Origin of the sequence: Clostridium tunisiense TJ (assembly GCF_000300195.1) — a bacterium.
Taxonomy (GTDB): Bacteria; Bacillota; Clostridia; order Clostridiales; family Clostridiaceae; genus Clostridium_J; species Clostridium_J tunisiense.
On sequence record NZ_AMQH01000015.1, the window covers coordinates 173,015 to 222,308 of the forward strand.

48 protein-coding genes and 1 pseudogene (1 of these 49 only partly in view) are annotated in these 49,294 nt (G+C 31.5%); 34 read left to right on the plus strand and 15 right to left on the minus strand.

What is annotated here, in order from left to right:
• Window positions 1–126 carry the 5' end (the start) of a DEAD/DEAH box helicase gene (locus C661_RS0116400; RefSeq protein WP_017416436.1) on the minus strand. Its footprint begins 984 nt before the window's first position, so the window shows 126 of its 1,110 coding nt (coding positions 1–126); its start codon is at window positions 124–126; its stop codon lies off the left edge, out of view.
• Window positions 127–586: 460 nt separating this feature from the next.
• Here C661_RS0116400 and C661_RS0116405 point away from each other — a divergent pair, with 460 nt between their 5' ends.
• From C661_RS0116405 to C661_RS0116460, 9 genes are all read left to right on the plus strand, one after another.
• The gene (locus C661_RS0116405; protein WP_017416437.1) at window positions 587–784 is read left to right on the plus strand and encodes a cold-shock protein; all 198 of its coding nucleotides are present in this window, start codon (window positions 587–589) and stop codon (window positions 782–784) included.
• A gap of 410 nt (window positions 785–1,194) precedes the next feature.
• The gene (locus tag C661_RS0116410; RefSeq protein WP_242826009.1) at window positions 1,195–2,043 is read left to right on the plus strand and encodes a GNAT family N-acetyltransferase; all 849 of its coding nucleotides are present in this window, start codon (window positions 1,195–1,197) and stop codon (window positions 2,041–2,043) included.
• Window positions 2,044–2,243: 200 nt separating this feature from the next.
• Window positions 2,244–2,894 carry a class I SAM-dependent methyltransferase gene (locus C661_RS0116415; RefSeq protein ID WP_017416439.1) on the plus strand — a complete coding sequence of 217 codons (651 nt, stop codon included), beginning with the start codon at window positions 2,244–2,246 and terminating at the stop codon, window positions 2,892–2,894.
• 318 nt (window positions 2,895–3,212) lie between these two features.
• The gene (locus C661_RS0116425) at window positions 3,213–3,830 is read left to right on the plus strand and encodes a DUF1062 domain-containing protein (RefSeq protein ID WP_017416441.1); all 618 of its coding nucleotides are present in this window, start codon (window positions 3,213–3,215) and stop codon (window positions 3,828–3,830) included.
• Window positions 3,831–4,040: 210 nt separating this feature from the next.
• Entirely contained in the window at window positions 4,041–4,334 is a 294-nt protein-coding gene (locus C661_RS0116430) for a CD3324 family protein (RefSeq protein ID WP_017416442.1), read from the plus strand.
• Between the two features lie 456 nt (window positions 4,335–4,790).
• A complete protein-coding gene (locus C661_RS0116435) occupies window positions 4,791–5,087 on the plus strand; it encodes a CD3324 family protein (protein WP_017416443.1) in 297 nt (98 codons plus the stop codon).
• A 488-nt stretch (window positions 5,088–5,575) separates the two neighbouring features.
• Window positions 5,576–7,180, plus strand: coding sequence for an ATP-binding cassette domain-containing protein (locus C661_RS0116445; protein WP_157785703.1), 1,605 nt, complete (start codon window positions 5,576–5,578; stop codon window positions 7,178–7,180).
• Window positions 7,181–7,410: 230 nt separating this feature from the next.
• Window positions 7,411–8,181, plus strand: coding sequence for a nucleotidyltransferase domain-containing protein (locus C661_RS24025; protein WP_017416445.1), 771 nt, complete (start codon window positions 7,411–7,413; stop codon window positions 8,179–8,181).
• 206 nt (window positions 8,182–8,387) lie between these two features.
• Window positions 8,388–9,011, plus strand: coding sequence for a GNAT family N-acetyltransferase (locus tag C661_RS0116460; RefSeq protein ID WP_041877606.1), 624 nt, complete (start codon window positions 8,388–8,390; stop codon window positions 9,009–9,011).
• Window positions 9,012–9,408: 397 nt separating this feature from the next.
• Here the strand turns inward: C661_RS0116460 and C661_RS0116465 are convergent, their stop codons facing one another.
• Window positions 9,409–9,648 (minus strand): hypothetical protein, encoded by a 240-nt coding sequence (locus tag C661_RS0116465; RefSeq protein WP_017416447.1) that lies wholly within the window; start codon window positions 9,646–9,648, stop codon window positions 9,409–9,411.
• Window positions 9,649–10,125: 477 nt separating this feature from the next.
• Here C661_RS0116465 and C661_RS24320 point away from each other — a divergent pair.
• From C661_RS24320 to C661_RS0116515, 10 genes and pseudogenes are all read left to right on the plus strand, one after another.
• Window positions 10,126–10,203: pseudogene (locus tag C661_RS24320) on the plus strand (hypothetical protein); the annotation flags it as partial.
• Window positions 10,204–10,254: 51 nt separating this feature from the next.
• The gene (locus tag C661_RS24325; protein WP_017416448.1) at window positions 10,255–10,422 is read left to right on the plus strand and encodes a recombinase zinc ribbon domain-containing protein; all 168 of its coding nucleotides are present in this window, start codon (window positions 10,255–10,257) and stop codon (window positions 10,420–10,422) included.
• Window positions 10,423–10,506: 84 nt separating this feature from the next.
• Window positions 10,507–10,863 (plus strand): SET domain-containing protein, encoded by a 357-nt coding sequence (locus tag C661_RS24330; protein ID WP_017416449.1) that lies wholly within the window; start codon window positions 10,507–10,509, stop codon window positions 10,861–10,863.
• Window positions 10,864–11,161: 298 nt separating this feature from the next.
• Window positions 11,162–12,136: a Kiwa anti-phage protein KwaB-like domain-containing protein gene (locus C661_RS0116485; RefSeq protein ID WP_017416451.1), complete on the plus strand. Its 975-nt coding sequence runs from the start codon at window positions 11,162–11,164 to the stop codon at window positions 12,134–12,136.
• A 37-nt stretch (window positions 12,137–12,173) separates the two neighbouring features.
• Window positions 12,174–12,875, plus strand: coding sequence for a KwaA family protein (locus C661_RS0116490; RefSeq protein ID WP_017416452.1), 702 nt, complete (start codon window positions 12,174–12,176; stop codon window positions 12,873–12,875).
• A gap of 43 nt (window positions 12,876–12,918) precedes the next feature.
• Window positions 12,919–13,146: an HTH-like domain-containing protein gene (locus C661_RS0116495; protein WP_017416453.1), complete on the plus strand. Its 228-nt coding sequence runs from the start codon at window positions 12,919–12,921 to the stop codon at window positions 13,144–13,146.
• 220 nt (window positions 13,147–13,366) lie between these two features.
• On the plus strand, window positions 13,367–14,326 hold the full coding sequence (locus C661_RS0116500) for a hypothetical protein (protein WP_017416454.1): 960 nt from the start codon (window positions 13,367–13,369) through the stop codon (window positions 14,324–14,326).
• Window positions 14,319–14,504, plus strand: coding sequence for a hypothetical protein (locus C661_RS22175; RefSeq protein WP_017416455.1), 186 nt, complete (start codon window positions 14,319–14,321; stop codon window positions 14,502–14,504). Before C661_RS0116500 ends, C661_RS22175 begins: the two co-directional genes overlap by 8 nt.
• Window positions 14,505–14,860: 356 nt before the next feature.
• Complete coding sequence (locus C661_RS0116510) at window positions 14,861–15,598, plus strand: hypothetical protein (protein WP_017416456.1); 738 nt, start codon at window positions 14,861–14,863, stop codon at window positions 15,596–15,598.
• A gap of 12 nt (window positions 15,599–15,610) precedes the next feature.
• Window positions 15,611–16,726, plus strand: a complete 1,116-nt coding sequence (locus C661_RS0116515) for a hypothetical protein (RefSeq protein WP_017416457.1) — start codon at window positions 15,611–15,613, stop codon at window positions 16,724–16,726.
• Between the two features lie 824 nt (window positions 16,727–17,550).
• On the opposite strand, the gene C661_RS0116520 is transcribed toward C661_RS0116515, so the two are convergent.
• The 7 genes from C661_RS0116520 to C661_RS0116550 all read right to left on the minus strand — a co-directional run bounded on the left by C661_RS0116520 (window position 17,551) and on the right by C661_RS0116550 (window position 24,370).
• Entirely contained in the window at window positions 17,551–18,597 is a 1,047-nt protein-coding gene (locus C661_RS0116520; RefSeq protein WP_017416458.1) for an ATP-grasp domain-containing protein, read from the minus strand.
• Window positions 18,569–19,651: a DegT/DnrJ/EryC1/StrS family aminotransferase gene (locus C661_RS0116525; RefSeq protein WP_242826010.1), complete on the minus strand. Its 1,083-nt coding sequence runs from the start codon at window positions 19,649–19,651 to the stop codon at window positions 18,569–18,571. Before C661_RS0116525 ends, C661_RS0116520 begins: the two co-directional genes overlap by 29 nt.
• Window positions 19,632–20,513, minus strand: coding sequence for a UDP-3-O-acyl-N-acetylglucosamine deacetylase (locus C661_RS0116530; protein WP_017416460.1), 882 nt, complete (start codon window positions 20,511–20,513; stop codon window positions 19,632–19,634). The genes C661_RS0116525 and C661_RS0116530 overlap by 20 nt, the downstream gene beginning before the upstream one ends.
• The gene (locus C661_RS0116535; RefSeq protein WP_017416461.1) at window positions 20,500–21,474 is read right to left on the minus strand and encodes a CgeB family protein; all 975 of its coding nucleotides are present in this window, start codon (window positions 21,472–21,474) and stop codon (window positions 20,500–20,502) included. Before C661_RS0116535 ends, C661_RS0116530 begins: the two co-directional genes overlap by 14 nt.
• A gap of 2 nt (window positions 21,475–21,476) precedes the next feature.
• Window positions 21,477–22,166: a WbqC family protein gene (locus C661_RS0116540; RefSeq protein WP_017416462.1), complete on the minus strand. Its 690-nt coding sequence runs from the start codon at window positions 22,164–22,166 to the stop codon at window positions 21,477–21,479.
• A gap of 212 nt (window positions 22,167–22,378) precedes the next feature.
• Window positions 22,379–23,365, minus strand: a complete 987-nt coding sequence (locus tag C661_RS0116545; protein ID WP_017416463.1) for a GNAT family N-acetyltransferase — start codon at window positions 23,363–23,365, stop codon at window positions 22,379–22,381.
• A gap of 42 nt (window positions 23,366–23,407) precedes the next feature.
• Complete coding sequence (locus C661_RS0116550; RefSeq protein ID WP_017416464.1) at window positions 23,408–24,370, minus strand: Gfo/Idh/MocA family protein; 963 nt, start codon at window positions 24,368–24,370, stop codon at window positions 23,408–23,410.
• Between the two features lie 288 nt (window positions 24,371–24,658).
• Between C661_RS0116550 and C661_RS0116555 the strand changes: the two genes are divergently transcribed.
• The 10 genes from C661_RS0116555 (at window position 24,659) to C661_RS0116605 (ending at window position 36,731) form a co-directional block, all read left to right on the plus strand.
• Entirely contained in the window at window positions 24,659–25,012 is a 354-nt protein-coding gene (locus C661_RS0116555) for a CGGC domain-containing protein (protein WP_017416465.1), read from the plus strand.
• Window positions 25,013–25,433: 421 nt separating this feature from the next.
• Window positions 25,434–25,844, plus strand: coding sequence for a peptide deformylase (locus C661_RS0116560; RefSeq protein ID WP_017416466.1), 411 nt, complete (start codon window positions 25,434–25,436; stop codon window positions 25,842–25,844).
• 122 nt (window positions 25,845–25,966) lie between these two features.
• Complete coding sequence (locus C661_RS0116565; protein WP_341349159.1) at window positions 25,967–26,275, plus strand: hypothetical protein; 309 nt, start codon at window positions 25,967–25,969, stop codon at window positions 26,273–26,275.
• 437 nt (window positions 26,276–26,712) lie between these two features.
• Window positions 26,713–27,990 (plus strand): tetratricopeptide repeat protein, encoded by a 1,278-nt coding sequence (locus C661_RS22875; RefSeq protein WP_017416468.1) that lies wholly within the window; start codon window positions 26,713–26,715, stop codon window positions 27,988–27,990.
• 205 nt (window positions 27,991–28,195) lie between these two features.
• Window positions 28,196–28,930, plus strand: a complete 735-nt coding sequence (locus C661_RS0116575; RefSeq protein ID WP_017416469.1) for an MBL fold metallo-hydrolase — start codon at window positions 28,196–28,198, stop codon at window positions 28,928–28,930.
• A 36-nt stretch (window positions 28,931–28,966) separates the two neighbouring features.
• Entirely contained in the window at window positions 28,967–29,470 is a 504-nt protein-coding gene (locus C661_RS0116580) for a kinase (protein ID WP_017416470.1), read from the plus strand.
• Between the two features lie 746 nt (window positions 29,471–30,216).
• Complete coding sequence (locus C661_RS0116590; RefSeq protein ID WP_017416472.1) at window positions 30,217–32,010, plus strand: ABC transporter ATP-binding protein; 1,794 nt, start codon at window positions 30,217–30,219, stop codon at window positions 32,008–32,010.
• On the plus strand, window positions 32,003–33,766 hold the full coding sequence (locus C661_RS0116595) for an ATP-binding cassette domain-containing protein (protein ID WP_157785705.1): 1,764 nt from the start codon (window positions 32,003–32,005) through the stop codon (window positions 33,764–33,766). Before C661_RS0116590 ends, C661_RS0116595 begins: the two co-directional genes overlap by 8 nt.
• Window positions 33,767–33,986: 220 nt before the next feature.
• Entirely contained in the window at window positions 33,987–34,559 is a 573-nt protein-coding gene (locus tag C661_RS0116600; protein ID WP_017416474.1) for a GNAT family N-acetyltransferase, read from the plus strand.
• Window positions 34,560–34,964: 405 nt separating this feature from the next.
• Window positions 34,965–36,731, plus strand: a complete 1,767-nt coding sequence (locus C661_RS0116605) for a M3 family oligoendopeptidase (protein WP_017416475.1) — start codon at window positions 34,965–34,967, stop codon at window positions 36,729–36,731.
• A 298-nt stretch (window positions 36,732–37,029) separates the two neighbouring features.
• Here the strand turns inward: C661_RS0116605 and C661_RS0116610 are convergent, their stop codons facing one another.
• Entirely contained in the window at window positions 37,030–37,689 is a 660-nt protein-coding gene (locus tag C661_RS0116610) for an elongation factor G-binding protein (RefSeq protein ID WP_017416476.1), read from the minus strand.
• Between the two features lie 1,163 nt (window positions 37,690–38,852).
• Here C661_RS0116610 and C661_RS0116615 point away from each other — a divergent pair.
• The 3 genes from C661_RS0116615 to C661_RS22880 all read left to right on the plus strand — a co-directional run bounded on the left by C661_RS0116615 (window position 38,853) and on the right by C661_RS22880 (window position 41,477).
• Complete coding sequence (locus tag C661_RS0116615; RefSeq protein ID WP_017416477.1) at window positions 38,853–39,149, plus strand: CD3324 family protein; 297 nt, start codon at window positions 38,853–38,855, stop codon at window positions 39,147–39,149.
• Between the two features lie 310 nt (window positions 39,150–39,459).
• The gene (locus C661_RS0116620; RefSeq protein ID WP_017416478.1) at window positions 39,460–40,557 is read left to right on the plus strand and encodes a YcxB family protein; all 1,098 of its coding nucleotides are present in this window, start codon (window positions 39,460–39,462) and stop codon (window positions 40,555–40,557) included.
• A gap of 77 nt (window positions 40,558–40,634) precedes the next feature.
• Window positions 40,635–41,477, plus strand: a complete 843-nt coding sequence (locus C661_RS22880) for a GNAT family N-acetyltransferase (protein WP_017416479.1) — start codon at window positions 40,635–40,637, stop codon at window positions 41,475–41,477.
• Between the two features lie 249 nt (window positions 41,478–41,726).
• On the opposite strand, the gene C661_RS0116630 is transcribed toward C661_RS22880, so the two are convergent.
• The 5 genes from C661_RS0116630 to C661_RS0116650 all read right to left on the minus strand — a co-directional run bounded on the left by C661_RS0116630 (window position 41,727) and on the right by C661_RS0116650 (window position 46,871).
• Complete coding sequence (locus C661_RS0116630; RefSeq protein WP_017416480.1) at window positions 41,727–43,751, minus strand: ABC transporter permease; 2,025 nt, start codon at window positions 43,749–43,751, stop codon at window positions 41,727–41,729.
• Window positions 43,741–44,508: an ABC transporter ATP-binding protein gene (locus tag C661_RS0116635; RefSeq protein WP_017416481.1), complete on the minus strand. Its 768-nt coding sequence runs from the start codon at window positions 44,506–44,508 to the stop codon at window positions 43,741–43,743. Before C661_RS0116635 ends, C661_RS0116630 begins: the two co-directional genes overlap by 11 nt.
• A gap of 63 nt (window positions 44,509–44,571) precedes the next feature.
• Window positions 44,572–44,988 (minus strand): hypothetical protein, encoded by a 417-nt coding sequence (locus C661_RS0116640; RefSeq protein WP_017416482.1) that lies wholly within the window; start codon window positions 44,986–44,988, stop codon window positions 44,572–44,574.
• 204 nt (window positions 44,989–45,192) lie between these two features.
• Complete coding sequence (locus C661_RS0116645; protein WP_017416483.1) at window positions 45,193–46,206, minus strand: sensor histidine kinase; 1,014 nt, start codon at window positions 46,204–46,206, stop codon at window positions 45,193–45,195.
• The gene (locus tag C661_RS0116650) at window positions 46,203–46,871 is read right to left on the minus strand and encodes a response regulator transcription factor (RefSeq protein WP_017416484.1); all 669 of its coding nucleotides are present in this window, start codon (window positions 46,869–46,871) and stop codon (window positions 46,203–46,205) included. The genes C661_RS0116645 and C661_RS0116650 overlap by 4 nt, the downstream gene beginning before the upstream one ends.
• A gap of 588 nt (window positions 46,872–47,459) precedes the next feature.
• Between C661_RS0116650 and C661_RS22885 the strand changes: the two genes are divergently transcribed.
• Window positions 47,460–48,095 (plus strand): TetR/AcrR family transcriptional regulator, encoded by a 636-nt coding sequence (locus C661_RS22885; RefSeq protein WP_017416485.1) that lies wholly within the window; start codon window positions 47,460–47,462, stop codon window positions 48,093–48,095.
• A gap of 4 nt (window positions 48,096–48,099) precedes the next feature.
• The gene (locus C661_RS0116660) at window positions 48,100–48,903 is read left to right on the plus strand and encodes an alpha/beta fold hydrolase (RefSeq protein ID WP_017416486.1); all 804 of its coding nucleotides are present in this window, start codon (window positions 48,100–48,102) and stop codon (window positions 48,901–48,903) included.
• Window positions 48,904–49,294 lie beyond the last annotated feature (391 nt).

The window sequence follows — 49,294 nt, forward strand, 5'->3', positions numbered from 1 at the left end:
TATAACATCATGTCCTGCTTTTATAAGACTAATGCTTTCAGCTTGAACTGGTGTTGGCTCGGTGATACCGTTATTTTTTAATATTTTTACTATATCTTCACTGATTCCTAATTGATTAAAATTCATTATTTTCTACCTCTCTTGCTATAGGGTTCTATTTTTAAATTGTTGCTCCCACTCAACGGAAGCTCAATTATAACCTTCTATTTGACATATCTTTTAATCATATACTATCCACTAGGATTATACAAACAATTTATATAAGGCATCTTAAAATAAATAACAAGCCAAAGCTGTGAAGGGTATTTTGAGTTAGATAAGGAAACTGTTAATGTAGTATAACTCAAAATAGAGGAGGGTACTAATTTATTTATTTTTTGAAAATGGTTAAATATACAAATAAAAAACTTGCTTTATCTAATATTCTATGTTAGTATTAACTTGTATTTAAATTTATAGTTAACAATTCAATAAAATATATTTCGGTTTAGTACTTTAAATGTATAATAGTATGATGATATGGAAATTTTATTAGTGAATTAGTTTAATGAGTTTAAAAATAATAAAATTTCGGAGGTACAGTGATATGACTGGTACAGTAAAATGGTTTAATTCAGAAAAAGGTTTTGGATTTATTACAGGAGAAGATGGAAATGATGTATTTGCACATTTTTCTCAAATAAAATCAGAAGGTTATAAGTCTCTTGAAGAAGGTCAAAAGGTTTCTTTTGATGTTGTTAAAGGACCAAAAGGACCTCAAGCTGAAAATATTACATCTATCTAATTTAACATAATTTAATTAGTGTATATTTCAACCCTCAAATAGTATTCTATTTGAGGGTTTTTTACGTGGATCAGGAGGAGAGAAATCTAACCTTAAGTATAGGGTGTAAAACTAGAAGATACATAATAAGAAGGGTTGCGTTATTACCTTGGGAGACCTCATGTATCTATTAGAACACAGGTAGGAAACTGGCTGAAGAAGTGCAACCTGAAAGTAGATAATATTAAAAGGTGAGTTACCTAAGTTGTATTGGGTGACTCACTTTTATTTATGAATTAAGTAAGAGGTTGTTCGAGGAATCGTATGGATGTTATTATTAAAGGGTAATAATAATGATTTTAGGTATCTGAAAATAATTATTACTTATTTTTGAAGATGCCTTAAGGGTGGTAGCAATGAAATATACTTATATGAAAGATTATAAAGATAATGATAAAATGCGTAAAAGTCTCAATGAATTAACTGAAAAGACTTTTGGCTTTAATTTTGAACAGTGGTATTCTAATGGTTTTTGGGGAGAAAAATATATTCCACATTCTTTGGTGGATAATGGTAAGGTTATAGCAAATGTGTCTGCTAGTGTAATGAGTTTTGAATTAGATGGTATAAAGAAAAATTATATTCAAATTGGTACAGTTATGACAGATAAAGATTATCGAGGTCAGGGGCTCAGTGGTTACCTTATGCAAAAGGTAATTCAGGAGTATAAAGAAAACTCAGATGGAATATATTTATTTGGAAATCATAGCGTCATAAATTTTTATCCTAAGTTTGGCTTTATAAAAAGTAAAGAATATCAGTATAGCAAAGATATTTATTCAATAAATAATATAAAGAAGATACAGCAGATGAATATGAATAATCGAGATAAATGGGAAGCTTTTTTCAAGGCTGTAAACAATAGTATAAGTAATGATAGGTTCACCATGAAGAACTCAGGCTTAATTGCATTTTGGACAAGATGGAGTAATTCCGTTTATTACCTTCCTGAAGAGAATGCATATATTTTAGCAGAAGTTGAGGGAGAAGATCTTTTTATTAAACAAATAATAGCAAGTCATAAAGTTGACCTTGAATTAGTAATTAGTTCTTTTGGTAGTGATATAAAAAGGGTTACTCTTGGATTTACGCCTTATAATGCAGCTGGGTATAACATAAGTGAATATTACAAAGAGGATTGCACACTATTTATTCTAGGAAAAGATTTAGAAATCATAGAAAATAGAAAACTAATATTTCCAGCTTTATCACATGCATAAGCTATATTACAAATTAACCTTATTTGTAGCTTCCCTTAATTTATATGGGGTTAAATGTATAGAACAAGGAAATATTTAAGGAACCCTTAATGAGTTTGTAATATAGTAATAAAAGAATAAAATTAATGGTGTACAAGGTTTTGCAAATGAATTTAAAAGTATGCTTATAATATAAATCATAGTAGTTGGGGGATGAGAAAATGGCAATAGAGCAAATGAGCGACTTTTTTACTGCTCGTGTTGAGGGTTATGATGATCATATGATTAAAACCGTGGAAGGATGCAAAGAAGGATATATAAAAATGGCAGAACTTTTGCCAAAAGAGGTAAATGAATTACTGGATTTAGGTTGCGGCACTGGGCTAGAGCTGGATGAGATATTCAAGATTAAACCTTTAATTAATGTAACTGGGATAGATTTGACCCAAGCAATGCTGGATAAACTAAAACAAAAACATCCGAATAAAAATTTAAAACTAATTAATGAAAGCTATTTTGATTATGATTTTGGTATTTCAAAATATGATGTAGCAGTATCCTTTCAAACCTTACACCATTTTTCACAGGAAGATAAGCTAAAATTATATATAAAGGTTTTTAATGCATTAAAAACTAATGGAGAGTACATTGAGTGTGATTATATGGTAGAAAGTCAGGAAGAAGAAGATTTTTATTACAGTGAAAATAAACGAATACGAGAAGAACAAAATATACCTGAGGGTGAATTTTACCATTATGATACCCCATGTACAATTGATAATCAAATAAAACTTCTAACCAAAGCTGGCTTTAAAGTTGTAAAAATGAACTGGAGGATGGAAAATACCACAATAATTGTTGCTAAAAAGTAATTATATATGTGAAGAATTGAATGGAGCTGTGGCCTCATACTTATTTATGAAATAAGTATGAGGTTTTGTACTTTATATAGAGATGATAAAATATATTTAGGAAAAGGAATGGAGGAATTTTATATGATGGTAGATATCTTTAGTGCATAGCAAAGGCTATTGCATTATTAAATAATGAACAAGGAATTTGTAGGGTAACTTTGGAAGCAGATTTGGGTTGCCTTATATAGATGGCACCTTTGAAGCTTTCAAGATATTGTTAATAATGAAGTGAAATAGCCTTTGCTAATCCTAAAAAGTAATATTAGGAGGCGCAAAATGAGCTGTTTAAAAAAACATCAATGGGAATTAGTTCCTGAAAATTTACCGGTTGTAAAAAGGAACTGTCCTAAGTGTAATGAAAAAACAAATTATATAAGTAGTGAAAAATTTAGAGTAAATGCAAATAAAAACAACCTTGATATTTGGTTGATTTACAACTGCGAGCAATGCAAATCAACCTGGAATATGACCATATATGAAAGAATAAAACCCCATAGTATTAACAAGCATGAATACGAAAAATTTCTTTCGAATGATAGGGAATTAGCAAGAGAATATGCCTTTAATTTAGGTGTATATAGTAAAAATAAAGCTGAAGTGATTTTAGATAATATAAACTACAAACTAATTCAAAGAGAATCAGAGGCATGTTATATAAAGGAAAATGAGCTGGTTATTGAAGTTACTTGCAGGTATCCAATAGAAGTGAGGGTAGATAAGCTTTTAAGTGATGCACTTGGAGTTTCAAGAAGCAAAATAAAAAATATGCATAAAGAAGGAATAATATTTATTAATGATGATAAAAACACATTAAATATGAAAGTTAGGCATGGTATGGAGATACATTTCTTAAAGGGTGTAGACAATATAGAAGTTTTAGAGGCCATAATATAGGCTTTTATATGCTAATTGCAAACAGTTATTGAAATTATGTGGAAAACTTGATAAAATTTGTATAGTGGTATTTGAGAAAGGGGCAATGCTTTATGACAATGGATTTTTGTTATGCATAGCAGGGGCTATTGCATAAGTATAAATAAATAAGAAGTACAAAAATAGCCTTTGCTAATCCTAAAGCAAAATTATATTTAGGAGGAGCATAAAATGAGCTATGCAAATGCTAGGGATATTTTCCCTGATGAGATATTAGAAATACTTCAAAACTACGTGGATGGTGAATTCATTTATATACCTAAGAAAGATGAAAATAAAATGGCATGGGGTGAACTTACTAAAAGCAAAGAAGAGTTGCTAAGTAGAAACACTGAAATATATAAAGATTATTTAGAAGGAATGTGCACACAAACTCTTTCTGAGAAGTATTACTTATCACGAAAAACTATACAGAGGATTATTTTAGAAAAGAGAAAATGCCATAACATAGAATGTGCTACCTAGGTCGTTTAGGTGGCACATTTTCACATTAGCATAAGATTAATAATAAGGATAATAAATAGAGGATTTTACTTGTTTATGTATAATACCTTGATAAATGGGAGGTGGAAAAAATGAATAACCTTAAATTTTATTACCAAAGCTCTAAGCAAAGACTATCTTAATGTTAAGTCTACAACTTTGTTTAGAGATAAAATTATAAAGTAGATAAAAGGGCTTAACATATGGAGGTCTTTGCAGCTAATTCATAAAAATAAAATGAATTAAGGTATCCGAAAACAAATAATAAGTCAAAGGTGTGAAGTATATTTTGCGTTCACAAGCAAGCTTGTGCAGACAAGAAAACAGGTTCTGCGGATAGCAGAGCTATCTAAAGGTTCTGTTGACGCAGTATAACACAAAATAGACGAGGATACTGACTTATTTATTTTTTGAGGATACCTAGGGAGAGCAGTTGTGATGAAATATGTTAGAGCAGAAAATATTTTACCAGAGTCAGTAATAGAAATTATTCAAAATTATATAGATGGTGAATATTTGTATATACCTAGAAAAAAAGGTAATGAGAAATCTTGGGGAGAAAAAAGTGGAACAAAAAATTCCTTAAAAGCTAGAAATGAAGAAGTGTTTGAGAGTTATAAACAGGGATATAGTGTTAAGGAGTTATGTAAAAAGTATTATCTTTCTGAGAGTAGTATAAGAAGAATAATCAGAAGTGGAGAAATAACTTCTAAAGAAAAGCAGCAGAACTTGTAGTCTGCTGTTTTATATTGCCTAGGAAATGAATTTTTAGTGGTGAAATAATACTTTAGAAGCTTTGAACTAGGTGGCAAATCATATATAGAAAAACAAGACATACTGTGTAGGTAGCATGCAGGGGTTACACAACGATTTGAAGTCATATGTAGAAAAAAGAGTAGACTCAGCTTCTCAAAAAGAAGTTAAAAATTCATACATTTCTTCTATCTCTATATTAATGGAAACCATTATAGTTTAATAATTAGGTAATGAATAACTTTATTTGGTAGGGATGTTTTGGAAGTAGATTTAAACTGTCACATTATAATTTAATATTCAAACTCTGTATAGAACCATTTGTGAACATGAATATTCAATGAAATCATGTTATAATTTTCAGGTAAAAGTAGTTATTAGTGGAAACAACTGGGGTAAGTATTCATGGGGAGATAAGCAAAAATAAGACACCTGTTGCAGTAAAGTTTTTACATAAAGGGGGAACAGACATGAGAAAGTATTTAAAGAAGATAAGAAAAGAACTGGGGATTTTTATATTTTTGACATTTCTAAGTTATTTATTTTATTCATTAATTCCATATTACACAAAAATTTTATTTGAAGGAGAATACAAAAAAGCAATAATTGGGTATACAGTGTGCCTCAGTGCCTTTGTTATACTAGCTTATTTTTGTAATATAACTCAAACTAAGTACAAGTTAAAGTTTGATAAGGTGCTGAAGGAGGATTACTTCAATAAAGTCATAAGCTTAAACTATGAAGACTTTTCAAAGAAGAAAGTGGGAGAATATATATCCTTTCAAGCCAATGACATCACAGAAATAGGCAATGATTATTTAGCACCTTTAATGGCAATTGTTACTCAAACCATAAGGGTAGTTACATATTTTGTTATTATAACCTTATCATTAGATCTTAAAGTAGGGTTACTGCTAATTGGGGTGTCATTTCTTGGGGTATTGTTTCCAAAATCCTTAGGAGCAGAAACTGCTAAAAGACGAAACAACTATTTGGATTACCAAAAGAAATATTATTCAAAGATTGAAGAAGTATTCAATGGCTTTAAGGTTATTAATTTTAGAACTAGAAATAACATTAGAGAAGATCATAATGAAAATTTAAAAAGAGTTTTAGAGGAAAGGTACAAATATGGAAAAGCCAATGGGTTAATGTGGGTTTTAAATGGTTTGGGCTCTGAAAGTTTAAATTATATTACCTTTCTATACTTAGGATATTTAACCTTTAAAGGTAATATCTCTGCTGGTTTTGCTATAGCTACTTTTCAATATGCTCAAAGCTTGATGGAACCAGTACATGAAATACTTTATTGTATGAACATGACTAATTCTTCAAAGGAGCTAGTTAATTCCTTTTTAACCTTTGTTGAAGGTGATAAGGAGGAAGAGAAGAAGACTCCTATAAATTCCTTTAAAGAAATCACAATTAATAATTTAAGCAAAAGCTATGAGAACTTTAGATTGCAAAGCATAAATTTAAATCTAGAACAAAACAAAAAGTATGCACTAATTGGGTTAAATGGTTCAGGGAAGAGCACCTTGTTTAATATTCTATCAGCATATATTAAAGATTACTCTGGTGAATTTAAAGTTGATGGCAAAGCCATAAAGGAAATTGAAACAAGCTATTTAATTGGAACTATGAATCAGGAAGAATATATATTTTCTCAAAGCTTTCATGACAATACTACTGTTTTTAATAGTTATGAAAATGTAGATAGTAATCCTTTCATTAGTGATGCTGAAAAGTTAAAAGAAAGTAATAATTGCAGGGTTTTAAGCGGAGGGGAAAAGAAGTTAATAGCCTTATCAAGACTAATTAACAAAAATACCCCAATAATCTTATTAGATGAGCCTTTCTCAGCTGTTGATGAAAGCAAAAAGGAAGATCTACTCAATAAAATTTTATCCCTAGACAAAACTGTTGTTATGATAACCCATGACATAGGCGAAAATCTAAAGAGCTTTGATGAAATTTTATTTATGGAAGGTGGAAAGCTAATTTACACATTGCCTTATGAGGAGTTAAAGGATAAAAAAGAATTCAAGGTGCTACAAAATGCAGTAAATATATAAATTTGGAATAATATGGGGTATAATTAATTAGGCATATGAAAATAAATAACAAGTGAAAGATATGAAGGGTATTTTCAGTTCACAAGCAAGCTTGTGCGGCAAGGGATCAGGGGCTATTTATAGTTGGACTATTAATAGGTTCTGTTGATGTAATATAACATAAAATGAACCAGGATACTGACTTATTTATTTTTTAAAGATGTATTAAATAGAGTTTTGGGGGTAAGGGTATGATTAATAGTGAAATCATAATTAAAAGACTTAAAGAAGAATTAGAACCTCTACAATATGTTCACGCCATGTGGCTTGAGGGGGCAGATGCTATTGGACAAGCAGATGAGTATTCTGATATAGATATTTACATTGATATTGAAGATGAACATGAACAGGAGGCAATTCATAAGGTTGAAAAAATACTTTCAACAATTTCTGAAATAGATTATAAGTATGTAATGAATCATGGTCATCCTAAACTTCGTCAGAGGATTTACCACTTAAAGGGCAGCAGTGAATATCTTATGATTGATTTCTGTTGGCAGCTACATAGCAGGGATAAAGAGGAGTATGTATATATAAAAGGTAACACAATTGAAGCAGCTAAAGTGATTTTCGATAAATCGGATGTTATTAGGTATAAAGATTATAATGAAGAGGACTATAGACGGTTGAATGTAGAGGACCTGGAGGAATGCAAGTACCGCTATAGCCAGCATTGCAGAGTTGAAAAATATATTCATCGAGGGATGTATCTTGAAGCTTACGCTTACTACAATAAATATGTATTAGAGCCATTAATCCATGTGCTGCGAATGATATACACACCTGCTCATGCACATTACTATCTAATTCATATTTCTCAGCATCTTCCTAAGAGTGAAGTGGAAAAACTCCAATTCTTTGCACAAGTATCATCACTTAAAGATATTGAGGATAAAATTCCCCAAGCTAAAATTTGGTTTTTAGAATTAGTGGGAAGATTAAAATATTTAGGAATGGAATAAGAGAATTTTACAGAGAATATGCCAGGATATATAATGAGCTACCTAAGTTTTTTAGGTGGCTCATTTTTATTTATAAATTAAGTATTAGGTTGTTCTAGTAAAAAATTCCATGCTATGATATTTATGAAGCTTGAGTTAGTGCTTAGTGAATAGATTATAGAATCTACCTGGTGGAATAGTTTTTATTGAAAGGAATGATAAGTGTAATGTCTAAAAGTACAACTACACATTTAAATAACCAAGACTCACAAAATGTTTTTATAATAGAATGTAAAGATGTAGTATTAAGGGAATTTCAAATAGAGGATTTTCATGCAATATATAATATTACTTTACAGCCTGAAATCATTGAATTCTTGCCAGATTGGATATGGCCAAAGGAAGGCATAAGAAATTGGGTAAGTGAGTATGTAATTAAAGAAAACCAAAGATGTTTTGAAGTATTTCCTAATTTACCAAATTCCAATGAATATATTCTTCGATTAGGAATAGTATTAAAGGAAACAAATGAGTTTATTGGCTGGATAACTTCTGGGCTAAAAGAGGAACTACCTCCGCCAAATAGAGAAATAGGATATGCAATATCCAAAGATTACACAGGCAATGGATATGCCACTCAAGCAGCGAAAGGGCTAATAAAATATTTATTTGAAAACACAAATATTGATGTGTTAAATGCTACAGCATTAACTTATAATACACCTTCAAACAAGGTATTAGAGAAAAGTGGGTTTAACTTGTTGGGAACCACAAAGATTGAGGGACACGATTATTACTATTACAAACTTTGTAAAGATCAGTGGAAATTCTTAAAATCCACTACAATTTAACAGCTTGAAATTTAATTAATCATTAGTAACAATGAATGTAATAATTTATATAAGATAAAAAGATGTCTAGTTGGACAAATAATATAGTACAAAAGTGGCTAGTAAAAGTTATTAAGGTTTACTAGCTATATTTATGTAAAAATATAATAGAAGTTTAAAATTAAGAATATATTACTTGCATTTTTTATGGAGGACGGCTAAGTTTTTACTTGTGATATGGGGAACCGTATCATAAATAACAGAGGTTTTTACTAAAATTGGAATACTTACTTTATAGGATGAGTGAATACTTATAAAGGTTGTAGGAGGTACTAGATAAAAGGAACTGACTTAGTAAAACAGTTCCCTTTTCTTATTTAAACAAAATGGTGAATGCAGGATTAACTATCTACCTACTCTATTCTTTACAAGTGGCACATTTCTCTTCATCTGGATTAGTTCTGTTAAGAGCCTGGGTGGATGTTCCAACACCGCTTCCACAACTCTTTCTTATATCCTCTAATGATGCTCTTAAATCAAATACCATTTCTGTTAGTTGGGCTATTTGATTATCTTTCTCTGAGTTAGATTTGATAAAGTGCTCCTTATCTGACCTTAAGGTTTTATTAATTGATGTGAAAATACTTTTGTCATCCATATACTTCTCTCCTTACAGTAATTTATGATTTTAATATCTCCTTTTTTATGGTATATATTCGTTATCTTATTTTTAATAATGCATGTTACAAATAAGTTGATGAAGTGATAGCTACTTACTAATAACAAGTGAAATGACTAGTAGCAAATAAACAGGTGCTATATCATACAGCTCAAAATAAACTAATGTCAAATTCAATTCTTTAGTTTTACTATGCTGTAAGCATTAAATGAATGCGAGAATTTCAAATTTAGGTTACAGTATGGATACTTAAAAGTAACTCTGTAATTAATATATATATTCAGAGCTATATAAGGGATTAGGGGGTGTAAATTAAATTGAATGAGCTTATATTAGTTGGTTGTTTGGATAAGCTGGGGAATATAAAAGAAGAAGGACTAAACTAACTATTAATGAAGGTGAAGGAGAAATAGTTAGATTAAAGATATTCTAACTAATCCAATATATATAGGTAAGATTAGATATAATGTAAGACAAAACTGGTCTGAAAAGAGAAGAAAAAATATTAATGCTAATCTCATTATAACTGATGGAGTACATGATGGTATTATTGAGGAAAAGTTATGGGACAAGGTTCGAGCTATTATGGAAAACAAGAAGGGAAAACCATCGAGAGTGCATGATGGAGAATTTCCTCTAACAGGAATACTAAGATGTCCTAAGTGTGGAGACGGTATGGTAATATCGAGGACTAATAATAAACTAGTAGATGGAGCTAAGAAAAGTATAGCTTATTATGCATGTGGTAATTGAAAAAACAAAGGCACTGCAGTATGCAATAGTAACTCTATACGAGTAGATAAAGCTAATGAGTATGTATTCAATAAGCTTTCCAAATTGCTTACTAATGAAAGTATAGTTAAAAATATTGTTAGCAATGTAAATAAGGAAAGAAGAAGAAAGGTTAATCCTACTAAGAACAAGCTAGGAAGAATTGATAGAGAGTTAGAAAAGCTAGATAAGAAAAGAGGAAAGTTGTTTGAAGCATATGAAGATGAAATAATAACTAAGGAAGAATTCCAACTAAGAAAGGAAGAGTTAACAGAAAGAGTAAAGAAACTAGAGGAAGAAAAGGCACCTTTACTAGTTACACTATCAGATGATGTTAGTGAGGAGCTACCTTATGAATTTATTAAGAATATACTCCAAAATTTCAGCAAGGCATTGATGGAAAGTTCAACTAGAGAACAATAAAAGAAGCTATTGAATATGATTATCTCAGAGATAACTATCAATGAGCTAAGAGAAGTTGGATCAATTAAAATTAATATAAATGATAACTTATCTAAAGATGAAAGAAGGAATATCTAGAAAAGGTACTCCTTCTTCTTTTATGTTAAGAAATGTTGATATTCATATTCTAAATCTAAATATAGCAATTTAAAGAAACATTTCTAATTTTCAGATGTTATGAGTATACCTATGGATATATAATACAAGTTATGTATTAATATGGTATAATATAAACTAACATGGGAATTAGGAGGTAATTATGGAAGAATTATTTATAAAGTTAAAAAACATCATAAATAACCAACAACAGAACTGTGATTATGTAGGTGTTATTTTATATTTGCTTACATCAGAGGAAGAACCATTTAGGGCATATAGATTGAACTTAGAAAGTCATGATAGATTTTTAGAAATATTAGGAGAGAATATAAACAAAATTTTGGATGAGCCTACTTTTTATCATTATCCTGATTGTACTAGACCAGACTTTTCAGAAGAAATGGTATATCTTCAAACTGATGAAATACCAATGTATGTACAATTAAGAAGTAATTTGATTAATGATATAAATATTGGTGTTTTGACGAGAAATAACTTAGATAATATAGTAAGAAAAAGTAAGGGATACGTTGTTAGATTTATATATGAGGAATCAGGGACTAGTAAATCTATTTTTGGATATTTTAGAATGACACAGGCGGCATTTTTACAGGGAGAAAAATTATTATTCTGCTTCGATAAAGAAAGTGAAGAATTATTATCAGAGGTGAATGGAGTACAACTAAAATTCGATGACAAATTAGTATCTATTAATATAGATGATACAATGTTTATACTCAATGGATATTCTTTTGAGATGCTTCTAAAATATGATACTCATATTAATAGGGCATCTACTATAGCACTAGATAGTATAGGAAACAAAGGTATAATCGAAAATTTTGATGTTCTAAGAGAATACTGTAATAATAGTAAACCAATGAAGAATAAATTATACAAGATACAATGTCAAGGAACCACAGAAAGTATAGGAATAGATGAGTTTATTCGAGTAAAGGAATGTTGTGGAGAACAACTAGTTATTGATATAGATGAAAACAATTGTACCATTAGTGTATGTGAAGACAATGTTAAGAAATCAGTAGATCACATACTAAGGGTATTTAATGATGAGAGTGCAGAAACAATTGTAACTGGAACAAAAATATTTGCAGATAAGAAGATTCCTATGTAATTGTATCTAAGCTCTATTTATAAGGAGTGATGTGTTTGTGGAAAATATACAAGAGACAATAGATAGAGCACTTCAATTCATGTTTAGATTTTTATTGTTCTTAAGTTCATATATCCCTTTATTTATTATTATATTCTTAAAAAATGTAAGTGACTTTTGGATATCGATAGTAATAATTGGACTACTAATATTTTTACCCTTATTAGTAATTAGAAAGTATATATCAAACCCTCTAAAGCACGACGCAAATAATCTCATTATAATAAGAAATTTAAATAAGAAGGATAGTGAAATTTTAAATTACATCTCAGCATATATAATACCTCTTATAGCTTTCAATTCAGATGTAATAACTAAGGATGGAATAAGTTTACCCAATTTGTTAGGAGTATTAGTACTTTTTGCAGTAATCTGCAACCTGTACATGAGAGCTGAAATGTATTATGTAAATCCAATTTTAAACATATTCTATGATATCTACTCTGCAACAACAGATAAAGGGGAAAATAGTATAGTATTTATTGATAAAGGTACTAGTGTTCCACTAGGTAAAAGCATAATGACGAGGAGAATATCCCCAGGTGCTTATTTAATAACTCAAAATAGAAAGAATAAGATTTCTTATTTTAAAATAGTAGTATTCTTTGCAGTACTATTAGTTTTGTTTTACTTATGGAACTGTAAGTTTCAACAAAATATTAAGGGAATTATTCAAGCTATATTAACCAAGCTTAAATAAGATTGGTTTGATATAAGAGTGTAAATGTGTAAGGAGTATAATTATGACAGAACTAGAGTTAGCTAATGAGTTAAAAACTATGTATGAAGCAGGTATAAAAAGAAAAGAACAAACAACTATGATTCACTTATTTGGTATAAAGTATGCAGAAGTAATAAGGATGAATGGGTATATACCAAAGGATATTTTGAAGTACGCTGAGATGCCAGAATCTTATCAAGTTGAAATTAATAAAGGAATTAAGCTAGCTAGATACGTAAAAATAAAGTAATTGATTTTAAATTATAATTTAACTTAGCAGTTATGTGGAATAATTTAAATAAACACTTAATAAAAGAAGAGGGACTACCTATATGGGATATTCCTTCTTCTTTTATATTAAGGTATATACTTATATAAATAGTATTTAATTGAATTTTCATTTAAAAAACAAAGATAAATTTGTTATAATAATTTCATATATTACCAATTCAAAGGGGTATTTAAAATAAATGGAGAATAAAATAATTAAATTAACTGATAGAAATCAGAAAATAAGTTTTTTAAGTGAAGATGATATCAAAGTTATAAAGGGTATATTTGCGAGACCAATTGCAGATGCGATACAAGAGATAAAAAATAAAAATAAAGAGGTTGAACCTGTATTAAGAGCAGTTATACCAGAAGCATTTATAGAAGCTATAAAAAATGGTGAGTTAAAGTTGATGGAAAGTAAAAAAGGAGAGATACTACCTAGTATTGTAGATAGTAAGAATAAGGTTGTTAAACAAGTTAGACTAGAAGAGGTAAAAGAACAATTGGATGATAAAAAAAAGTTAGATAAATTAGGGGAATATGCATTGGAGCAAAAACTAGATGCAATCAAAGAGCAGTTGGAATGCATAATTTGCATTGTTGAAGATGTTGAAAAAGGACAAAGAAATGATAGATATGGGAAAATTGATGGAGCTATTAAAAATATAAACCAATCTTTTTTAGAAGGTAACATAGAGAGAAGGGATAGACTTCAGGATATGGCACAAAATAATTTAAATGAAGCAATAGAAGCAATAAATAAAGAAGTTAATGATAGCTTATCATTTTTTAAAGGGTGGGAAGAACGAAGTTTCATTGAAAGAAATATAGGTAGTTTTAAATACTCTACATGGAACATTAATAGGAAATTCAACAAGCTCTGTGAAGACTACTTATATATTAGTAAAGCGAAGAATTCATTAATGGAGTTAAAGTTAAATCAAGGTATGGAAAAATATAAAGTAGATTTAATGATAGAGGATCTTAATGAAGTAGATATTAAACTTAAAGGGGCTAAAGTATCAAATTGGCTTCCACCAAGAAGTGATAATAATGAGTGGAAACATAGATTATTATGTGAACCTAAATATAAAAATGAATTAATAATAGAATATAATACAGCAGATGTATTAATGGAGGAAAGTTATAATGGATAATAAATGCAAGAAAAAAGGGTGTACAAATGAAACGCTAAATGAAAGAAAGTATTGTAATTATCATCAATCGAAGAAGGAGGATAGAAAAAGAGCAATAGTTAATGGTGTTTTAACAATAGGAGGGGTTATGCTTACTGCAGTTTTGAAGAAAAATTCTGGAGGTTCAGGTAAGAGTTAAAATAAGGTTTATTATAAATGACAAGCTACTACACTATGATGGGAAGTATTAGGAGTCAATATGGTTATAGGGTAAAATATTTAAAGCACGATTTAAATAAATTGAGAAAAGTTCAACAAGGTTAACAAGTTACAGTAAAAAGTTTATACTTATACGAAATATGGGTAGGGGAGGTGACATATATACATTTGCTCATGAACTTAGACATGTAATTAGCCTTATAAATGAAAAAGTGATTCAAGAAATAGGTGTTTTGTAACTTAGAAGTTACGTACAAATAATATCGACAACTACTAAGAATACGGGATAACATATTTATACAATAAATTAGTAAAGTAATACACGGGAGTGAGGATATGGGAATACAACTTTGGGATACTATCAGTGCGAAAGCAAGATTAATTAAGTCCGATATTAATATAAAAGTAAGGAATGTACAAACGAAAAATGAAATTAATGATAAAGTTTATAAAAACACCTCCATTGTTGACCTTATGGGTTTAAAAAAGGGACCTAGCCTTGTAGATAAAGTTGATATGTTATTTACGGATGTTGAGACTGAAGGTAAGAAGCAGGGATATGAGAGAGCTTCAAAAGAGTATGAACCTATATACAGAGAGATTGAAAATAGATATAAAGAAACAACAATTTTAATTAAATCACAAAAAAACATGTATGGTGATGAATCTTATAAGCTGATAGATAGATTATCTGTCTTAGAAAATGAAAGGGAAAGTTTGGAGAAACAAGTTGATAATAAAGCTAAGCAGTTATCGAAAACATATAATATACCTTTAGAGGAAGTCCGTTCAGCAATGAGTTGCGGAACTCTATTAATGCCTGCTGTTAATTTTAGTATATTAGATATGATTTATAGTTATAAAGAGAAAAAGTTAAAAAAAGCAGAACAAAATGGTTATTTAGAAGCTAAAGATCTATACGAAGACAAAATCAAAAGATTGAAAGCGGAATTGAATCGATTAAAGGAAAAGGGCGATGAAGACATTAAAAAACTGGTTGATTTAATTAGCGATGTACTTGGTGAAATTGTAGAAAATCAAATGAAGATTGCAGAGTTGAGAATTCTGCTTTAGGAGAGAGGGTAAATGAGTAGTCAGGATTTTAGAAATAGAAGGAATTCTATTATAAATAATTTGGATAATACTGTATTTGATTTGAAAAAGGGTAGTAATGAGGCTACACGGGTAAGAGAGGTTGTAGGTAACACAAGGCAGATATTAGATGATTTGGATGAACAATTTTGCAAGAGGACAGGCCTTAATAAAGTTGATGCAGCTTTTTTATTTGTTGCTATTGGATTGCAAATCGCAAGACAATATCTTTTTACCAAGTTTCCACAAAGACTTGATGATCAAACAGCTGCAAATTCAATAAAAGACCATGTTGAGGAGCATTCTAATAGACGTCACAGATATTATAATCCATCCCTGGAAGAGATTGTTTCAAACCCAGTGCCTTTTGATGCTAATATTGGTGCTAATGGTGCTCTAAGTGGTGGCGGACGAATGGGACATCGTGTTACTGCAATTGGTCATGATCCTGTACTTGGATTGATTTTTGGAACTGCAAATATTGCAACATCTACATTAACGACAGCTTCTTTTGCATCGTATCATATTTGTACGAATGCTAATAATAGAGATGCGTTCAAACATAATGCAAAAACTGATTTAGTATTAAGCCATACAATAAATAAGTTATTAAAAAATGGCATGGAAGGCAAAGTAATTGTAGCAACTTCTCTCATAAAAGAGATTATTCATCTGAAATCGGATATTAATACAAAGAATAGCTTGCCATTACCCGGAATATCAGCAATTAATCCTAAGTTGGCCTCTGATTTAGCAAGCTATGGGTTGGATATGGCAAATATATTAACTATTGGAAAGCAAGCTACCTATGCATCCATGATTAATTTACTTATAGCAATGATTCATAGATTGTATTTTGACGGAAGTAGTGATATGGATAGAAAATTATATGAGGTTAAAACAAGAAAAATTTTGAGTTATTCAAATTTGATAGCTACTTCAACTAATATGGCAGTTGTGGCTATTACTCGTGATCTAGATCTATTTGATTTAGGTGGACTTGGTGTAACAATATATCGATTGATTACAGATAGGAATTTCATTAAACAAGTGAAGGAAGAATTTATATTTGGTAGTTATCGAAACATGATAATGGGAGATTCAATATAAACGTTTTATATAGATAAGAAAAGTTATAACTCGGTGGTACTAAGTAATGCTTTAAGCATTTATTTTGTTTTAGAGCTATTAGACTTAACTGAATATGTTATCAAGGGAGATTCTAATCTTGAAATAAGGAGCATCTTTTTCTTTACGTGTGCCAAGCATGGGGCAAAGCTGTTTTAGGAATTAACCACTAGCTTATGGTAAGGGGGCTACCTTAAATGAAATTTTAGGATGAGCTTGTAAAATGTAATGATGTAAGAAGCGATCTAAAGGGTTAATAAGTAAATGTAGGAGAGTGTGGAGAGAAAGAGGATGTTGGTACTCGCGGTAGTCTCATGTATGTAGGGCGATGAATTTTAACTCGACAGTTCCAATATGGCTTATCATGATGAGTCAGCATAATCCTAGTATCAAAGTAATCATAAATTCCTTTATAATTAATTCTAACATTTCCATAGTTAAATGTTACCAATGGTTTCATGGAGATAGAGTGCTTAAAACTGAGTAATCAGCTGCAACGAAATTTTACTTTTCAAAGGGGATTAAATAATAATTGTGGAAATTAGATATAAGGATATAAATATGGGAAAAAAACCTCATTTACAACTGTTACGTAGAACCATATCATAAATAAATGAGGTCTTATCGTAAAATAACATACCATAAGCAAAGCTGACTTGATAGTGAGACCAGCAAAGCAGGGGTTAATGTTTGGAGCATACCTCTCATCTTTTGCACTATCTACGATTCTATAAATAAAAAACATAAAAACCCACTACCAATTAATTAGTAGTGGGTTTAAATAATTTTCACGTAAATATTCATATCTACTGAAGCCCAGCTATAGAAAGGGAGTTAAGCTTATCTAGTGGGAAGTAATAATCAATGTATTGCCTGAGTACAAGGCCAGTTGTTGGGATGCCGGGTGTTATCTCCTGGCAAAGAACTTCTGAGCGTATCAAGCTTTCCGGCTCATTTATTCCAAATAGTGATCGCATGGATGTAGAACTGCTGAATCTGGGATTTATTTCGAAAATTACTGGCATGGAATCTTTAAGGCGTAATTGAATATTTATAGCCCCATAGGCTCCCAGTGTACTTGCAACCGTGGCACAATAATCTGCAATGGGGTGGTAATCATCAGAAACTGCAGCAATAGAAACTCCCTCCAGCAAATACCGCCTTAAAGCGATTTTGGAAATCACCTCTCCCTTTTGATTTATGCAAATCCCTACGGTAAACTCTTGATCCTCATCAGTAAGGTATTCCTGTATAATTAAGCTTTTCTTACCCTCTATATTTTCAAGGAGCTGCTGCTTATCCTTAACTAGAACAACACCTACTGAGCCACGCCCAAAACGAGGCTTCACTATCAAGGGAAACCCAGTACTTTTAATAAAAGAGGAGAGTATACCAGCATCTTCAGGATATCTGATAGTTGCAGGAATTTGAAAACCGGACCGTGATAAATGGCACATGGTGAGCCACTTATCGGTGCAAAGCTCTATCACTGCAGGAGAATTTACAAACACCTTTGCTCCTGTAGATTTTTCAAGGGATTCTCTATTTTTTGAATAAAAGGGAAGTTCCGCTGTAGAGCCGATAAATATGGCTTTAATCTGATGATTTATACAAAGATTTTTAATAAACATATAATAGCTTTCTTCATCTGCTACCTTAGGAGCGATAAAGCTTTTGTCGGCAAAAAATAAACCTAGAGAGTATGGGTTAGAGTCAATTGCTATTGTTTCAACAGGAAGCACCGATTCTTTCAGTGACCTGATAATACCATGCCCGTATACGGAACCTGCACCTGTAACCAATACTCTGAGAGTACCATTAATTTCATTCATATTTTTGCAAGCTGCTGACAATGTAATCAACCTCCTGTTCTGTTAATCCTGGGTGAACAGGTATTGAAACTACCTTCTCTGCAGCTATTCGGGCATTTGTGAAAGATCCCAGGATTTCTCCCTGATGATACAGAGGCTGGTCGGGGATAGCTGTGGGATAATGGATACCATAGCCAATACCCTGTGCTTCCAGAAATTCTATGAAACTGCTGCGATTGTTGACCCCAAGGGTATATTGGTGATATACATGGTCAAAACCCGGTAAGCATAGGGGCTTAATGAAAGCGGGGTTGGTTATCTCCCTTGAATATCGCTCTGCAATAGCTTTGCGTCTTTCATTGAAGTAAGGCAGCTTGCGCAGTTGTTCTATGCCGATTGCTGCATGGATATTGGTCATCCTGTAATTGTAACCAAGTGCATCATGCCTATATTTGGCTATCTGGCCATGGTTTATGAAACTCCTGGCCTTATGAGCCAGCTCTTTGTCTGAGGTCACAACCATGCCCCCTTCTCCACAGGTCATGTTTTTTGTAGGATAAAAGCTAAAAACTCCACAGTGACCAAAGGTTCCAACTTTCTTGCCATTGATGGATGCACCGTGAGCTTGTGCACAATCCTCTATCACTGGTAGATTGTATTCATTGGCTATTGCCATTATCTCTTCCATATGAGCAGGATAGCCGTAAAGATGAACTATTAGGATTGCTTTTGCATCAGGATGTTTTTTTATGGTTTCTTGCAGCTCTTTAGGCGAAATGTTGTAATCCTTAAGATCAATATCACAAAAAACAGGAACAGCTTGAGCATAAAGTATGGCATTTGAAGTTGCAATAAACGAGAAAGGTGTGGTTATAACTTTGTCCCCTGGTTTAATGCCTAAACACAGCAGTGCCACATGAAGGGCTGTGGTGCCTGAAGAGGTGGCGATGCAGTGCTTGCTGCCCAAGAATGCGGCAAAATCCCCTTCAAACATTTCCACATATTCTCCATGGGCTAGTTTTCCACTAGAAAGAACTTCACTGACAAGTTTTTTTTCCTCTATACCGACCATAGGTTTAGCTAAAGCAATCATCATTACACTCCTCATAAATTTTTTTACACAGCTCTAGATTTAATCGGTGACCGGATCTGAAGCCTATCACATGTCCCTGTAACTTTTTACCAAGCAAGCTAAGGTCTCCGAGAAGGTCAAGGACTTTATGCCGAGCAGGTTCATTGGGCCATTTCCAAGACCTGTACTCAGCCCCGGATTTCACTACCAATACATTTGAGCTGACTTTCCCAGTTAGATTTACAACTTCTTCAACCTCTGACTCAATTATATAAGAACGAGCATCTGACAGCTCCTTAGCAAAGGTTTCAGGAGTTATGTCCATTTCAGCTACTTGAGAAAACTCAGGCAGATTGGGATAGTCAAGGACATAGGTTAGTTTAAATCCATGGTAGGGAAGAGCTATAAGAAACTTTTCATATTCCATATCCCCTAAACTTTCACGCTTATATACAATAATGGGCTTAAGTATTTTTATGGTTTCCTTCTGGGCATTTTGCTTTACTATCCCAGCTCCTGTCAGGGCTCTTTTGAACTCTTTACTGCTGTAATCTTCTGTTACAGGCAGGCTGGCCTGCTCCAGCTCAATAAATACGTTGTCTAGTCCTAATCCTGATATGGCTGCCAAGGCATGCTCTGTGTGTTCAATGCGAACATCTCCATCAGCAAGAGAAGTCCATCTGTAATCAACCTTTGCTTTTTCAAATGAGCACTTTACTTTAGGGCAACCAGGCAGGTCATTACGGATAAATATTATACCAGTACTTGGCGGGGCTGGATAAAAAGTTACCTTTGCATCAGTTTCACCAGCAATGCTAGTACCCGTTACAGAAACTCTTTGTTTAATAGTTTTCTGATTATCCATTTCAACTTCAATTCCTTTCAACTAAATTGCAAAAATCAAGAATTTGTCTGGCCCGTTCCTTATAAGTATGTTTTAAATAAACCTCCCGCTGCCCATTGCGCGCTATCTCTTGCCGTGCTGCGGTATTTTTAAGAAAATAATTTACCAGGTTAACTGTATCTTCTGGAGAAGAGGCACAGGATAGGTGAACATTATTTGTAAACAGCTTGGTGACAGATTGTGTTGGTACCGTAAGCAAAAAACCGCCGGAACCCAGCACTTCAAAGGTCCGAGAGGTTAACATGTCATGGTCATTTTGCAAACCTAATATAATTCTAGCTGAATTATATACTTTATTTGTTTCCTCATAAGGTAGTTCACCTTTAATCATATGAGTTGGGATCTTAAAACCCATTAACTCCTCATTAAAATGATCCCATCGCTTACCCCAAATAGCAATGTTATAGCCCCTTTCCACCAAAGGCTTAAGTAATATCTGAACGCTATCCTTCCGATACGACTTCCACTCTCTTCCTCCATTGCCGATTAAAACTACATCATAATCATATTTACTGTTTGGAGGTTCATTCTTATTGAACTGAGGATTACAGCCAAAGTCCAGATGCTCGGCGGGAAGCCCAAGCTCCCTGTATTTATTTACACTACCAGGATGTATAGTCATAACTGCATTAGGTTTATAGGTTTCAATACACCTGAAGGAACACTTTTCCGTCCATCTTGGATCTTCAGTTGCCCAATAGACATGTTTCACCTTATATTTAGAAGCTCTTTTCGTAAGCTCCTCTATATACTCACGGCTATACCTGCGATAAGCCCATCCCATTGTTATCATAATATCAGGCCTAAAGTTGTCAATTGCGTCTGTTATAGAACTTCTACTTAAATCCCTTAGGATAAAAACAGGGCAGTTCAGTTCCCTAAAGCCCTGGGGTAGCCCAAGAGTATATTTAGAACTATGTGCAAAAAACAGTATTCTTTTCATACCTACACCTCTTTCAACAAAAGCTTGCGTGTGCCCTTTGGCCCACAATTAAATAACATATCAACTATAGACAAATTGGGTATAAAGTCTCCCCAAAGCTGGGGATAGGCTATAGGCTCATACTCCAAATACTCGAATTTAATACCTTGTTTTTCAAAAATCTCTGGCTTAATATATGCCTTTCCTCCAATACCGGACAAATAACTGTCAGCAGAAAAGTGGCTGCAGATTGCAGCTATAAGTTCATTTTTTCGAAGCTGAGAAAATTGAGGTAAATCTGATGTAAACACAAGCTTTGTTTTAAGTTCCAGCAGGTCATGTACCAGCTTGATAAAACCTATGTTGGTATCTACAAGACATCCAGTATCTTGCAATACCTGTTCCATCATGGGGAAAACTTCTTTGAAATAAGGTGCCTTTGCGTAGTTTACTTTCAGTGCCATAAGATGATTGCTTTTCCAACCTGGTATCACAGTAACTTCATTAAACCGTTGCAAGCCCATGCCTTTGCGTTTCACCGGCACAGTTAGCAGCTGAGTCCCTTGGGAAGTTTTGATAAGATTCCTATTATCTAGTGAACTGCCTGTTTGAAACTGAGCAGTATCTAGAATGAAAAAAATATCACATTGTGCCATCTTAACAAAATATCCTGGCCAGGGAATATAATTCGGTTGATGACCTGCTAATTTCATTGCCTCACTCCTTTAAATAATGAACAAGTTCATTTTGTTAATCTTCATTTTAATGAAACACTTTGGAAGCAGATTTAGACCGAACAAATTACGTTTGTGAACAAAGATACCTTTATTACGCCAAAGCAACTTATCTCAGCTGAACAACTGCAAGTCTGCTAAGCAGACAACTTAGAAGATGCCAGACTTGAAGCTTCCAAAATGTTGTTAAATTATTTGTTATTCTTTACTTCATATAAATAGCATTCTCTGAGTACCCCATGGCCACCATAGCCTTCTTTGAAACGGAACAGCCCTGCATTCACTCTACTTCCTTTTTCCTCAGTGGAAATACCCCAATCTAAATATGAAAAGCCGTTTTTTAGTCCCAATTCCATCATATGACCAAAAATAAGGTTTAAGGGCCGCTTATGCTGAAAACCATCGTGGTGGGCAATATAAAAACAGTTTATAACTTTGTCGTTGAGTAAAAATGCCAAAACACCCGCTGCAGGAGTTACTCCTTCATAGGCTGCAAAGAGTTTTATCCTGTCTGGATAAAGTGTTTTCAGATGTTTGATTTCATCTAATGTATGTGCGGGCTTTGCATTATGATTATGTTTAAGTTTATTTTCTAAGATAGGCCAAAAATCATTTATATTGGCATCCTCCACCACTGATAACCCACTTTTCAATGCCTTCTGATAGTTTCGAAAAGCTGTGTCACTCATTACTCGCTTTACAAAAGATTCCTCACCTTTTTTTAACTCAAGCACTGTGGCCAGCTCTGTATACTCAATGCTAAAACCAGAAAACCTTAAAGCAAAGTCAAGTTGGTCCGAAAGCTCCTTATGGTAAACCTTCGGAACAGGTTTTAGCCGTATATAGTCAAAACCAGCCATGGTGCTGTATTCCACAAGGGCACTTACGAGCTCCAAGGATTTTTTAGTACTTAGACTGGACTTTATTATGAGCCCTCCATGGGAAGCGCCGGGGTGAGAAATTAGTATGCGTTTATCCTCTTGTTCTACTACGGCAGCAGGAAGAACTGCAATGATTCTCTTATCCTCCATAAATATCAGGGAATGATCTGAAAACCTGCCTGAAGGATGATAACCCAGGAATCTTCTCTCCTGCATAAAAGTGCCGTTAACTGAGGAACCCACAAATCCCTCCCATTCATTCTCAAGTTTTTTTGAATAGTTCTTTACAATTAACATAATTTCACCACACTTTCCTGATTATAGTGCTTACCATCTCCATCAAAAGATGTTGATTTTCTCTCCGCCTTTTGCGAGAGATTCTGAAATACAATCAATTATTTTTGCCACAAATTCTATATTTTCTCTGCCGCTAATAGGTTCCTTGTTTTCTCTAATGCATTCCATAAAATGAAGACACTCCTGCGCCAGAGGTTCTAAATTGTTTTCCACTGCTAAAAAGTGCTCCTGCTCTCCGTTATGAAAGATTTTGATTTTTCTATCAGCAGTCTGCGTATCGTCAAATATCAATTTTGTTTTCGAACCAACCAGTGTGATTTTCCTAGTTTTTTCCCTATGAATAAAGCTAGCAAATATAGAAGCTATTTTACCATTGGGGAAACCCATCAGTATATTGATAACATTGTTATAAGGACTTTGAAAATATCTTTCACCATGGGCAATTACCCAAATAGGGTCCATCCCTATGAGGTGGCAGGAAAGATAAATATCATGAACTGCCAGATCATAAAGAACATCTACTTTGGGAGCCTGAGGAGTAGAACTGGTTCTGGACATGCTTAAGTAACATAAATCATCAAGAATATGTTTTTCTTCCAGAAGCCCCTTTATCTTTTTCACAGCAGGATGGTAAATCAATGAATGGCCGGCCATCAATAGGGTGTTTTGATCAGCAGCCAATTTAGTTAAATCATCACTGTCTTTCCTGTTAATTGTCACAGGCTTTTCTACGAGAACAGCTTTGCCTTTGCTTATTGCTTCCTTCGCCAATATGTAATGACTTTCAGGTGTTGTGGCTATAATAACCCCTTGTACCTCATTGTCATTGAATATATCTGCTTTATTTTTAGTGAACCTGGTCTGAGGGTAAACAGCAGCTGCCTGAGTTAGCTTTTCATAGTCTAGGTCACAGGCCCACTTCAATTCACAGTCCTCTATTGCATTTACAGTTTTCAGATAATTTTTTCCCCATTTTCCACAGCCTATCAAAGCAAGCTTCATCATTTTAGTCACCTCTCAATTACATACTAATTAAATGCCGGAGCACCATAAATTAATATATTCACACATCATAGAAAATGTTACTTACATTAGGGATCCTTAGCTGGTAAAAGGAAAAAAAAGGGTATTTGTAATAGTAAATGAAACTAATAAGTTATCTGTGATATAAGTTACGGCTTAAGTGATAATTAAAAGGTATAATAAACAATTAACGGATGTTTCAAGTAATGGTGGCTTACAGAATAACGTAAAAGTTTATAAATTTAATTTTATCACGGAGGGAAGACAGATATGAAAGTTGCAATTTTAGTAAATGAAGATACCATGGATAGATGTATTGGAAAAGGGTGTTTTAACGCTTTTAATAAAAGAATTGATTCCTTTAAAGGTTATGATAATGAGGTAGAGCTAATAGCATTTACCCATGTAGGTGGAGACTTAGAACATAAAATTGAAAAATTAATCAATAATGGTGTTGAAGTAGTACATCTTTCAACCTGCCTTAGAGCAAGGTATGAAGGCTATGACAATTTAGCTAATCGCCTTGCTCAGCATTTTAAAGTTGTGGGATATACCCATGGATCAGAAAATCGCAAGAATAGAGATACAATAAGTTTGGAGCAATGTAAGGGCTGCAAACTATAAATGTGGTGCTATGTAGTGAAGTTATCCAGTTACTAGCAGGAATAGAAAAAGGGTAGTTACAGTGATACGGGAAACCGTAACATAAGTAAATGAGGTTTATAGCCTTAGGCATTTATACAACTAGCCTAAGGCTATTTTTATAAGTGAAAATACTGTATCATAAATAATAGTTTACTTATAAAATGTATTGTAATAAAATTAGGAACAAACTCCAGTGATAGACAAATAGTAGGGTGTCATTGAGTTAAACATAAATTTCTTACAAGCATTGTAGCATTATGAACAATTTGTAGAAAACTCTAAAAAATGCAAATCCATAAGTATCATTGAGGTGACAACAGTGTGCTGGACTTGATGTACTAATTTTAAATATGATATAGTATAATTTATAAAAAATATAACTAAATAAGAGGTACAAATTATGATAAAACCAATTATAAAAGATATATTGTTTTTAGGACAAAAATCAGAAGATGCAACTAAAAATGATATAGTAGTGATTGATGATTTAATTGATACATTAAGAGCAAACCTTGAGAATTGTGTTGGATTGGCTGGTAATATGATTGGAGTAAAAAAGCGTATATTAGTATTTGCTGTAGGCAATCTTATTGTGCCTATGATAAATCCAGTTATATTAAATAAAGAAGGGATTTATGAAACTGAAGAGAGTTGTTTATCTTTAATTGGCTTTAGAAAAACAAAAAGATATAAAAAGATAGAAGTGGAATATCTTGATAGAGATTTTAAGAAGCAAAAACAAGTGTTTACTGAATTTATAGCACAAATAATTCAACATGAAATGGATCATTTTGAGGGTATAATAATCTAATTTAATAATTAAAATATGAAGTAATTATTAGCCTAGAAATCATTGAGAAACATGTGAGGTTCTCCTCTGATCATTAATTAATAATGATTAGGGCTACTGTTATTTAGAAACATAGTATATACTTGATTAGAACAGAAATAGGTATTAAAAAAAAGAAAGAGAGCGAAAAAATGGAAAAGTTATTTAAAGCAATAGAGGAAAAGATAAGAAAGTCAGGATATCCTGGAGAAGTCAGTGGAGAGGAAATCTACACTGAAATAAGTGATGAGGTCGAAGATCAAGAAGAAGGAAGTTACTTATTTATGAAGAAACAAAGCGATGATATCATGTTTGAATACAGAGTGGATATTTTAGAAGACAATATTAATTTAACAACCCTCACCATACATACATCACAGAGAAAATACTTTATTGATTTTGATGCTGAATAGATAGAAGTATTATGTCCAATACCACCACCTTAGCTATAATGAAGTAATTCACCAATAAACCAGGAGGGTAAAACCTTCAAAACCCACCGAGCTATTCACTACGGATTTTGAAATGTTACTTTGAAAATAAACCATATTTATCAATAATACGCAATCAAGAATAAAATGAAAAAAACCACATTTATAATAAATACGATGAACCATATCATAAGTAACTAAGGTTTCTAGAGATATGTTTCTGCATAAGACCCATGTGGAGTGTGTGGTGTTTATAGAGATAGTTTCTTATGTTCCCTCTGACATATATATAATGTACCCTTTGTAAAGGACATTTTATATATGTTAGAGGGAATTTTTTTATGTAGGAACTGTACTCTCACATATAAAAGATACCTGCATATACTGGCTATAGTATAAATTTAAAGGGATGTAGTAATATGTGGAATAGTAAATATATTCAGGATACAATAAAAAGATTTTTACCGCCCATGGCAGAAATTGTCTTATTGAAGATGCCATATAAAACACCAGTAGTAGGTATGGCAGATCTGGATGGAGACGGGTTGCCAGAATTAGTTGGGGCATATTACTGGCAAGGTGAAATTTATATTATTGTATTAAAATGCTCTTATAATCATTGGTATGTGGCAGATACAATAAAAGGCAAGGGCTATAATATAACATATTTTGGAGTGGCTCCAATAATTAGCAGGAAAGAGAATAACTTAATAGTAGGGTGGCAGGTTGGAGCAATATGGTCAGATCTTAGTGTTTATGAATGGACAAATAAAGGTTTAAAGGATTTAATTAATGGAAACAAATATTTTAGTAGGATAGAAGTAGAAGATATAAAAGGCACTGAAGGCAGTGATGGACTGTATGAACTAGCCCTCTGGAGGCATGATACAGGAGATGCTTATAAGGTAGATATATATAGGTGGCTCAATGACAGGTTTGTATTGGCCACAGATTTATACCCCCAATATTTTAAGAAAGTAGTTAATTACTATCAGAAGCTTTTGGAAAAGAAGGATTCAACTACCTATTGGTATTACCTGGCAGATGCACAAATAAAAACAGGTGATACTAAGGAGGCATTGAAGTCCATTGATAAGGCATTAGATTCTAAATATCCCTATCCCTCTAAAGAAGAATTGCTTAGTTTGAAAAACCAAATACTACAGAATAGACTTTATCCCAATCAACTAGGGATAGATTTTTCATCAGTAAAAGCTATTAACTCTGAAACTGAGAGAGATTTAAACCTTGAAGAAGCTATAAAAAAAGAATTTGATTTAAATGAAGATGTGGGAAATATAAGATATTATTATAATAAAATAGACCTTAATGGAGATGGAATTCCAGAGGTATTCGTATATCTAGTTGGCCCCTATGTCTGTGGTACTGGTGGATGCAGTGGGGTAATTTTCAAACAGGGAAATGGTGAATACAAAGTGCTGTCAAGATTTTCGCTTGTGAGAAATCCAGTGATTATAAGTAATACTAAAACAAATGGTTATAGAGATATAATTATGTATGTCTCTGGTGGAGGTATAAAAAGCTTCTTCGCAAGGGTTAGATATGATGGCAAAACATACCCAATGAATCCATCTATAGAGCCCAAGGTACAAATAGGTACAAAAGTAAATGGAGTAGCAATTATTGCTGATGACATAGCTAAAAACCCAGGAATAAGTTTGGGAATTAGTGATTAATTAATCTCAGGTGCAGGAGTTATCGCTGTATAAGAGTTAAGATTAACTTATTTTTCATTAATGAATATACCAAAAATTACCCATAGAGTAGGGAGAGTATCCCATATCATGAACAATACAGAATGATTTATGATTATATAACTATAGATATTTAGTGATATAATTTATCTATGAATAGTAGATTACCAATAATGGAGGCACCAAAATGAATAAGTTACAGGTATTAGAGTTGAACTTTGAATTTAATGGAAATAAGGATGCCATATATCCTGTGTTGTTAATGGATGACAAGGAAATGGTTTTAATTGATTGTGGATATCCTAAGTTTTTAGCATTAATAGAAGAGTGTGCAATTAAAAATAATATAGATATAAGCAATTTAACAAAGATAATTATAACTCATCATGATTTTGATCATATGGGGGCATTAGGAGAATTTAAGAGAAAGTATCCCCATATAAAAGTCATGGCAGCAAAAGAAGAAGTTCCATACCTTGAGGGAAAGAAAAAGTCCTTAAGATTACAGCAGGCTGAAAGTTTGTATGAAGCATTACCTGAGGAAGAAAAGCCGCAAGCAGAGATTTTTCATAAAACTCTTGAAGCAGTAGAAAATTGTAAAGTAGATGTGGGTTTAAACCATGGTGACATTTTAGAGATTGCTGGAGGAATTGAAGTTGTAGCCACTCCAGGTCATATGCCTGGACATATATCTCTTTATCATAAAGAAAGCAAATCTATGATTGTTGGTGATGCATTAGTTTTAGAAAAGGGTGAATTAGTAATTGCATTGCCTAAATATACCCTAAATATTAAGGAAGCTTTGAGGTCAGCTGAAAAACTTTTAAATTATGATATAGATAGAATTATATGTTATCACGGGGGAGTGTATACAAAAGACATAAAAAGAGCACTTAAAAACATTATTGCAGATTTGGACTAAATGGAAAGGTCTTAATCATGGGGGAGATATAAATAAATGGATAAAGCATCAAAGCTAATAATACTAAGAGGTAATTCAGGTAGTGGAAAAACTACAACGGGTAAGGCTTTGCAAAGAAAATTTGGACATGGCACAATGCTAATTTCACAAGATGTTATAAGAAGAGAAATGTTATATGTGAAAGATGGTCCAGATACAGAAGCAGTTGAATTGTTAAAGGAACTTGTAGAATATGGGAAGAACCACTGCGAGATTGTAATTTTAGAGGGTATTTTAAATTCACAGTGGTATAGTAAACTCTTTGAAAATTTACATGAGGAATTTGGAAATAGAATTTTTGCATATTATTTTGATATACCTTTTGAAGAAACCTTAAATCGTCACAAAGGAAAACCTAATGCTCATGAATTTGGAGAAAAGGAAATGAGGGACTGGTGGAAGGAAAAAGATTTATTAGATATCATTCCTGAGACGTGTATTCCTAAAGAATTAAGTTTAAATGAAGTAGTGGATATGATTTACGGGGCGGTTATAAAGTAAAACTTCAAAAATTAAGTGGTTTTGAGGTAAGAAGATTCATTAGTTTATATAAATATTGAGGGGGACTGGTGCAAAAGGAGAAAGAAATATTTGTAATTCAAGCAACACCTACCTCCAGAGGTAAGGAATATGAGGATATTATTAAGTTTGTTAGAAAAAAATGATGCTGTTTAGAGTATTCTTGAAAAATAACTATTGTAATAGTAACTAGATTATAGAGTGTTAAAAAAGAGAAGTGCAATGATATTATGATTTGCTAATCCTATTGAATATATATTTGACTATAAAGAACTAGAACACGGCAGGCTTGTTGTTAGACATAGTAATCTGTATTCAGATTTAACAAACCTACTGAAAAATAATTACACAAATTGGGATTAGATCATTAGGTAAAAGCTACCACTGTTACAATAGGTGGTAGCTTTTGTGTTAAGAATGATATAGAAAGATTTATTACCTTTTATTTTCATATGAAGTAATATTAAAATTATATAGGTATCTTCAAAAAATAAATAAGCCAGTATGCTCGGCTATTTTGTGTTATACTGCGTCAACAGAACCCTTAGATAGCTCTACTATCTGCGGAACCTATTTCCTTGTCGGCACAAGCAAGCTTGTGAACACAAGCTTGCTTGTGAGCTCAAAATATCCGTCACATCTTTGACTTGTTATTTATTTTCAGATGCTTAGAATGCATAATTCATTCAAATTATGAGGGTTAATATATTTTGGGGAGTGGGATAAGTTTGATTAAAAACAAAGGTTTTATAGATGGTGATTATAAAAGAATATCCATTTTTAGTATTGTTAAATTATGTGCCAGATATTCACCCATGCTTTTTACAATATGCTTCGCTTTAACGGTGATGGATGGTTTGCTAGTTCCTCTAATGCTGGTGATTGTTGGGAAGTTTATTGATTCTGCAATAACATTAGCATCAAAGGCTCCTCAAACTTATATAATGCTAAAAAATACAATGTTTATGGGGATGGGCTATTTCTATTTGCAGCTTAGTGAAGAGCTAAAAATTTACTTTTATCAATTATTCGAAGATGCACTAAGAAATAAATTAAAGCCAGAAATCATAAAAAAGCAATTTTGTATCGATTATTTATTATTCGAGTCAACTGAAACCCAGGATTTAGTATTAAGAGTTACTAATAACATAGAAAAGAGATTTACTGAAATTCTCAAATCAAGTAATTTGATTATCTCTATAGCTATACAAGTAATTGCTATTTTATATGTGTTATATAAATATAATTGGTGGATAGACATAATTTTTGGTTTTATTATAATTCCAATAGTTTTTCTTACTTTTAAGGGTGGTAAAGCAATTTACGAGTCAGAGAAAAAAGTGGGTTTTATAACAAGACAGATGAATTATCTATCTGATGTGTTGTCAAATAGAGAAGCTAGTGCTGAAAGAACCCTATTTAATTATTCGGATGCACTAAATAAAAGGTTTAAAGCTGCCCATATTTATAGATCAAATTTTAATACAAACAAGCTAGCAAGTGAAACTTTAAGAATTAAATTATGTAATATAGTGATGAATATATTTATCATTTTAATTATTGTCTCCTTATCTCGACAAGTATCCAATAAACTATTAAGTGTTGGTTTATTTACTTCAATATTAGGTAGTATGATAAATTTAACAAAAGTAATTTCAGTTCAAGTATCAGAACTTTTCTTTGAGTTTTCTTCACATAAGGAATATGTTAAGGACTTTAAGAAGTTTATAGCATTAGAAGAAAATAAAGAAGTGTTTAATCATAAATATGAAAAGTTGAAATTTGAAAGTTTGCATATTAAAAATTTGTATTTCAAATATAAAGACTCTAAAGATTATATAATCAAAGGGTTAAATTTATACTTAGAAAAAGGTAAATCATACTCTTTAGTGGGCCTAAATGGGGCAGGAAAAACAACTTTGGTTAAAATATTAGTAGGTTTATATAGAGATTTTGAAGGGGAAATTTTAGTAAATGGTAAGAATATAAAACTTTACAACTTCAATGAACTGCGAAGTATGTTTTCCATTGTTACTCAAGACTACGCCAAATATTATGTTTCTCTAAAAGATAATATTGCCTTTGGGGATCATGAAGGGGACATTAGTTCTGTAATAAAAAAACTTGAGCTAAGTGACTTGGTTAATGACTTACCAAAGGGTGAGAATAGCTACTTAGGTAAAATCTATGATAATGGAATAGACATCTCAGGAGGACAGTGGCAAAGAATTGCTATAGCTCGAGCTCTTTATAAAGATGCTCCATTTATTATTTTAGATGAACCAACATCAAGTTTGAGTCCAACTGCTGAGAGTAAAATTTATAACAATTTTTCAAAAATAGCTAAGGATAAAACTTTATTGATGATTACTCATAGGTTAGGTTCAACTAAAATATCAGATGAAATAATAGTACTTAATTGTGGTACTATTGCTGAGCAAGGTTCTCATGAGGAATTGATGGGGAAAGATAATATATATGCAAAATTATTCAACAAGCAAAGAGAGATGTATTATGAATAAAGGAAAAGGAATGTCTAATATGAAGGTTTTTTTAAAATTAATTAAATATACCTGGCTTGCAAGTCCCCTTACCTTTTCGGTGCTTATAATTGCTTCACTATTATTTAGTGTCTTACGGTATTCAGAGATAGTAGTATTACAATTACTATTTGATAATGTATTAAAGGTTGCTAATGGGTGGACCTATGATATTATGATAACACCTATATTAGCTATACTAGCTATCTTAATTCTAAATCCAGTTGTTGAATGGGTAGAATTTTTAGCACAAGGCTATTTTTGGAGACGAGGCAATGGATACATGCAATCACTGTTTCATCATCGTATAAATGAATTGGATTTAATTGATTATGAAGATGTAAAAAAGTTTGATGACATTAAGAAGGCAAGCTTAGGAAATCAAGAAGCACCAAATGGAATTCGTATTATTGTGCAAATATTATTTTTATATTTACCTTTTATATTAATAACATCATTATATTTGATTTCTATAAAACCTATGTTGGTATTTGCAATAGTTTTAATATTTATTCCAGTCTTAGCTTCTGAATTAATTAGAATGGGTTTTAATTATGATTTTGAAGATAAAATAGCCAATAGAAGAAGAAAGACTGAGTACTTTGAAAGTTGTATTGTTTCTAAAGAATATTTCAAAGAAACCTTAGTTAACGGATCCTTTAACTATTTTTATAGCCTGTTTGTGAATTCTAACAAAAAGTTTAGTAAAGAATTTGTTCATGTTAAAAACAAGCTTCTAAAAATTGCTATAGTTATGCGAATTATAAATACTTTAGGATACCTTTGCATACTAGCTCTATTAGTTTACTACTTATATAATGGTTCTATTTCAGTAAGTCAATTTGCAGCTGTTTATTATTCCATAGATAAGATTACCACTATGTTAAGGAACCTTATTGCAAACATTGGTGAAGCTTTGGCAGGAATTTCAACTACATCTTTCCTTGTTAGATTTATAAATGAAGAAAAAGAAATTGAAATTGAAGAAGACCTTTCTAAAACTGGAGATATTGTATTAAAAGATGTGTCTTTTATATATCGAAATACAAAAAAGAACGCTTTATCAAATATAAACCTAAGGATAAAAGCTGGTACATCCTTAGCAATCGTTGGGGAAAATGGTTCTGGTAAAAGTACATTAACAAAAATAATCATGGGTTTGTATAAACCTTCCCAAGGAACTGTGCAGTATGAGGGTGAAAATATAGAAAAATACTCTAAGTCCTCTAAATTCACAAATATTAGTGCAGTATTTCAAAATTTTATAAAGTATAAATTATCAGCAGAAGATAACATAAGAATTAGTAATTTTTCGTCCCAAGACTCAATTGGAAATGTTTCTTCACAGATTAATCTAAGCTTTGATGATTTAAAAATCAACAATGAAACTATTTTATCTAGAGATTTTGGTGGACAAGAACTTTCTGGAGGTGAATGGCAACGGCTGGCAATTGCACGTGGCTTATATCGTCCACATAATCTAATTGTTTTGGATGAACCCACTGCTGCCATTGACCCTATTGAAGAAGCTAACGTGTTTTGTACTTTTAAGAAATTAAGTGATGATAGAACTTGTATTTTTGTTACTCATAGATTGGGATCAACTCAAATTGCTGATAAAATTGTTGTAATGGAGGGTGGCAAAATAGTGGAAGAAGGTACAAACCAAGAGTTAATTAATTTAAAAGGAAAGTATTATAACTTATTAGAAGCTCAAGCTAAATGGTATAAACGCTAATCTGTACTTAAAAACAACGAATTATTCATTAGATAATATATTACTTAGATTCTCATTATAAAGATGAAAAGTCTACGATATGCCAGTTACGGCACCTCTATCATAAATAACACAGAATGATTTATGATTATATAACTCTAGATATTTAGTGATATGATTTATGGGGTGGTTATAAAGCAAAGTTTAAAGCAGGGAAAAAGTTAATTTTGGGGGTGAAGAAATGGAATTTATGAGTATTAGAAGAGAATCAGAAAGGCTTGTGGTTAGGCCAATGAGACACACTGATTTTGAAACTATTTTGAAGGGCTTAAAAGATCAAGCACCACGACAAAACAGACACGAAGAGGAAACAGAGCTAACGGATAGTTTTACAGAAGATTTTTGTAAAGAAACTGCAGATAAGTTAGAACAATATGCAAAAAATGATAGGTGCTATGAGTTTAGGGTTTTCAAAAAGGAAGATGGTATTTATGTAGGTGGAGTTATCGTAAAAACCATTAAACGAGGTGGATTTCAATGGGCAGAAGTTGGATATTGGCTGCTTAATCAGCATTGGGGGAATGGGTACGGAAGTGAAATGGTAAAGGTTATGAATGACATAGCTTTTAAAGAACTTGGCTTCCATCGATTAGAGGCGCATATAAACTTAGATAACATAGCTTCTCAGAAGACAGCAGAAGCAGCAGGAATGAAGCTTGAGTGTATAAGGCAAGGATTTATTTTCGAAGATGATGAATGGACTGATAATATGGTTTATTTTATAAATAATACTAATTCTAAAGAATTAGAATAACATGAATTTAATAGAAAGTATTCTTAAGGCTTAAAGAAATATCTTTAAGCCTTTCTTTATTTTACTAAGCTTGTGTGTATTAAAAAATGATGTGATAGCAAGGCTTAAGTAGATATATCCTGTTTTTAAGCTATGGTTTATAAGAAATATTTTATGCTAGCTATCATAAAAACATTATAAACAAAGTACACTCGCATAAGGTAGAGTTTTTAGAAGCAATCAAAACATCCAAATTGGCGGAAAATTTGAGTAAGTCAGAATAATATGGTAAAATTAAACAAATAACAAAAAATCAATCCATTAATTAAGTCTCATATTATATTATTAGGGGTGTTGTAAATATGTAAGAAAGAATCAAAGAAGAGTTTAAACAGGAAAGTTTTATATATAAGGAGATGTTAGTTAATGGATTTAACGTGGAACTTAGATAAAATTTATACTTCATTTGATTCTGAGGATTTCAAAAATCATATGGAATTGATTAAAGAATATGTAGACTCTCTAAAGAGATTAGATATTCATAGTTGGGAAAAGGATGAAAGCTGCGTTTTAAAAATTGAAGAGTTTTTAAAAAGTATTAATGAGTATAAAAAGATATATTCAAGATTATATTCCTATGCATACTTGGTTTTCAATGTTGACTGTGAGAATGTGAAAGCTATGAATACATTAGATTATTTAGAGAATATAAACTCAGAAATTACTGATACATTTATAAAATTTAGCTGGTTACTTAAGAATGTTGAAGATTTACATGGGATAATAAGTGCTTCTGAATATCTTTCAGAACATAAGTTTTATCTTAAAGAGCTTACAATAAAGTCAAAGTATTTGCTAAGTGATAAGGAAGAAACTATTATTTCTAGGATGAAAAATACTGGATCAAAAGCTTGGGAAAGACTTTATATGGAGTTAATAGCTACCACTGAAGAGCGTATTACTATTAATGGGAAAGTAGAAGCTGCAACAATAGCTGAACTTAGAAATATGCTGTATGAAAGTGATGGACACTTAAGGAAGACAGCTTATTATAAAGAAGTTGATTTATGTAAAGGGTTATCACAAGTTTGTGCAAAATGTATAAATGCAATTAGTGGGGAAGCTTTAGCTGTTTGTGAATTAAGAGGGTATAACTCACCCTTAGAAAAGGTTTTAATAAATTCAAGAATGGATATTGAAACTTTAAACACTATGATGAAAGCAATAAAAGAAGCTTTGCCAGTGTTTCATAAGTATTTCGTAAAAAAGGCTGAAATCTTAGGATATGACTCCAAACTTCCTTTTTATGAAATTTATGCACCAGTGTCTAAAAGCACTAGGAAAGTAACTTACACCGAAGCTAAGGATTTAATTGTATCCAGCTTTAACACCTTTAGCGAAAACCTTGCTAGTTTTTCAAAAAAGGCTTTTGAGGATAAATGGATTCATGCCAAGCCAAGTAAAGGAAAAGGTAATTTTGGTTTATCAGTAGATATTTTTCCAATAAAAGAAAGCAGGATAAGTACTAATTTTAGTGGAAACTATGTGGATGTAAGCATATTAGCTCATGAAATTGGACACGCATATCATAGCTCTAAACTTTATGAAGAAACTATGGTAAATACGGATTATCCAATTCCTATTGCAGAAACAGCTTCAATTTTCTGTGAAACCATATTAAATAATGAACTGGCAAAAATATTGCCTGGGAGTGAAACTCTAACAATTCTTGAAAGAAGTATTTCTGATGCTGCATACTATATTGTAGATTTTTACGGAAGGTATTTGTTTGAAAGAGAGCTATTCAAGAGAAGAAAATTAGGACCGTTGCCTCTTGAGGAATTAAATGAATTAATGATTCATTCTATGAAAGAAGCCTATGGTGAAAGTATTGAAATTGAAACTATTCACCCTTACATGTGGATGAATAAGCCGGGATATTTCATGGTTGATAATGAATTTCTCAATTTTCCATACTCCTTTGGGGTTTTATTTTCAAAAGGTTTATATGCAGAATATATAAAAAGAGGGCAAGGGTTTGCTCATGAATATGATAAGTTTCTAGGTAAAACAAGCATAAATACTGTTGAAACCCTAGCAAAAACAATGAATATAGATGTTCATTCAATAGAATTCTGGAAAAGCTCTTTAGGACTTATTGAAAGAGATATTGAAAAATTTATAAGTATCTAATAAGCAAGGACACTGATTTATAATAAATAAACCTTCTAAAATAGAACAAAAGCCATAGACAAAGGAGATAACTTCTCATTTATCTATGGCTTAATTACAGTGTTCTAAGATGGTTATTCACTTTGTCTATCATAACAAAATCTTAAGTGAATCAAGGTAATTATAGTAGAATGCCAAACAAAATAGATTTCTTTTGAAAGGGTCAATTTAATTATAAATCAGCAGAAGCTTCCATATATAATTCAAGCATTAATTTTAACTTCTAGTACATATAGCAAAATATTTTAATACTAAATTATCATTTTATGTTATTAACATCTTTTAAAAGCTTCTCAAGGTTCTCGATTGTTACAAGCTCCTCATTACATTTCTTGCTATTTAAGCAAATATCAAAGCCTATAGAGCGGTAAGCCCCTTCAGAGGTATTTGGTGTTTTACATATAGGGGAAACAAAACCTACTTCACTTGCGCCACCTTCATGATTACAAAGAATGCATCTATGAGCATTATTAGAGGTTTGATTTGCAATTCTACAAGCCATACCTACAAGTTTACCCTCCATAGTGTAAGCTATAAATAATTTTCTAATGGATTCATCAATCCAACCTAAATATACATTTTTTAAGTTTTGATCCTCTTGGGTTGGTAGCTTAAACTTCTTTTCCTTCTTAAATAATCTGCCAATTTGTGCATTTGTAATAACGGGCATACCATATACATATTCATTTAACTCATCTAAATATTTATCAATGTGATAGGGTTTAGTTATTCTACTAATATCAAGGAACTCTTTCTCTTCCACCGATAAATCACTAAAAACACTTAGTATCTTATCCTGTATATATCCTTTAGTAGCCTCAATAATATTAATATCTGCACAACCTATAAAAGCATTACTTAAGTCAGATAAACATTTTTTTATATAATTATACTCATGTTTTTTTATAAAAGCTTCCATAGAAGCACACCTCTTTTCTTGAAAATTTCCAAACAAATTATTAGTCTTGTCCAAGGTAACTTGTTGTTTGGGTGAACAATGCCTGCTTAGTACAGCAGGTTTTCAGTTGATTTAGTTAAAATGATTCATATATTATAAAGTCCACCTATGAAGATGTTCATACTTGGACATGAGGAAACTTAAATAATTATTAGACTATTAAGCAAGAATGTTATTGTTGAGCCATAACTTATTTATTTGTTTTTTTTAACCTCATAAGAATTTATAAATGAGAAATTTCAAGGACTAACCACAATAAAATCATATCAGAGTTAAGTGAAGCCTTTCAATCTAATTAATGGTTCTGTAATGTTTAAGAGCAAAATATGTATGCAATTTATTTTATAGAGCTTTAAGGTAACAGGGGGTATATAAGGGAATAAGATTTTTAGGTGGCTGGGTTTTATTAGATATAAAGCATATTTAAAGGTGGCACAGGTGAATGTGTAACAATTTTGTGAGAGGAGTTAGTTAGAAATAGATTTATGTGTGACATATACTACTTTTTTGAAGTTAAAACTTCTTCCAAAGTATTTCGAGAAAAGGGGTTTTTTAATTATTAAATTGATATTGCTGGAAAAACCTTGTATAATGTAATTGTTATATTAAACATAATTAGAAATAAGTATTTTTGAAAGGTATAAATAACTATGATTTGTAAAAATGAATCTGGATTAAGATATACTCCTTGCGAAGGCCATAAGAACTAAATCGGCTATGCTTTGCTTGGAGGAGACTTTATTAAAATAGCTGATGTTGAATTCTATGGTACAGTAAGTTCTTTTTTCATGTATATTAAAGAACTCTATTTAGTGTGTAGATTTTCAGCATCATGCGAATTAGGCATCTGAAAATAAATAACAAGTTAAAGATGTGAAGGATATTTTGAGTTAGACAAGGAAACGGGTTCCGCAGATAGCAGAGCTATCTAAGGGTTCTGTTGACGCAGTATAACACAAAATAGGCGAGTATACTGACTTGTTTATTTTTTGAAGATGTCTTAATAAAGCCTTTCATATATTTGTTTCTTTGTATATTAAGGGAAACTGTTGCAAACATAGCGTTGTAACAGTTTTTTTGGTCTTTGCTTCAAGAAAAAATAAATTTTTCGAAGGAGTAAAGATATGAAATATATTAATGCACATAAAATTTTACCTAAAGATATAATTAAAGTAATTCAAGAATACGTGGATGGGGAATATTTATATATACCTAGAAAAGAAGAAGAACAAAAGAGATGGGGCGAACGGAGTGGCTCAAGAGAAGCCTTAAAAGGAAGAAACATAGAAATATATGATAAATATATAAAGGGCGCTAAGGTTATGGAACTAAGCGAGGAATATTACCTTTCAGATAAAAGCATAAGAAGAATTATTAGTGACCAAAAGAAAATTATATTGAAAATAAGTGGTGACCCATAGAGAGAGGCTTCATGCTAGGGGTAAGTTGTTTATATAAGTAATTGAAAGCATTGAATAAGTAGCAAAACAAGCATTGGGCATACCTTTAAAACTAGATTTAAATGAACCTAATTAAAAATATTAGAATTACTGCAGCTATTTTATGTAAAAATATTATGCTATAAAATGTAAAATAAGTTAAAGATACTCTTTATATATTGTAAAGGGTATTTTTTATTGTTAAGATTATTTATATGTATATATTTACAGTGATACCAATATATTCAACGATAGAAATGTAAAACAATACTTATGAGGGGGGATAGTATCTATGATTTCTATTGAAGTAAAATATAACTCAAAGGACACCTTTGTATTAATGCAGTTCATTTGTAAGAAACTATATAAAATTAATAGCATTATAGCAAGAATCGTACAAACCTTTTTTACACTAGCAATGCTATATCTAAGTGTATTATGCATAGAGAGTAAACATATCTTTAGTATAGTTATAATTGTTCTATTTTTACTTTACCTTTTGGTGTGGAATATTTTTACGGTTCGAAACTACTTATATAGCAAGAGGCATAATATTCTCCATGAAAATATGAAGATTACATTTGAAGAAGATTATTTCACTAAAATGTCTACAAGTGAAAACAAATCATATTATTATGAATTTAGATATTCTAAGTTAGAAAAAATATATGATGAAAAAGATAATTTGTTTATCAAATTAGATAAATCTACTGAGTTCATATTAATCCCCAAACGAGAGCTTGGCCAAGGAGATTATGATAGACTAATTAACCATTTAAAATCAAAGATTAATAACAACCTTACTTATGAGGAGAAATTAAAGATAGAGACCAACAATACTAGCGAGAATCTTAATTTTCAGGTTGCCTCAAAGCTTGATTTAGCTGACATTGTACAAATGCTTACTGTTATACGTAAAAAACAATTTGTAGCAATTAGAGTTTTTTTTATATTTACTATGGCTATTCTTTTAATATCATTAACCCTGGATTTGCATGACTGTTTCCTAGGGGATTTCTCTCAAGTTCCATTTATCATATTTTGTTTTATTTGTGTAATAGTTTTTTTAGTAGTGGCTATTAATTTTAATAAAATTCAAATGAAGATTATATCTAAAAATTATTTTAATGATAATAAGGAAATACTTGTTGTTAACAAAATGTGTTTTTATGATACTTACTACTCTATTGAATATGATGAAGTTGATGGTAGTGCTTATGTAACAATAGGTTATGAGGACCTTAAGTTCTTTGTTGTAGACAAAAATTTAATTGCTTTTGGGGATAAGAGTAAAGCTTCATCAGTAACTTGTACTAAAAAAAGTGCAGAGTTTGAAGTAGGTAAAGTAGAAGAGTTTATAAAGTTTCTTAGTAATAAGGTAAATAGATAAAATGAAGTAGGTAGATTGACTTAATTTTCATAGACAATAAGCTAATAATTTATATAAGGTAAAAGGGGATCGATTTTATGAGAGAATTAGAAAAGAGTGAATTTAATAACATTGTGCAGTTATTGAATGAAGAAAAAGTACACTATACATTTGCATATGCAGTGGCTGAAGGAAAACAACCTGGCCGAATTTTTGCAGATAATCCAGTGGAGCCAAAGTGTTGTTTATTAACTTGTAAAAGTGGAAAATATTTAGTTGCAGGATGTACAAGCAATATTGGGTTCAATGAATTTTTGAAGGTTTTTTTACTCTATAAAGAAAATCATGGTAATTATTTTGACATCTACAGTTCCTCAAAGGAATGGATTGTTAAATTAGATGAGATCCTTGGAGATAATGCAGCAAAATTGAGTAGACAAGTATTTAGCTGGGATTATGAAAATTTATCTGCAATTTCAAAATGGAGTGAAAGGCTACCAGAAGGATTTGAACTAAGAAAAATGGATGATGTTTTGTTCCAAAAGTATGTGAAGGAAATGGATTCATCGTACATGGACTTATGGGAAACTGAGGATAACTTCCTCTCCAATGGGTTTGGTTTTTGTATATTAAAAGATGGTGACTTTGTTAGCGTATGTAACACATATTATGTAAGACAAGGCTATGCAGAAATTGATATAGTAACAAAGAGTGAATATAGACAACAAGGCTTTGCACTAGCTACCTGCGCTGAGTTTATAAAATATTGTGTAAGCAACAATATTGAGCCTGTATGGGATTGCGATAATGGAAATGAAAACTCTAAAAACTTAGCAAAGAAACTAGGTTTTAAAAGTGTAGAAATATACGAAATGCATTGGTGGCATAAGAATAAAACTTTTGTTGAGGAATATTTAAAAAAATATCAATATACAGTATAAAGCAACTGCTAATCTAGGTAAATGATCAAAAAACGTAGCCCTAACCATGGATATATCTTGGTTAGGGCTTTTTAGAATTGTATAGATCTAGGCAACTATAGGGTTCCATAATGAAATTCTAATTTGTTCAGCATTACAAAAAAAAGGCTATGCACTAATTATTTAGTGCACAGCCTCAATAAATCCTTAAGGAAACCGGGGGAGGATTTATGTTTAAATTAAATGTTGAAGTGGTTTCTATATAATACATTAATTTTTGTTTTTAACTGTATTTTTAAAGCCAACATAAGTTGCATAAAAGTATCCACCATATATTACAATAAGTCCTAAGCCTATCATAAGAGAAGAACTTCCAAGGAGGCTTTTGTTATAGGCTCCAAACAGCTTATTAGTTACACTTACGCCAACTATTGAATGTATCATGGCTAAAGTTAAAGGTGTCATAAAATAAATCAAGTTCTGAACTAATATTGACTTATTTATCATTTTTTCAGTAACACCTATTTTTCTAAGAGAGTTATATCTATCAAGACTATCACTTGCCTCAGATAATTGTTGTAAGGCTAGCACAGCAGCACTGGATATTAAAAATACTATGCCTAAATATATACCTAGAAATACAACCATTGCTGAGGAGCCATACACCATGGAATGTAGCTGTTCTAGTGTATTTCCGAATAACAGTATAGATTGACCATTATAGCTTCCAGTATCTAAAACATCAGTAAATAGCTTTGAAAACTTCTCTTCTGATCTTTCAAAGTTACTGTTATCAAACATTACATTAAATTTAGAGGCGTCTATCTTCAAATCTCCCTGAAAGTTATCTGGGATTATGAAATAAAGGAATTGTAAATTAGTTCTTGTGCTAACTATATTCTCCTTTATTGGAGTGCTATTTTTTATAGTGTAAGTTTTATTCTCTAACACTACAGACTTTTCATTCTTTATAAACTTACTAAATATTTTATTGGTATCTTCATAGTTGGATACAACTAAAATCTCATTATCTTTTAAATCCACAGGAGACTTGTCTAAAAGCTGTGTTATTGAGTTATATTCTGAGAGTTTTATAGCTGATATAGGGTGGTCTGAGTAGGAATCCTTAAGCTCATTAAGTTCCTTTTCAGTTAAATACTTACTTAGCAATTCACTTAAATAAATAGGAAGTTTATATTCAGTAAAAAAGGAATACTTTTCAGTAGCATCAAGCTGAAAATTTATTTCCTCAAGAGCCTTTTTAACATCCTTTGTTTTTTCTTCATCTTTACTAGGATAAAGAGCTCCAGAGGCGTGGAAAGAAGTATTTCCCTTTAATGCTTTGTCAAAGATGCCCTTATAGCCAAACATAGTAAATAAAAGGGTTATAGTTAAAAACAGCATAAGACATATAGTGGTCATGGATAAAAAGTTAGTAGTTATTTTATTATTAATCTGTCTTAATACAAAGATATTTAAATTTTTAAGATATAGTTTTTTATTCTTTTGTATAACTTGGATTAAAAAGTTAGAGAGACTAAAAAAGCATAATAGGGTTCCCACAATCCCTAGCACAATTGAAATAATAAAAAGAGGATCCTCAGGTTCTAATCCAACCTTTAACACAAAAGTGTAAGCAGCTATAAGGGATGCCAGTGAGAAAAGAAATATAACTATTGAAATAACAGGATTAGTAACCTTTATTACTTCATTTTTCTTTGCTGCATTTAGCATGTCTATAAGCTTATATTTAGAAATAGTAACTTGATTAAATATCATTACTAGAATAAATATTATTCCAAAGTATAAGGCAGATTTAACTATTGCACTCATTGATATAATAAATTTATAACTAGTCATATTTACAGCTAAAAGCTTAGCTGTAACAACAGATAAACCTTGGGATACAATAATACCAAGAAGAATTCCAGCAACTAGAGATAATAAGCCAATAAGAAAGGTCTCAAAAATTAAGATTCTAGAAATTTTACCCTTTGACATACCTAAAGTCATGTAGATGCCTAGTTCTTTTTTGCGTTTTCTTATAAGAAAATTGTTGGCGTAAACTATAAGTCCTCCTAGAATAAAGGATACAAATACGGAGGCTCCAGCCATAAGTTTGTTTATTGTAACCATATACTCTGCAGTGCTCTTACTTATATCCAGCAGGGATTTTTGTGCTTCAATGGAATTAAAGCTATAAAATATACATACTGCAAAGGTTAGAGTAAGAAAATATATGGAATAATCCTTGAAGCTTCTTTTAACATTGTTCATTGCTATTTTAGAAAACATCGCTAGCATCTCCTCCAAGCAAAGTTACAACTTCAATTATTTTATTAAAGAACTCTTTTCTTGTATCATTCCCACGAAGTAGTTCATTAAAAATCTTACCATCCTTAATAAATAAAATTCTGTGAGCATAGCTTGCGGTAAAGGCATCGTGAGTAACCATTAGTATGGTAGCTTGGAAATCCTTGTTTAACTTTTCAAAGGAGTCCAAAAGAAGTCTTGAGGACTTAGAGTCTAAGGCTCCAGTAGGCTCATCAGCCAGTATCAGTGAAGGCTCGGTAACTAGAGCTCTAGCAGAAGCCACTCTTTGTTTTTGACCTCCTGACATTTGAAAAGGGTATTTAGTTAAAACATCTAATATCTCAAGCTTTTCTGCCACTTTTTTAATAAGCTCATCTATTTCACTAGGTTTTCTCTTTTGTATTGTTAGAGCTAAAGCGATATTTTCATAGGCAGTAAGAGTATCTAGAAGATTAAAGTCTTGAAATATGAAACCTAACTCATCACGTCTGAATTCTTCTAAAGCTTTAGATTTAAGTGTAGTAATATCCTTGTTATTTATGATGATGTTACCTGTAGTAACAGTATCTATAGTTGAAATACAATTTAATAGAGTGGTCTTACCGCTACCCGAAGGTCCCATTATTCCCACAAACTCTCCCTTATCCACATTAAAGCTTATATTGTCTATGGCTTTTGTTATGTTGCCTTTATTACCATAGTATTTTTCAATTTTTTCAACCCTTAAAATATTCTCCATTACTTTTCCTCCATAATTCTTCTCCCTAAAGGGGGTTATTCATCTGAGTAACTTGCTGTTACTTTAATTTTTCACCTGAAATTTCACCATTTTTTCGATGATATCATTACTACCATTATAGATAGTAACTCCATATTCACCTTCTTCAAGACCTTCTGGAACTGATAGCTTAGCATTAAAATATCCAGCTTTACTTATTTCTATATTTTCTTCTGTTTTAAATCTATTCTGTGTTGATACTTCACCTTTGTACCATACCACCGTTGCCTTTTTAATAGCCAGCTTTTTGCCCTTTGCAGAAAGATAAACCGTATCCTTAGAGGTAAAAGTATTAGTAGGTGAAGTAGGTTTTCCTTTGTCATCTACACTTTTAGTCATGGTAATTTCTACAATTTTAGGACCAAAGAAGTATTTATAAGCAGCGCCCCCTCCACCTATTATTAAAATTATAATTAACACAGGTATTAACAATTTTTTCATAAAAAATTCCTCCAAACTTTAATTTTTATTTTCTCTACGGTTATTATTTTACTAGGACTTCACTCGGATACATATTAGTTTATATTTCATTAAGGTTACATTTTTGAAAGGTTTGAAACATAGGGTGAGCTTCATAAAATAAAAAATAATGGATTCTCAGCTACCATAATTCATAATAGCTATAAATCCATTATTAACACACAATTAACTCATTAAATTAACCTTACCTAGGGGGAAGATAATACTAACCTTTGTGCCTTCTCCAAGCTTTGAAGTTAAGCTAAGGCCCAGGCCCAGTTGATCACAAAGCTTTTTGCAGAGGTAAAGTCCTATGCCAGTAGACTTACCAAGCCTTCTGCCATTATCTCCAGTAAAGCCCTTTTCAAAAACTCTATTAACATCCTTGTTTATTATACCTATACCATTATCCTCTATAGTAAGGACTATATTGTTTTCATTTTGAACAGTATAAACTCGGACCTTGCCTTCTTTTTCCCTACTATATTTAATAGAATTTCCTATGATTTGATTTAAGATAAATTCAAGCCATTTTCCGTCACTGAATACAATGCCTTCCACCGCTTCAATGTCCACTGAAATTTTTTTATTTATAAAGTCTCTAGAATTCCTCTTAATAGTATTTCTTACTACAGTAGCTAAGGACAGCTCTCTTATAATATAATCCTTGCTTACGTTATTACTTCTTGAGTAATATAGCACTTGCTCAATATAATCCTCAATTTTCCTAACTTCATAGTCAATACTCTTAGTAACTTTATCCTCATTGTTTTCTATGATGAGTCTTGTGGAGGAAATTGGAGTCTTTATTTCATGAACCCAGGTTTCAATATACTCTCTATATTCACTTTGCATATCTCTGTATTTTTTCACATGTTCATGCATACTTTTGTTAGCTTCCTTTAATACATCATACACAGCTTTGCCTTCAATAAAATCTGGTTCTTCTATAATTTCAGATAGGAGATACTTTTTATCTAGGGAATCCATAATACTAGTTATCTCATTATAGAATTTTTTCGACTTAACATATTCTACAATAATAAAAGAAAAAAGGGGGAGAAACCATATAGAGAAAACAAGAAGAATTATATTAGCACTAAAGTTAACAAGGACCATTATGGAACCTATGATAATGAATAATATAAAGTTAATTAAAAGAAATAAAAACCTGTCTTTTAAATAATCTTTTAAACTCATGGCAGTATATACCCAAGTCCACGTCTGGTTTCTACGGTTTCTTTCATTCCAACTTCCTCTAGCTTCTTTCTTAACCTTGTCACATTAACAGATAAGTTATTATCATCTACAAAAATATCTGAGTTCCACATAAAATCCATTAGTTCATCTCTGGACACTATTTTACCTTTATTTTTAATCAAGCAGGAAAGTATTTTAAGCTCATTTTTGGTTAGTTCCACTGTACTGTCCTTGTAAGTAATTGAACTATTTGATAAATTAAGCTTTAAATCATAATAATACATGATATCTTGAGGAGTAGAACCTTGAGCTCTTCTTAAAATAGAAGCAATTCTTGCTAAAAGAATTTGAGTATTATAAGGTTTTGTAATAAAATCATCAGCACCTAAATTCATACTCATAAGTTCATCCATCTCACTGTCTCTGCTGGTTACCACAATAATAGGCATATCTGAAGTTTTTCTTACTTCTCTGCATATGTGATAGCCATCAAATATAGGAAGATTTATATCTAAAAGTAATAAATCTGGAGTTTCTTTTAGTATGTAATCCACAATGTTTTCAAAGTTTGAAGGAGCAAGAACTTCATAGCCGTATCTTGTTAAAAAGACTTTTAGTTCTTCCCTTATGGTTTCAGTATCTTCTATAATAATTATCTTTGACATAGATTCACTTCCTTTGTAAAAATCTATCAGCTTAAGGATATTATAGTTTATTATAAGTATTACTGCAAAAAATAAATCTAGATATATAGAATTTACTGCAATTCAAATTATTACTTCCAAGAAGTGCTTCCTCTAAAAACATAGCCACTATTAAAAATGGATTCTTTTAAGCTCAATGTGCTGTAACTATATAAGTATTTCTAAGATAAGTGAATTCCTATGCTGAAAACATGTATGAGGCTTTGAACTTGTTTATATATAAATACACCATAGGAAAAGTTAAAGTACTTTACACAACTATTTCTAACAGAATAACATAATGTAATAAAACATAGGGATAGTTATAGTTAGGTATAAAAGGATGAGGTACTTATGGGCATTGAAGGTTTTCAGAATTTAGGATCTGCTTCCAGTAAATTTTCATTATTGAAGAAGCCATTTGGGTAAATATTTGAAAAGATTTAAATATAATAATGATTAGTTTAGAAGTGATAGTTAAAAAGCTGTCAGTGCCTTCTAAAAAACGGTCAGTGGATTTATAATAAAAATATAAGCTACTGACTGTTTTGGTCAATAAAGGAGAGTATAATGAATCAATCTTATTTTCAGTTGCCATTAGACAAACAAAAGAATTTAATTAATGCTGGATATAAAGTATTTGCGGTATCCCCCTATAATAAAGCTTCTATGCTTTCAATTTCTATGGAAGCTGGAATATCTAAGTCCTTGCTGTTTTATTACTTTAGAAATAAGGAGGAATATTATTTATTCTTATTCCATACTGCCATAGAATTTATAAATGAACACAAGGTACAACTAAAGGGAGAAAAAGTATATGACTTTTTTGATTTAATTAATATGAAAATCCAAGGAAGAATGAAAATCATAGCTGAGTATCCATATTTATATAAATTTATCACGAGAGCCTATTATGAAACTAATGAAGGAATAAAAAGTAAATTAGACGAAAAGAAAAGAATAATAATGAGCATAGAAGAAGAGGAATTCTTGAAGGTTGTTGATTATAATAAATTTAAAAATCCCAGCCATGTAGCAATTTTGCTTAAATTAGTACTTTCTGTGGCTGAAGGTGTCATGAGAGGAAGAGAAGATTTAAATACTGAAAAAATTCTTCAAGGGGTTAGAGAGTTTGAAGTTATGATGGAATCCTTGAAAAAGCATTATTATAAGGAAGGTTATTTAAGTTTAGTGGAAGGGAGATAGTAAAATGGATAAGAAAGTGGAACATTTAGCATTTCATAATTTGAATTGTGAAATTCATTATTGGTATAGAAAAGGAACAGAAGATAAATGGATTCTATTTTTTCATGGAGCTGGTGTTGATCATGAAATGTTTGAAGAGCAATTTAAGATTTTTGATGACACCTATAATATAATTGCATGGGACAATCGTGGACACGGTTTATCTAAATTAGATCCTAAAGCAAAGTTTTCCTTTAAAGATATGATTAGTGATTGTAAAAAAATATATGAAATTTATAGCATAAATGAAGCAATTCTTATTGGACAATCTATTGGAGGAAATTTAGCCCAAGAGATAGACTATATTTATCCTGAACTAGTGGAGAAATTAATATTAATTGATTGTACCAAAAATACTGGAAAACTAACATTTATGGAGAAATGTTTATTAAAAAGTAGCAGGTTTATATTTAACTGTTACCCTTGGAAGGTTCTAATAAATCAAAGTGCTAATGCTTGTGCTAACAAAGAGGAAGTAAGGGAATATGTTAAGCAATGCTTTAATAGAATGGATAAAAAAACTTTCATTGATGTTATCATGGAGGCAACAACTTGTCTTCATTATGACCCACAATATAGGTTCAAAAAGCCTGTATTGTTGCTCTGTGGGGTAGATGATAAAACAGGTAATATAAAGAAGGTTGCTGAGCCTTGGGAAAAAAGTGATAGCAACTGCAATCTTCATTTCATTAGTAATGCAGGTCACAATTCAAATCAAGATAATCCAGAAATGGTTAATGAGCTCATTAGTAATTTTTTAAGAAGTTAACTATTTTTCTATTAGCTAGTTTCACTTAAATGCATGATATTTACAGTTCATCGTTAGCATAGTCACTGAGAATACACCGCAAGATATGCTTATGTAGCCCTAACCATTGATATATTGGTTAAGGTAGTTTTATAAGTGAAAATACCCAATGGTAAGTATAGGGTTCCATGATAGAATTTTAACTTATTCATCTTCATAACCCTTTAAGGGAACCAGGGTAGGACTAATGTATAAGTTAAGTTTTAACTCTGGTTCCTTATATAGGGTTCCTTGGTCATAACTTAACTTACACCAGGAAACTTCTAGCATATGCTAGTGAACGAAGTTGTTCTACATCAGAATTAAGTTCGTCAAATATCATCTTGATATCACTTATTAACTCATATATTGA

Coding starts and splice junctions, on each gene's coding strand:
- C661_RS0116405 (WP_017416437.1), top strand. CDS start 587: ATGACTGGTACAGTAAAATGGTTTAATTCAGAAAAAGGTTTTGGATTT.
- C661_RS0116410 (WP_242826009.1), top strand. CDS start 1,195: ATGAAAGATTATAAAGATAATGATAAAATGCGTAAAAGTCTCAATGAA.
- C661_RS0116415 (WP_017416439.1), top strand. CDS start 2,244: ATGGCAATAGAGCAAATGAGCGACTTTTTTACTGCTCGTGTTGAGGGT.
- C661_RS0116425 (WP_017416441.1), top strand. CDS start 3,213: ATGAGCTGTTTAAAAAAACATCAATGGGAATTAGTTCCTGAAAATTTA.
- C661_RS0116430 (WP_017416442.1), top strand. CDS start 4,041: ATGAGCTATGCAAATGCTAGGGATATTTTCCCTGATGAGATATTAGAA.
- C661_RS0116435 (WP_017416443.1), top strand. CDS start 4,791: ATGAAATATGTTAGAGCAGAAAATATTTTACCAGAGTCAGTAATAGAA.
- C661_RS0116445 (WP_157785703.1), top strand. CDS start 5,576: ATGAGAAAGTATTTAAAGAAGATAAGAAAAGAACTGGGGATTTTTATA.
- C661_RS24025 (WP_017416445.1), top strand. CDS start 7,411: ATGATTAATAGTGAAATCATAATTAAAAGACTTAAAGAAGAATTAGAA.
- C661_RS0116460 (WP_041877606.1), top strand. CDS start 8,388: ATGTCTAAAAGTACAACTACACATTTAAATAACCAAGACTCACAAAAT.
- C661_RS0116465 (WP_017416447.1), bottom strand. CDS start 9,648: ATGGATGACAAAAGTATTTTCACATCAATTAATAAAACCTTAAGGTCA.
- C661_RS24325 (WP_017416448.1), top strand. CDS start 10,255: ATGGAAAACAAGAAGGGAAAACCATCGAGAGTGCATGATGGAGAATTT.
- C661_RS0116485 (WP_017416451.1), top strand. CDS start 11,162: ATGGAAGAATTATTTATAAAGTTAAAAAACATCATAAATAACCAACAA.
- C661_RS0116495 (WP_017416453.1), top strand. CDS start 12,919: ATGACAGAACTAGAGTTAGCTAATGAGTTAAAAACTATGTATGAAGCA.
- C661_RS0116500 (WP_017416454.1), top strand. CDS start 13,367: ATGGAGAATAAAATAATTAAATTAACTGATAGAAATCAGAAAATAAGT.
- C661_RS22175 (WP_017416455.1), top strand. CDS start 14,319: ATGGATAATAAATGCAAGAAAAAAGGGTGTACAAATGAAACGCTAAAT.
- C661_RS0116510 (WP_017416456.1), top strand. CDS start 14,861: ATGGGAATACAACTTTGGGATACTATCAGTGCGAAAGCAAGATTAATT.
- C661_RS0116515 (WP_017416457.1), top strand. CDS start 15,611: ATGAGTAGTCAGGATTTTAGAAATAGAAGGAATTCTATTATAAATAAT.
- C661_RS0116525 (WP_242826010.1), bottom strand. CDS start 19,651: ATGATGATTGCTTTAGCTAAACCTATGGTCGGTATAGAGGAAAAAAAA.
- C661_RS0116535 (WP_017416461.1), bottom strand. CDS start 21,474: ATGAAAAGAATACTGTTTTTTGCACATAGTTCTAAATATACTCTTGGG.
- C661_RS0116540 (WP_017416462.1), bottom strand. CDS start 22,166: ATGAAATTAGCAGGTCATCAACCGAATTATATTCCCTGGCCAGGATAT.
- C661_RS0116545 (WP_017416463.1), bottom strand. CDS start 23,365: ATGTTAATTGTAAAGAACTATTCAAAAAAACTTGAGAATGAATGGGAG.
- C661_RS0116550 (WP_017416464.1), bottom strand. CDS start 24,370: ATGATGAAGCTTGCTTTGATAGGCTGTGGAAAATGGGGAAAAAATTAT.
- C661_RS0116555 (WP_017416465.1), top strand. CDS start 24,659: ATGAAAGTTGCAATTTTAGTAAATGAAGATACCATGGATAGATGTATT.
- C661_RS0116560 (WP_017416466.1), top strand. CDS start 25,434: ATGATAAAACCAATTATAAAAGATATATTGTTTTTAGGACAAAAATCA.
- C661_RS22875 (WP_017416468.1), top strand. CDS start 26,713: ATGTGGAATAGTAAATATATTCAGGATACAATAAAAAGATTTTTACCG.
- C661_RS0116575 (WP_017416469.1), top strand. CDS start 28,196: ATGAATAAGTTACAGGTATTAGAGTTGAACTTTGAATTTAATGGAAAT.
- C661_RS0116580 (WP_017416470.1), top strand. CDS start 28,967: ATGGATAAAGCATCAAAGCTAATAATACTAAGAGGTAATTCAGGTAGT.
- C661_RS0116595 (WP_157785705.1), top strand. CDS start 32,003: ATGAATAAAGGAAAAGGAATGTCTAATATGAAGGTTTTTTTAAAATTA.
- C661_RS0116600 (WP_017416474.1), top strand. CDS start 33,987: ATGGAATTTATGAGTATTAGAAGAGAATCAGAAAGGCTTGTGGTTAGG.
- C661_RS0116605 (WP_017416475.1), top strand. CDS start 34,965: ATGGATTTAACGTGGAACTTAGATAAAATTTATACTTCATTTGATTCT.
- C661_RS0116610 (WP_017416476.1), bottom strand. CDS start 37,689: ATGGAAGCTTTTATAAAAAAACATGAGTATAATTATATAAAAAAATGT.
- C661_RS0116615 (WP_017416477.1), top strand. CDS start 38,853: ATGAAATATATTAATGCACATAAAATTTTACCTAAAGATATAATTAAA.
- C661_RS0116620 (WP_017416478.1), top strand. CDS start 39,460: ATGATTTCTATTGAAGTAAAATATAACTCAAAGGACACCTTTGTATTA.
- C661_RS22880 (WP_017416479.1), top strand. CDS start 40,635: ATGAGAGAATTAGAAAAGAGTGAATTTAATAACATTGTGCAGTTATTG.
- C661_RS0116630 (WP_017416480.1), bottom strand. CDS start 43,751: ATGTTTTCTAAAATAGCAATGAACAATGTTAAAAGAAGCTTCAAGGAT.
- C661_RS0116635 (WP_017416481.1), bottom strand. CDS start 44,508: ATGGAGAATATTTTAAGGGTTGAAAAAATTGAAAAATACTATGGTAAT.
- C661_RS0116640 (WP_017416482.1), bottom strand. CDS start 44,988: ATGAAAAAATTGTTAATACCTGTGTTAATTATAATTTTAATAATAGGT.
- C661_RS0116645 (WP_017416483.1), bottom strand. CDS start 46,206: ATGAGTTTAAAAGATTATTTAAAAGACAGGTTTTTATTTCTTTTAATT.
- C661_RS0116650 (WP_017416484.1), bottom strand. CDS start 46,871: ATGTCAAAGATAATTATTATAGAAGATACTGAAACCATAAGGGAAGAA.
- C661_RS22885 (WP_017416485.1), top strand. CDS start 47,460: ATGAATCAATCTTATTTTCAGTTGCCATTAGACAAACAAAAGAATTTA.
- C661_RS0116660 (WP_017416486.1), top strand. CDS start 48,100: ATGGATAAGAAAGTGGAACATTTAGCATTTCATAATTTGAATTGTGAA.